At 55.0% G+C, this 56,315-nt stretch carries 59 protein-coding genes and 1 tRNA gene (2 of these 60 only partly in view); 18 read left to right on the forward strand and 42 right to left on the reverse strand.

Annotated elements, in window-relative coordinates; translation table 11 throughout:
* Positions 1-939, forward strand: partial view of a beta-ketoacyl-ACP synthase II gene (gene fabF, locus QWU00_RS00290; protein WP_035381843.1) — the 3' portion only. It extends 348 nt beyond the left edge of the window; only the last 939 of its 1,287 coding nucleotides appear in the window; its start codon lies beyond the left edge, outside the window; its stop codon occupies positions 937-939.
* 43 nt (positions 940-982) lie between these two features.
* A complete protein-coding gene (gene mltG, locus QWU00_RS00295) occupies positions 983-1,975 on the forward strand; it encodes an endolytic transglycosylase MltG (RefSeq protein WP_035381842.1) in 993 nt (330 codons plus the stop codon).
* A 297-nt stretch (positions 1,976-2,272) separates the two neighbouring features.
* Here the strand turns inward: mltG and QWU00_RS00300 are convergent, their stop codons facing one another.
* Positions 2,273-3,136 carry a lipid-binding SYLF domain-containing protein gene (locus QWU00_RS00300; protein WP_035381841.1) on the reverse strand — a complete coding sequence of 288 codons (864 nt, stop codon included), beginning with the start codon at positions 3,134-3,136 and terminating at the stop codon, positions 2,273-2,275.
* Positions 3,137-3,235: 99 nt separating this feature from the next.
* Positions 3,236-4,033 carry an inositol monophosphatase family protein gene (locus tag QWU00_RS00305; protein ID WP_035382034.1) on the reverse strand — a complete coding sequence of 266 codons (798 nt, stop codon included), beginning with the start codon at positions 4,031-4,033 and terminating at the stop codon, positions 3,236-3,238.
* Between the two features lie 142 nt (positions 4,034-4,175).
* On the opposite strand from QWU00_RS00305, the gene QWU00_RS00310 reads away from it, so the two are divergent.
* Positions 4,176-5,072 (forward strand): glucosamine inositolphosphorylceramide transferase family protein, encoded by an 897-nt coding sequence (locus QWU00_RS00310; protein WP_035381839.1) that lies wholly within the window; start codon positions 4,176-4,178, stop codon positions 5,070-5,072.
* Positions 5,073-5,138: 66 nt separating this feature from the next.
* Here the strand turns inward: QWU00_RS00310 and QWU00_RS00315 are convergent, their stop codons facing one another.
* The 12 genes from QWU00_RS00315 to QWU00_RS00370 all read right to left on the reverse strand — a co-directional run bounded on the left by QWU00_RS00315 (position 5,139) and on the right by QWU00_RS00370 (position 18,135).
* On the reverse strand, positions 5,139-6,050 hold the full coding sequence (locus tag QWU00_RS00315) for a lysophospholipid acyltransferase family protein (RefSeq protein WP_035381837.1): 912 nt from the start codon (positions 6,048-6,050) through the stop codon (positions 5,139-5,141).
* A complete protein-coding gene (gene lpxK / locus QWU00_RS00320) occupies positions 6,047-7,048 on the reverse strand; it encodes a tetraacyldisaccharide 4'-kinase (protein WP_035382032.1) in 1,002 nt (333 codons plus the stop codon). The genes QWU00_RS00315 and lpxK overlap by 4 nt, the downstream gene beginning before the upstream one ends.
* On the reverse strand, positions 7,048-9,069 hold the full coding sequence (locus QWU00_RS00325; protein WP_035381835.1) for a glycosyltransferase N-terminal domain-containing protein: 2,022 nt from the start codon (positions 9,067-9,069) through the stop codon (positions 7,048-7,050). The genes lpxK and QWU00_RS00325 overlap by 1 nt, the downstream gene beginning before the upstream one ends.
* An 18-nt stretch (positions 9,070-9,087) precedes the next feature.
* Positions 9,088-9,576 carry a DUF934 domain-containing protein gene (locus QWU00_RS00330; RefSeq protein ID WP_035381833.1) on the reverse strand — a complete coding sequence of 163 codons (489 nt, stop codon included), beginning with the start codon at positions 9,574-9,576 and terminating at the stop codon, positions 9,088-9,090.
* Positions 9,563-11,257: a nitrite/sulfite reductase gene (locus tag QWU00_RS00335; protein WP_035381832.1), complete on the reverse strand. Its 1,695-nt coding sequence runs from the start codon at positions 11,255-11,257 to the stop codon at positions 9,563-9,565. The genes QWU00_RS00330 and QWU00_RS00335 overlap by 14 nt, the downstream gene beginning before the upstream one ends.
* Positions 11,258-11,288: 31 nt before the next feature.
* Positions 11,289-11,633 (reverse strand): DUF2849 domain-containing protein, encoded by a 345-nt coding sequence (locus QWU00_RS00340; RefSeq protein WP_035381830.1) that lies wholly within the window; start codon positions 11,631-11,633, stop codon positions 11,289-11,291.
* 145 nt (positions 11,634-11,778) lie between these two features.
* Positions 11,779-12,846 carry a sulfate/molybdate ABC transporter ATP-binding protein gene (locus QWU00_RS00345; protein ID WP_035381829.1) on the reverse strand — a complete coding sequence of 356 codons (1,068 nt, stop codon included), beginning with the start codon at positions 12,844-12,846 and terminating at the stop codon, positions 11,779-11,781.
* On the reverse strand, positions 12,843-13,646 hold the full coding sequence (locus tag QWU00_RS00350; RefSeq protein WP_035381827.1) for a sulfate ABC transporter permease: 804 nt from the start codon (positions 13,644-13,646) through the stop codon (positions 12,843-12,845). The genes QWU00_RS00345 and QWU00_RS00350 overlap by 4 nt, the downstream gene beginning before the upstream one ends.
* Positions 13,643-14,494, reverse strand: a complete 852-nt coding sequence (cysT, locus tag QWU00_RS00355) for a sulfate ABC transporter permease subunit CysT (protein ID WP_035381825.1) — start codon at positions 14,492-14,494, stop codon at positions 13,643-13,645. Before cysT ends, QWU00_RS00350 begins: the two co-directional genes overlap by 4 nt.
* Before the next feature lie 189 nt (positions 14,495-14,683).
* On the reverse strand, positions 14,684-16,564 hold the full coding sequence (gene cysC / locus QWU00_RS00360) for an adenylyl-sulfate kinase (protein WP_035381823.1): 1,881 nt from the start codon (positions 16,562-16,564) through the stop codon (positions 14,684-14,686).
* Between the two features lie 26 nt (positions 16,565-16,590).
* Positions 16,591-17,385 (reverse strand): sulfate adenylyltransferase subunit CysD, encoded by a 795-nt coding sequence (gene cysD / locus QWU00_RS00365; protein WP_035381821.1) that lies wholly within the window; start codon positions 17,383-17,385, stop codon positions 16,591-16,593.
* A 63-nt stretch (positions 17,386-17,448) separates the two neighbouring features.
* Entirely contained in the window at positions 17,449-18,135 is a 687-nt protein-coding gene (locus QWU00_RS00370; RefSeq protein WP_035381819.1) for a phosphoadenylyl-sulfate reductase, read from the reverse strand.
* 244 nt (positions 18,136-18,379) lie between these two features.
* On the opposite strand from QWU00_RS00370, the gene QWU00_RS00375 reads away from it, so the two are divergent.
* The gene (locus QWU00_RS00375; RefSeq protein WP_156105426.1) at positions 18,380-18,520 is read left to right on the forward strand and encodes a hypothetical protein; all 141 of its coding nucleotides are present in this window, start codon (positions 18,380-18,382) and stop codon (positions 18,518-18,520) included.
* A gap of 167 nt (positions 18,521-18,687) precedes the next feature.
* Here QWU00_RS00375 and QWU00_RS00380 read toward each other — a convergent pair whose 3' ends face one another.
* Positions 18,688-18,972, reverse strand: a complete 285-nt coding sequence (locus QWU00_RS00380; RefSeq protein ID WP_081939119.1) for a putative hemolysin — start codon at positions 18,970-18,972, stop codon at positions 18,688-18,690.
* 512 nt (positions 18,973-19,484) lie between these two features.
* Between QWU00_RS00380 and bioB the strand changes: the two genes are divergently transcribed.
* The 4 genes from bioB to QWU00_RS00400 are packed head-to-tail and all read left to right on the forward strand — an operon-like array spanning position 19,485 to position 22,442.
* Positions 19,485-20,519 carry a biotin synthase BioB gene (gene bioB, locus QWU00_RS00385; RefSeq protein ID WP_035381818.1) on the forward strand — a complete coding sequence of 345 codons (1,035 nt, stop codon included), beginning with the start codon at positions 19,485-19,487 and terminating at the stop codon, positions 20,517-20,519.
* A 23-nt stretch (positions 20,520-20,542) separates the two neighbouring features.
* The gene (gene queE / locus QWU00_RS00390; protein ID WP_035381816.1) at positions 20,543-21,187 is read left to right on the forward strand and encodes a 7-carboxy-7-deazaguanine synthase; all 645 of its coding nucleotides are present in this window, start codon (positions 20,543-20,545) and stop codon (positions 21,185-21,187) included.
* A gap of 3 nt (positions 21,188-21,190) precedes the next feature.
* Positions 21,191-21,919, forward strand: coding sequence for a 7-cyano-7-deazaguanine synthase QueC (gene queC / locus QWU00_RS00395; RefSeq protein WP_035381814.1), 729 nt, complete (start codon positions 21,191-21,193; stop codon positions 21,917-21,919).
* Entirely contained in the window at positions 21,912-22,442 is a 531-nt protein-coding gene (locus tag QWU00_RS00400; RefSeq protein ID WP_035381812.1) for a 6-pyruvoyl trahydropterin synthase family protein, read from the forward strand. Before queC ends, QWU00_RS00400 begins: the two co-directional genes overlap by 8 nt.
* Before the next feature lie 212 nt (positions 22,443-22,654).
* Here QWU00_RS00400 and QWU00_RS00405 read toward each other — a convergent pair whose 3' ends face one another.
* Positions 22,655-24,154 carry a malate:quinone oxidoreductase gene (locus QWU00_RS00405; protein WP_262411414.1) on the reverse strand — a complete coding sequence of 500 codons (1,500 nt, stop codon included), beginning with the start codon at positions 24,152-24,154 and terminating at the stop codon, positions 22,655-22,657.
* A 260-nt stretch (positions 24,155-24,414) separates the two neighbouring features.
* Here QWU00_RS00405 and QWU00_RS00410 point away from each other — a divergent pair, with 260 nt between their 5' ends.
* Positions 24,415-24,846 (forward strand): OsmC family protein, encoded by a 432-nt coding sequence (locus QWU00_RS00410; protein ID WP_035381810.1) that lies wholly within the window; start codon positions 24,415-24,417, stop codon positions 24,844-24,846.
* Here QWU00_RS00410 and aroC read toward each other — a convergent pair whose 3' ends face one another.
* Together aroC and fabI are read right to left on the reverse strand one after the other, a co-directional pair.
* The gene (aroC, locus tag QWU00_RS00415; protein WP_035381808.1) at positions 24,847-25,917 is read right to left on the reverse strand and encodes a chorismate synthase; all 1,071 of its coding nucleotides are present in this window, start codon (positions 25,915-25,917) and stop codon (positions 24,847-24,849) included.
* Positions 25,918-25,925: 8 nt separating this feature from the next.
* Positions 25,926-26,765 (reverse strand): enoyl-ACP reductase FabI, encoded by an 840-nt coding sequence (fabI, locus tag QWU00_RS00420; protein WP_006557604.1) that lies wholly within the window; start codon positions 26,763-26,765, stop codon positions 25,926-25,928.
* 310 nt (positions 26,766-27,075) lie between these two features.
* Here fabI and pdxH point away from each other — a divergent pair, with 310 nt between their 5' ends.
* Both pdxH and QWU00_RS00430 read left to right on the forward strand, forming a co-directional pair.
* Positions 27,076-27,678, forward strand: coding sequence for a pyridoxamine 5'-phosphate oxidase (pdxH, locus tag QWU00_RS00425; RefSeq protein ID WP_081473518.1), 603 nt, complete (start codon positions 27,076-27,078; stop codon positions 27,676-27,678).
* A 47-nt stretch (positions 27,679-27,725) separates the two neighbouring features.
* The gene (locus tag QWU00_RS00430) at positions 27,726-28,604 is read left to right on the forward strand and encodes a universal stress protein (protein ID WP_006557606.1); all 879 of its coding nucleotides are present in this window, start codon (positions 27,726-27,728) and stop codon (positions 28,602-28,604) included.
* Between the two features lie 85 nt (positions 28,605-28,689).
* Here QWU00_RS00430 and QWU00_RS00435 read toward each other — a convergent pair whose 3' ends face one another.
* From QWU00_RS00435 to QWU00_RS00470, 8 genes are read right to left on the reverse strand one after another with little or no spacing between them, the layout of a single operon-like run.
* On the reverse strand, positions 28,690-29,520 hold the full coding sequence (locus QWU00_RS00435; RefSeq protein WP_035381806.1) for an MBL fold metallo-hydrolase: 831 nt from the start codon (positions 29,518-29,520) through the stop codon (positions 28,690-28,692).
* Positions 29,521-29,540: 20 nt separating this feature from the next.
* Positions 29,541-30,329: a TatD family hydrolase gene (locus tag QWU00_RS00440; RefSeq protein WP_035382030.1), complete on the reverse strand. Its 789-nt coding sequence runs from the start codon at positions 30,327-30,329 to the stop codon at positions 29,541-29,543.
* A gap of 8 nt (positions 30,330-30,337) precedes the next feature.
* The gene (gene metG / locus QWU00_RS00445) at positions 30,338-31,882 is read right to left on the reverse strand and encodes a methionine--tRNA ligase (protein WP_035381805.1); all 1,545 of its coding nucleotides are present in this window, start codon (positions 31,880-31,882) and stop codon (positions 30,338-30,340) included.
* Complete coding sequence (locus QWU00_RS00450; protein WP_035381803.1) at positions 31,879-32,826, reverse strand: DNA polymerase III subunit delta'; 948 nt, start codon at positions 32,824-32,826, stop codon at positions 31,879-31,881. Before QWU00_RS00450 ends, metG begins: the two co-directional genes overlap by 4 nt.
* Positions 32,827-32,835: 9 nt before the next feature.
* On the reverse strand, positions 32,836-33,468 hold the full coding sequence (gene tmk / locus QWU00_RS00455) for a dTMP kinase (protein WP_035381801.1): 633 nt from the start codon (positions 33,466-33,468) through the stop codon (positions 32,836-32,838).
* Between the two features lie 3 nt (positions 33,469-33,471).
* A complete protein-coding gene (locus QWU00_RS00460) occupies positions 33,472-34,692 on the reverse strand; it encodes a D-alanyl-D-alanine carboxypeptidase family protein (RefSeq protein WP_035381799.1) in 1,221 nt (406 codons plus the stop codon).
* An 8-nt stretch (positions 34,693-34,700) separates the two neighbouring features.
* A complete protein-coding gene (locus QWU00_RS00465) occupies positions 34,701-35,582 on the reverse strand; it encodes a septal ring lytic transglycosylase RlpA family protein (protein WP_035381797.1) in 882 nt (293 codons plus the stop codon).
* The gene (locus QWU00_RS00470; protein ID WP_035382028.1) at positions 35,579-36,592 is read right to left on the reverse strand and encodes a lytic murein transglycosylase; all 1,014 of its coding nucleotides are present in this window, start codon (positions 36,590-36,592) and stop codon (positions 35,579-35,581) included. Before QWU00_RS00470 ends, QWU00_RS00465 begins: the two co-directional genes overlap by 4 nt.
* A 177-nt stretch (positions 36,593-36,769) precedes the next feature.
* Here QWU00_RS00470 and QWU00_RS00475 point away from each other — a divergent pair, with 177 nt between their 5' ends.
* Both QWU00_RS00475 and QWU00_RS00480 read left to right on the forward strand, forming a co-directional pair.
* Positions 36,770-37,345: a DedA family protein gene (locus QWU00_RS00475; RefSeq protein WP_035381795.1), complete on the forward strand. Its 576-nt coding sequence runs from the start codon at positions 36,770-36,772 to the stop codon at positions 37,343-37,345.
* A complete protein-coding gene (locus QWU00_RS00480; RefSeq protein ID WP_035381794.1) occupies positions 37,342-38,439 on the forward strand; it encodes an ATP-grasp domain-containing protein in 1,098 nt (365 codons plus the stop codon). The genes QWU00_RS00475 and QWU00_RS00480 overlap by 4 nt, the downstream gene beginning before the upstream one ends.
* Before the next feature lie 120 nt (positions 38,440-38,559).
* Here the strand turns inward: QWU00_RS00480 and QWU00_RS00485 are convergent, their stop codons facing one another.
* On the reverse strand, positions 38,560-40,104 hold the full coding sequence (locus QWU00_RS00485) for an APC family permease (protein ID WP_035381793.1): 1,545 nt from the start codon (positions 40,102-40,104) through the stop codon (positions 38,560-38,562).
* 105 nt (positions 40,105-40,209) lie between these two features.
* Positions 40,210-41,058, reverse strand: a complete 849-nt coding sequence (locus tag QWU00_RS00490; RefSeq protein WP_035381791.1) for an undecaprenyl-diphosphate phosphatase — start codon at positions 41,056-41,058, stop codon at positions 40,210-40,212.
* Positions 41,059-41,174: 116 nt separating this feature from the next.
* On the opposite strand from QWU00_RS00490, the gene QWU00_RS00495 reads away from it, so the two are divergent.
* Positions 41,175-41,633 (forward strand): MlaD family protein, encoded by a 459-nt coding sequence (locus QWU00_RS00495; protein ID WP_035381789.1) that lies wholly within the window; start codon positions 41,175-41,177, stop codon positions 41,631-41,633.
* 109 nt (positions 41,634-41,742) lie between these two features.
* Positions 41,743-41,817: transfer RNA gene (locus QWU00_RS00500), tRNA-Met, on the forward strand.
* A gap of 229 nt (positions 41,818-42,046) precedes the next feature.
* Here QWU00_RS00500 and QWU00_RS00505 read toward each other — a convergent pair.
* The gene (locus QWU00_RS00505; protein ID WP_035381787.1) at positions 42,047-42,499 is read right to left on the reverse strand and encodes a DUF4167 domain-containing protein; all 453 of its coding nucleotides are present in this window, start codon (positions 42,497-42,499) and stop codon (positions 42,047-42,049) included.
* A gap of 252 nt (positions 42,500-42,751) precedes the next feature.
* Positions 42,752-43,639, reverse strand: coding sequence for a peptide chain release factor N(5)-glutamine methyltransferase (gene prmC / locus QWU00_RS00510; RefSeq protein ID WP_035381785.1), 888 nt, complete (start codon positions 43,637-43,639; stop codon positions 42,752-42,754).
* A gap of 120 nt (positions 43,640-43,759) precedes the next feature.
* Between prmC and QWU00_RS00515 the strand changes: the two genes are divergently transcribed.
* On the forward strand, positions 43,760-44,149 hold the full coding sequence (locus QWU00_RS00515) for a hypothetical protein (RefSeq protein ID WP_392388288.1): 390 nt from the start codon (positions 43,760-43,762) through the stop codon (positions 44,147-44,149).
* Between the two features lie 52 nt (positions 44,150-44,201).
* Here QWU00_RS00515 and prfA read toward each other — a convergent pair whose 3' ends face one another.
* From prfA to QWU00_RS00550, 7 genes are all read right to left on the reverse strand, one after another.
* Positions 44,202-45,260, reverse strand: a complete 1,059-nt coding sequence (gene prfA, locus QWU00_RS00520; RefSeq protein WP_035381782.1) for a peptide chain release factor 1 — start codon at positions 45,258-45,260, stop codon at positions 44,202-44,204.
* Positions 45,257-46,528 (reverse strand): histidine--tRNA ligase, encoded by a 1,272-nt coding sequence (gene hisS, locus QWU00_RS00525; RefSeq protein ID WP_035382027.1) that lies wholly within the window; start codon positions 46,526-46,528, stop codon positions 45,257-45,259. Before hisS ends, prfA begins: the two co-directional genes overlap by 4 nt.
* Before the next feature lie 128 nt (positions 46,529-46,656).
* Positions 46,657-47,817 (reverse strand): flavodoxin-dependent (E)-4-hydroxy-3-methylbut-2-enyl-diphosphate synthase, encoded by a 1,161-nt coding sequence (gene ispG, locus QWU00_RS00530; RefSeq protein WP_006557628.1) that lies wholly within the window; start codon positions 47,815-47,817, stop codon positions 46,657-46,659.
* A 131-nt stretch (positions 47,818-47,948) separates the two neighbouring features.
* Positions 47,949-49,331 carry a helix-turn-helix domain-containing protein gene (locus QWU00_RS00535; RefSeq protein ID WP_035382025.1) on the reverse strand — a complete coding sequence of 461 codons (1,383 nt, stop codon included), beginning with the start codon at positions 49,329-49,331 and terminating at the stop codon, positions 47,949-47,951.
* Positions 49,324-50,409, reverse strand: a complete 1,086-nt coding sequence (locus QWU00_RS00540; protein WP_052051516.1) for an NAD(P)H-dependent flavin oxidoreductase — start codon at positions 50,407-50,409, stop codon at positions 49,324-49,326. Before QWU00_RS00540 ends, QWU00_RS00535 begins: the two co-directional genes overlap by 8 nt.
* Positions 50,402-51,655: an aspartate kinase gene (locus QWU00_RS00545; protein WP_035381780.1), complete on the reverse strand. Its 1,254-nt coding sequence runs from the start codon at positions 51,653-51,655 to the stop codon at positions 50,402-50,404. Before QWU00_RS00545 ends, QWU00_RS00540 begins: the two co-directional genes overlap by 8 nt.
* Entirely contained in the window at positions 51,625-51,831 is a 207-nt protein-coding gene (locus tag QWU00_RS00550) for a hypothetical protein (protein ID WP_035381778.1), read from the reverse strand. Before QWU00_RS00550 ends, QWU00_RS00545 begins: the two co-directional genes overlap by 31 nt.
* Between QWU00_RS00550 and ubiG the strand changes: the two genes are divergently transcribed.
* Positions 51,830-52,570 carry a bifunctional 2-polyprenyl-6-hydroxyphenol methylase/3-demethylubiquinol 3-O-methyltransferase UbiG gene (gene ubiG / locus QWU00_RS00555; protein WP_035381777.1) on the forward strand — a complete coding sequence of 247 codons (741 nt, stop codon included), beginning with the start codon at positions 51,830-51,832 and terminating at the stop codon, positions 52,568-52,570. The genes QWU00_RS00550 and ubiG overlap by 2 nt on opposite strands.
* 11 nt (positions 52,571-52,581) lie before the next feature.
* Here the strand turns inward: ubiG and QWU00_RS00560 are convergent, their stop codons facing one another.
* The 5 genes from QWU00_RS00560 to QWU00_RS00580 form a co-directional block, all read right to left on the reverse strand.
* Positions 52,582-53,841 (reverse strand): lactonase family protein, encoded by a 1,260-nt coding sequence (locus QWU00_RS00560; RefSeq protein WP_006557635.1) that lies wholly within the window; start codon positions 53,839-53,841, stop codon positions 52,582-52,584.
* A gap of 30 nt (positions 53,842-53,871) precedes the next feature.
* A complete protein-coding gene (locus tag QWU00_RS00565; protein WP_035381775.1) occupies positions 53,872-54,363 on the reverse strand; it encodes a DUF2147 domain-containing protein in 492 nt (163 codons plus the stop codon).
* Positions 54,364-54,469: 106 nt separating this feature from the next.
* Positions 54,470-54,934 (reverse strand): DUF1178 family protein, encoded by a 465-nt coding sequence (locus tag QWU00_RS00570; protein ID WP_035381773.1) that lies wholly within the window; start codon positions 54,932-54,934, stop codon positions 54,470-54,472.
* Between the two features lie 39 nt (positions 54,935-54,973).
* Positions 54,974-55,234 carry a glutaredoxin 3 gene (grxC, locus tag QWU00_RS00575; RefSeq protein ID WP_035381771.1) on the reverse strand — a complete coding sequence of 87 codons (261 nt, stop codon included), beginning with the start codon at positions 55,232-55,234 and terminating at the stop codon, positions 54,974-54,976.
* An 87-nt stretch (positions 55,235-55,321) separates the two neighbouring features.
* Positions 55,322-56,137: a ComF family protein gene (locus tag QWU00_RS00580; RefSeq protein WP_231551858.1), complete on the reverse strand. Its 816-nt coding sequence runs from the start codon at positions 56,135-56,137 to the stop codon at positions 55,322-55,324.
* 47 nt (positions 56,138-56,184) lie between these two features.
* On the opposite strand from QWU00_RS00580, the gene QWU00_RS00585 reads away from it, so the two are divergent.
* A protein-coding gene (locus tag QWU00_RS00585) for a methyltransferase domain-containing protein (protein ID WP_035381769.1) crosses the window boundary here: on the forward strand, positions 56,185-56,315 show its start. Its footprint extends 751 nt past the window's final position; the window shows 131 of its 882 coding nt (coding positions 1-131); its start codon is at positions 56,185-56,187; its stop codon lies beyond the right edge, outside the window.

A 56,315-nucleotide genomic window follows, 5' to 3' on the forward strand; every position in this document is an offset into this window, starting at 1 on the left:
ACCGGCGTCATGATCGGATCGGGAATCGGTGGTCTTCAGACCATTTATGATGCCTCGATCACGGTGCATGAAGGCCGCGCCAAACGCCTTTCACCCTTCTTTATCCCGTCTGCCCTGATCAATCTGGTATCTGGGCATGTGTCCATCAAATACGGATTTCAGGGGCCCAACCACTCTGTGGTGACAGCCTGTGCAACCGGTGTGCATGCCATTGGGGATGCAGCCCGTATCATCATGTTTGGCGATGCCGATGTGATGGTTGCAGGGGGAGCGGAAGCAACTGTCTGCCCACTTGGCATTGCTGGTTTCTGTTCAGCCAGAGCCCTCTCTACCGGCTTTAATGAAACACCGGGCAAAGCCTCCCGCCCTTGGGACAAAGACCGTGATGGCTTTGTTATGGGGGAAGGGGCTGGTGTTGTGGTGCTTGAGGAATACGAGCACGCAAAAGCCCGTGGTGCCAAGATTTATGCCGAAATTGTCGGTTATGGCATGTCTGGAGATGCGTATCACATTACCGCTCCGGCTGAAGGCCATTACGGAGCCTACCGCGCGATGCGTTCTGCACTGAAAAGTGCTGGCGTTACCCCTGCGGATATTGGCTATGTAAATGCCCATGGTACGTCCACAATGGCGGATGACCTTGAACTGGAAGCCGTTGAACGCCTGTTCGGCGATGATGCGCGCAAACTGGCCATGTCTTCCACCAAATCCGCCACAGGGCATCTGCTCGGTGCGGCAGGCGCTGTGGAAGCCATGTTCTGTATGCTTGCGATCCGGGATAATGTGGTTCCTCCTACATTGAACCTAGATAACCCGTCCCGCGAAAGTGTGATTGATCGCGTGGCGCATACAGCGCAGCAACGTCCGGTTAATATCGCTCTTTCAAACAGCTTTGGCTTTGGCGGTACTAACGCCAGTCTGGTTGTACGCGGCGTCTGAGTTCGCTCTATTATTTCTTCGCAAGAAGGAATAATAAGACGCCATGCGTAAACTTTTCTTTCTCCTGTTTCTTTTGCTTCTTGTTGGAGTAGGAGGAACAGGCATGAAAGCGTGGCAGGATTACCACGGGTCTGGCCAGCTTGCTCACGATACCGATGTGGTTGTCCCACACGGCGACTATCAGAGCACCATTCATACTCTTCAGCATGCAGGCGTCCTTAAACAGGGATGGTGGACAGAACGCGTGGCCCGAAGCGCGATCTTTCTCACCAGACACGAGGGGCAACTCCATGCTGCCGAGCTGCACTTCCCTGCGTTTACATCAATGAAGCAGGCACTCTGGATTTTACGTCATAGCAAGCCCGTTCTGCATAAACTGACCATCCCAGAAGGCTTGACTGCCCTTCAAATTCAAACGCTGGTTCAAGCAGCTCCTTTTCTGATCGGAGAAGCACCTCTGCCGCAGGAAGGGAGTGTCCTGCCAGAAACGTACAGTTATCTTCGCAACAGTTCCCGTAGCGCAATTATAGACCGTGCGCGCGTTGCCATGACATCTGTTGTTTCAAAACTATGGACTGATCGGCAGAAGATTGGAGAGATTACAACCCAGCAGGCTTTTATCACGCTGGCATCTCTTGTCGAGAAAGAAACAGCGATCCCGTCTGAGCGCCCGTTGGTTGCAAGAGTCTTTATCAATCGCCTTGAAAACGGCATGAAATTACAAACAGATCCTACTGTGATTTATGCCCTTACCAATGGCAATCCGCCATTGGGACGGCCTCTGACCCACACGGATCTGCAAACGCCCAGCCCCTATAATACGTATACCATTATGGGCCTTCCGCCGGGCCCCATCTGTTCCCCCGGACTTTCATCCTTGCAGGCCGTTGCTCATCCAGCCACAGGCGACATGCTCTATTTCGTCGCGAATGGGGTAGGGGGGCATAATTTTGCGACAACCCTTGCCGAACATAATAAGAACGTATCCCTCTTTCGGCAGAAAAAAGAACAGTCAAATGCAGGGGTTCAACCTTAAAAGAGGGTTGGCCGCCTCTTAAAGAAATGGCTGACTGCTTTCGACGACGAAACGCGCAAGAAAATCCTCATGCAAACAGTCGCGAAAAAAGGGAATAAAGCATCCTAAGATGCCAAACAAACCAAGCTAAAATGAATGCAAAGGGGAAAGGAAGCCTTTGTATTCAAAGAAAAAAGGGCTGCTAGGCTCGGATTAAATGAGCTGTTTTTATATTTACTCAACTTGAAAAATACGAAGAAACGAAACCTGTGCCGTTCCGTTTCTTCCAACCATCCCGTTACAAGCCCATCAGGCTTCTCATTTTCCCGCCTTAAGTGGAGCAAGCGATTCATGCTGCACGGAGGCTGCACCTGAAGTCGCACCGCCCTGGTAGTTGGGCACCGTATCAACCTCATTTGTAGGTTGAAAAGCGGAAGTAGCTTGCGTTGTTTTGCCATTGGAGGAGGTCAGCGTGGCAGAAGACAACTTGCCATACCGGGTCAAAACACTGCGGAGTGGGTCTGCGCCAGAATTATTGACGCGCATGGAAACCACAATATCCTCCGGCCCGACACTTTGACCGTAATATTTACGGTTGGCATCACTATTGACCGTCAATTTAGTGCCTCCCAGTGCTGCCCCAGCAAACAACCCCTGTGATTTCTGCGCCACCAGAATGTCGGTGTTCCTGGCTCCAGCATTTCCACGCTCCACGTTACTGCTCAGAGTTGCGAACGAAACACCCGCATTCGCACCAAACTGAAACTGACTATCCAGCAGAGCCTGCAACCCACGATCCGTCATAACAAAGAACATGGCCTGAGAATTCTGCACCCCTAACTGAAGCCCGAAAGAGGCGGTGCTAAGCGTATAAAACGCAGGGTCAGACCATGAGCCACGCGCATCCCTTGCCAAAAGAAGGCAGCCTCCTCCGGCACCACCAAAGGCTATGGACATCCGGAAAATGGACGGACACACCATAACCGCACGCGCTTTAGCCAAATTGACCGCTACGGCGCTTTGGCCTGTAGCACCCACAAAAATATCCTGAACTGTGAGAGCAGCCTTATCCACCAATGTCTGAACTGTTTCAGCTGCGCGAGCCTGGACTGGCACACTGGTAAGAGCAATCATGCCCCCCAGAGCCAGAGAGAAAGACGTAAAACGATAAACGGACTGCATACGGGTGGTCTCCATTATGGGCCGCAACCATGGGTCATAACAAAAGCAGGATTTTATGGCGGCAGAATGGCCTGAAAAATGAACGTTCTCTCTGGGCTTTCACTCAAGTGGGATAGATACTGCTTTTGAAAGAACGTCTGCAATATGAGGATTGGCGGCAAGAATGGTTGCTGGCCCCGTCAAACCTCCATCCCGCAGGAAGGGAGAAACATAGGCTCCTGCCTCCGCCAGCAAGGGGAGGGCAGCAGCCACATCCCACAGGTTGATGACAATTTCGATATAGCCATCCAGCCGCCCGCAGGCCACATCCGCCAAGGCCAGCGCGCCTGAACCACCCGAGCGGGGCATTGCGCCCAGATCCATAATGGCGTCAATCTTTTCCATGAAAACGGGTTTAGGAACACGGTTACTCCAGCCCATTTCAATCATGGCACTTGCGGGGTCAGCAACCGGAGAGGCCTGTATCCGTTTGCCGTTCAGAAAAGCGCCGTGGCCGCGCAGAGCCGTATAGACTTCTCCCAACGCGGGCGCTTCAATAACCCCTGCCACAGGTTCATCGCCGTCCAGAAGCCCCAAAGACACACACCACCGGCTTCTGCCCCGTGCATAATTAGAGGTTCCATCAATCGGGTCTACCACCCAACGCAACTGGCCTGCGCGCGCTACACCGCCTTCTTCTCCCTGAAAACCATCATCCGGAAAAAGTGCCTTCATACGTTCGGCAATAAATGTTTCTACTGCGCCGTCTGTCTCTGTCAGCCAATCCTGGGCGGCTTTCTGCTTTCCGGCCGGGCCACCCGGTGGCGGACGCATGGACATGGCAAGGCAAGCCGCATCATGCACCACAGCCCTTGCAGCTTCCAGACGACAGGCAATAGCCGGATCGGGTGAGGACATAGAACACAACTCCCAAAAAGCAGACATATGGGCTGCACCATAACGTCAAGTCTCTTGCGAAGCGACATCTGTGCGTACAAAAGCAGGATCGCTCTACAAACAAGCCCTTAACTTACGGCGAGGAGGCTGGATTTTGCCCTTTATGAGAACAGACCAGTGGCAGACAGGCATTATCCGCGCCCCCATGGCGACCATTCTTAGGGCGGAAACGCTTGAAGGGTTTACTCCTCAGTGGATTGGAAACGATCACGGCATGCGTTTTCTGGCGGACCCATTTGGCGTCTGGCACGAACACAATCTATACATTTTTGCTGAAGCTTACGATTACCGGACAAAATGCGGCAAAATCGATATGCTTCAATATGACTCCTCTCTTCAGTTTGTACGGCGTGCCCGCGTGCTGTCGGAACCGTGGCATCTTTCCTATCCCGTCGTCTTCCATCATGAAGGGTCATTCTGGATGCTACCGGAAGCGCATCGGTCCGGCCACCTGACCCTCTATCGCGCCTCCACTTTCCCTGACGTATGGGAAAAAAATAATCAGTTCACGTTTCCTGTCGCAGCCATTGATGCATCGCCCATATTCTTTAAAGGGCTTTGGTGGATGTTCTTCAGCCCTCCGGGAACGGGGCGTGAAAAAAAATCCATGCTGTGCGCAGCTTTTGCAGACCGCCTAACCGGCCCATGGCACTTGCACCCGGCCAACCCTATCCGTGAAAATCTGTCCAGCGGCCGCCCTGGAGGAACGCCCATCGTGGACGGCAACGACCTCATTCTTCCGACCCAGGATTGTACACAAACCTATGGGGGGGGCATCTCTCTTGTTCGTCTTTCAGGCTTAAGCCCCACACATTGTACAACGTCGGTCATTCACACGCTTGCGGCCCCCAAGGCCTTTCAGCCTTGGACGGACGGCCTGCATACACTTTCGGCTGCTGGAAACGTCACGCTGATTGATGCAAAACGCATCAGTCATTCACCGGCCCGTCATGCTTATGATGTGAAACGGTGGCTCCAGAAAACGTTCGTGCCGAGATAAGCCACGAAAATCCGCCCGGCGATCAGACGCATTACGTGCATAAAACACGCCCACAAAGCAGCATGTTTAGAGATAGAGAGCTTTAGGCCAACGCCTGTGGAGCCAGAGCCAGCTTTCCGGCTTGCGTCTGATCCAGCTTTCCAGCCGATCATTCACCATTTGAACAAGAGCTTCCAAATCCTGCTGCTTGTCCCCCGTGTCAGGCAATGTCATAGGCGGTTCCACAATAATTCGGAGACGCGCTGGCCCCAGCCGTTCCACGTAACCTGGGATCACTGCACACCGATACCGCAGCGCCATAGCCGCCAACGCGGGGGCGGTCATGGCGGGCTGGCCAAAAAAACGCGCCTCAACGCCATCATTCATTTTCTGGTCAACCAACATACCCAGACGGCCACCTTTGGCGACATACATCAAAGCCTCCCGCGCACCCCGCGCACCTTTGGCGAAAAGAGGCATGGGGGTAGGGGCCATAGCCGTATCACGCAGGCGGCGTATCATGCTGTCAATCAAGGGATTACCTGCGGCCCTATAAAAAGAGGCAAACGGGGTACCATGCCGCGCCACGCCCGGCGGCAACATTTCCCAATTTCCGATATGCCCTGAAACAAACAGAACAGAACCGCCCTTGCGTGCCTGCTCGTGTAGATAGTCCGCCCCCTGAACCTCATACCCCGGTCCATAAGATGTGTTTTCCTGCAAACGAGAAAGGTGAGGAAGTTCCCCCACGGTACGCCCCAAATTCTCCCATACACCACGGACAATCCGCTTGCGTTGAGAACGGTTCAATTCCGGCATGGCAAGCTGTAGATTGCGATCTGCAACTTTGGAAACAGGAAGAAGCGGGCCGATAAAGCGGCTTACACGTCCAGCAAAGTTGGACGCTTTGACGGGGCCCATTTTCAGAAACGCCGCCAGCAAACCGTGCGCAAATGCCGCTTCAATGCGCATGAGCGCAGTTATCTCCCCCTTGCTCATCTCAGTGTTCCGCAAGGAAGGAGTCGATCGAGAAGACTTTCTGGTGCCGTCTCATCCGCCCATGTCAATCCAACCCCCACAGTCTGGACATGTGGGCGGAAAGAAGAAGGAAGACGTACAAAATCCTTGGGGGTTGTGACCAATTGCGCACCGTCTTGTTTGGCAAGCGTTAGAAGACGCTCAATATCCTGCGCCTTATAGAAATAATGATCAGGAAAAGCGATGACCCGCCTCATAAACACACCAGCCTCCTTCAACCCCTCAAAAAATTTGGAGGGGCGCCCCAAGCCCGCAAAAGCAAGGCATGGCTTTTCCTTGAGGGCAGCAATACCGGCCAAATCTGGCTGGAGAAAAGCGTGGAGAACAGTACAGCCCGCAGGAAGGATTGGGGCATACTTGGCCAGAAAGCCCGTTTTGTCGGGGCCAATCAGCAGAACGGCTGAGGCGCGGCCCAATGCGTCCTGAGTTCGTTCGCGGAGCGGACCTGCCGGAAGCACACGTCCATTGCCCACTCCGACAACACCATCAACACTCAGCAGAGAGATGTCTTTGTGCAACCCGGGGTTTTGAAACCCGTCATCCATGAGTAAACACTGCGCTCCGGCACTGATTGCCGCGCGGGCTGAGGCAACACGATCACCCCCGATCCACGTTGGACATCGGGCTGCAAGAAGCAATGCTTCATCTCCCACATCGCGAGCTGTGTGAACGGCTGGCTCTACTCGTGTTGTTGCCTTAATCTTCCCCCCATATCCCCGAATCAACACATGCACGCTGATCTGCCGGTTCTGCAATCTCTGCGCCATATCCAGCACCACTGTCGTCTTGCCTGTGCCGCCCGTTGTCATATTCCCACAGCACAAAACCGGGATAGGAGCTTTCCAACCGGGCTGTTTCTGCCGAATCTCTGCATAAGCAGAAACCACTCCTGCTAGAGGGGAGAGGAGGAGAGGTAACCATTTTGCATCAGGGTCCTGCCAGAAGCGCGGCGGATGAATCATGATTTCAGCAGATCCAGAACACGAGTAGTCAAACGGTCAATCAGATCTCCATTCACAGCAGAGACCCGCTCCTGGCTTAATGTCGCTTTGCGCGCGCGCAGTTCCGGGTCGCTAACCATTTGTCGTACCCATGCGGCAAAATCAGTCGCCGTCTCCACTACTGTCACGCTTTCTCCAAGACTACGAAATGCCTCTATAAAATTATGAACCAACGGCCCTGTAGCCAGCGCGCAGTCCAGACGTGCTGGCTCAAGCGGATTATGCCCACCACCGCCTTTTACGTCAGGCAAGCTATTGCCAATAAAAACCATGGGTGCGAGACGATAAAAAAGCCCCAACTCCCCCAATGTATCGCACACCCAAACTGAATCCGTCTTTTCCGGTAATTGGCCCAAAGAACGACGAGGCGCACCAGAAAACAGGGAACTGACGATCGCGCCCCGTTCGGGGTGCCTCGGCACGACAAGCGTCAGAAGATCAGGAACGTCATTCCGTAACTGTTCCAGAGCTTTACGGATGTCCTCCTCTTCCCCTTCATGGGTGGAAGCCGCCAAAAACAAAGGGCGCTTCCCGATATATGTCTGAAGTTTTTGCAATGCGTCTTCCTGCACAGGAAGAGCGTGCGCCACCGTTTTCAGGTCCCCACAAGCGAGCAGATTACGGGCCCCCAGCGCCTCGAAATGGCGGGCATCCTCCGACGAACGCGGCGCAATCCACGCAAAACGATCCAACATACGGCGAGCAATACGCGGTGCGTTACACCATTTTTTGAAAGATACGGGTGACATCCGGCCATTGACCAAGGCAACGGGAAGATTACGCTCGTGACACAACCCGATCAGATTGGGCCACAACTCGCTTTCCGTGAAAATGGCAGCCTGTGGCCGCCAGTGACTTAAAAAGCGTTTCCCCCAACGCGGTACATCCAGAGGAACAAACTGATGAACAATCCGGGCTTCCTGTACTGTTCTCTGGGCGACCATACGGGCGGCAGTAACTGTACCCGTTGTCATCAATGCCGTCACTCGTGCATTCTGCCGGAGACAATTTTCAACGAGTGGCAGAATAGAAACAACTTCTCCCACACTCGCCGCGTGAAACCAGATCACTGCACCTAAGGGACGAGGCTGAGAAGCAAACCCCATTTTTTCCCGTACGCGAGAAGCTATCTCCTTGCCGCGTGTCTGCCGCCATCTCAAGAAAAACGGTAATGCAGGAGCGGCAACAGTTGCCGCCGTAGCCCACAGACGCGATGGCATGAGATCAAGAGGTTGAGGGCGAAATTCTTCCGTAGGTAAATCTGCTATCCTAGCCTTACTGGGCATGGCTGCTTCGGCTTGTCCCATCGCATCCGTAATGGCGGCTGATAACAACTGGCCAGCCTCCGCAGCGCTTCGTCCATCCGCATGCAGATGAAAAAGCGGAGCGCCACACACAAAACGACCTTTCCCAAATGGCACGGGAACAATCATTCTATCCCAAGATTTTAAACGAAAGCCGGAGCACGTTGCCCCTACAGGCACGATAGGCATTTTTACCATGGCAGCAAGGGCTGCGGCTCCTTGTTGCGCCTGCCGTCGTGGCCCGCGCGGACCATCAGGCGTAATGGCGACAATACCCCCATGCCGCAATCTTGCCCGCATACGCCGTATGGCTGCGGCACCGCCCTTATTCTTGCCTCGCGTATCCGAAGAGCCCGCAATGGACCAGATGCGCCATGGTGCCACAATATCGGCAATCAACCGACCATCCCGATTACGGCTTATCAGCACATGTAACCGTAATGTCGGGTTTTGAGGCTCTGCCCACCACCATAATGCAGGCGTCAAGGGCAGTGCTTCATGCCAGAACGCCACAATGGCCGTATGCCCATCCTGCGCTGTCAGCAGTTTACGGGCTGCGGGATCCACGGTGAACGTCCAGCGCATGGTACGCAGGGTCAGCCCCAGATAGCCTCTGACAGAGGAAATCAGAACCTTGCGCAAAAGAGAACCGGAGGAAAGACGAAACGGCCTCACGCCAACCGGCCTCCGGCGCTAAAGCAGCTTTCTCCTGAAAGCAAATCCTTCTGGCTGTTCGTTCAGCACAGAAGGTTGATACGCCACACTAAAAGTCTCATGCGCTTTTTGCCAGACAGCAGCATCCACGCCTTCCGGCACAACCACGCTATTGACCCCACAACGCAGCAGAAATTCATACTGATCGGGCAGAATATGCCCACCTGCACGAAGTTCCCCTTCAAAGTGCAGATGCTCACGCAAAGCTCTTGCCTGCGTGAAAGGCCGGCCATCCCGAAAAATGGGGAAAGTAACCTGTATGCTGCTCAGACGGGGCAGGACGCTGCGCAGTTCTTCCACCGAATCTCCGGCATTCAACACGACACCAAGACGGCCATCGTTGTTGCGACCCAACCCTTCAGACAACCGGGCCAGCGGCACCAGCACATCACCTGAAGGCAGAGCCTCGCCTTCAATGGCAACCTGCCAGTTATCTTCTTTAATCTGGCCGTTCTCAAGCAGGGGCATACGCGGCGTCCTTGAATGGTGCTGTGCCTAAACGGCGGCACGTGTCGATAAACTGCTCACCCGCCGTCCTTCTCGCAAGATACGTATCAATAATCCGGGCGATTGCATCAACTGTTTCATCTTCGGACATTGCTGCCCCGATAATCTGACCGATGGATACCGTATCCTGATCCGCAGCACCACCCAGAGTGATCTGAAACGCTTCCTCTCCTCGTTTATCTACCCCGAGAATACCGATATGCCCTGCGTGATGATGCCCGCAGGCATTGATGCAGCCAGAAATATTCAACCGCAGAGGACCAATTTCCCGCTGCAATTCAGGGCTTGCAAAACGCTCACTCAACTTCTGCGCAATGGGAATGGACCGGGCGTTGGCCAGCGCACAGTAATCCAACCCAGGGCAGGCAACGATGTCAGAAATAAACCCGACATTGGCGGTGCCCAACCCATTCTGATCAAGCGTCTGCCACAAGGCATAGAGCTTGTCCTGCCTGACATGCCCCAAAACAACGTTCTGCAAATGCGTGATGCGCAATTCACCAAAACTGAGTTGATCGGCCAGATCCGCCAGAAGATTCATCTGCGCGGATGTGACATCCCCAGGTATTCCTCCCGCTGGCTTGCAGGAAATTGTTACCGAGACATAGCCCGGCTGCTTGTGAGCATGTGTATTGGTACGCACCCAGAAATCAAACGCCCGATCAGCCTTGCGCTGCTGAATCAGTTTTTCTGCGGCTTGACCCGCGGGATCAAAATCAGGAACTCCAAAACGCGCCTGAATAGCGGCTACAATCTTTTCATCCAGCTTGTAACGTGCCCGGTCCATCGCCACAAATTCGGCATTCACACGGTTGCGGAATTCCTGCACGCCCAAGGCCTGAACCAGAATTTTGATCCGTGCCTTATAGATATTATCCCGGCGGCCAAATTCATTATAAACCCGCAGAATAGCTTCCAGATAAGCGATCAGGTCTTCTTCTGGCAGATCATCACGTAATTTTACGCCAACGATAGGCGTGCGACCTAGTCCGCCACCGACATACACTTCGAATACTGCTCGGCCATTTTCATCCTTACGGGCCATCAGCCCGATATCATGAAAGCGCGCCGCTACACGATCCTGTGGGCTACCGGAAATCGCGATTTTGAATTTACGCGGCAGAAATGTGAATTCCGGATGCAACGTGGACCACTGCCGCAAAATTTCCGCATGGATACGAGGGTCAAGCACCTCATCCGCCGCGGCACCAGCAAACTGGTCGGCGGTCACGTTCCGGATACAGTTGCCACTTGTCTGAAGGGCATGCATATCCGCATCTGCCAGAAGCGCAAGAATATCGGGCGTGTCTTCCAGCTTGATCCAGTTGAACTGAATATTCTGCCGCGTGGTGAAATGCCCGTAATCACGGTCATACCGCTGAGCAATCTGCGCAAGAGTGCGCATCTGTCCGGAATTAAGCACGCCATACGGAATAGCCACACGCAGCATATAAGCGTGCAACTGAAGATACAGGCCGTTCATGAGGCGGAGCGGCTTGAATTCTTCCTCTGTCAACGCACCGGAAATGCGCCGTTCCACCTGATCCCGAAACTGAGCCACACGCTGTTTGAGAAACGTGCGGTCAACCTCATCGTAAGCATAATGCCCAACAGGCAGGGAAGAATGAGGGGCGTGAGACATGATAAAAAGAGACCTTGGTTAACGTCGCGAATCAGGCGGGAGAAACGGCAGGTCGTTCCTGCCATTCGGGCGTAAAGTCTGGATGCACGCTAGGTCCACCAGCCCGGATACACTCACGGCTGGTCACAGGCACCGGACCAGTGGGGGACAGGGAGACCTGCACGCCATAAACGCCAACCAGTTCATTATCCTGTGCACTCGCCGTCTGCTTCTTGAGAGCATCCTCGATTTCCACATTCGAATAGACGTGGGCGTTCCGTATATGAGGCGACCACTGACCATCCGCTGCCAGCCAGACAATACGCCCATCCAGCAAACGATTGGCGGTAATCACGCTGGAACCTTCTGCATCCCGGCGGTTATTTCTGCGGTCCATAAAAGGCCCCTTTCTGGAACGACCCAAGAGGATAAATTTTACACAGAGCAACTGAGTTTATCAAGATAACACGCTTGAAAACGATGGTTATTGCGTAGCACCGTCACCTGCATGTCCTTACCGGATAATCCCCATATCCTTGAGACTAAACATATCGCTTTCCATTCCTGAACAGACGGGATCTGCTGATATCTAGAACGCCATCTCCGCGTGGAAACGCATTTTCTTCAGCATAATCAGGGATATGCACGGCAATGGTCCGATCCTTCAAACGCGCCAGATAATGCCTATAGCCATTCCGTACACCTTGAGAAGAGATGGGGATGACCTGACCCTGCGCAAGATCTGGAGATGCAACTGCAATTTCAAACGGGCGGATCATGGCATCAGCCGGGCCGGATGAAATCTCACCCGTCACGGCAAAAGGCAAAACACCCTCTTCATCCGGAGTAAACCAACCCTCCTGCACCACGCCCCGAAATATGGCTGCTTCCCCCAGAAACTCCATTACAAAAGCCGTAGCAGGCTCGCGATCCAACACTTCAGGCGTTGCGTCCTGCACGATGGAGCCCTGTTGCATCACCACAATACGGTCAGCAACCTCCAGAGCTTCTTCCTGATCATGCGTCACAAGAATAGTGGTTAATCCCAACCGATCATGCAGGGACCGCAGCCAGGAACGAATAGCCCGCCTTACAATAGGATCAAGCGCACCAAAAGGTTCGTCCAGCAGCAGTACGCCGGGGCCTGTCGCCAAAGCACGGGCAAGGGCAACACGCTGCCGCTGTCCGCCAGAAAGCCGGGCAGGGTAAGCCTTGCCCATATCAGGCAACTGCATCAACGCCAGCAGTTCCTGAACCCGTGCGGCGATATCATTTTTTGAAGGACGTATCGCCCGAGGCTGAACGTCCAACCCAAAACTGATGTTACGGGCAACAGTCATATGCGGGAAGAGCGCGTAGTTTTGAAAGACAAACCCGATCTTGCGGGCTCTGTCCTGCATATTCTCAACTTTCTGGCCATCCAGAAGCAAAGCGCCGCTCTCGCAGGTATCAAGGCCCGCAATGGCCCGTAACAAGGTAGTCTTGCCCGCACCTGATGGTCCCACCAATGCCACGAATGAGCCGGTTGGCACGTCCAAAGAGACATCATTCAGGAGGCGCTTCCGTGTGCCCGGGGCATTCCGCACCAGATTCTGGATTACAACGCTCATGCCTGTTTCTCCCGCCAACGGGTGATCCATTCGGGCACGGAACGCAGCAGAACCGCGCTCATAGCCATGACCGCCAAGAGCGTTGCCATGGTGAAAGCCGCAACAGTCTGGTACCCATTATAAAGACTTTCAATGTGCAAAGGCATGGTTTCGGTCAGCCCCGGAATATGCCCGGAAACCACAGAAACAGCGCCAAACTCCCCCATGGCACGCGCGGTTGTCAGCAAAACACCTGAAAACAGAGCCACTCGCGCGCCAGGTAATGTGACACGCCACAGAATTTGCCAGAACCCTGCACCTGCAAGCATTGCGGCCTCTTCCGCATCACGTCCCTGCTGCTCCATCAGCGGCACCAGAGTGCGCACCACATACGGCAGCGTTACAAACAACGTAGCCAGCATGATGCCAGGCACAGCAAACGCAACATGAATCCCTGCCTGCTCCAGAGCCTGCCCCCACCAGCCTTGAGCCCCGAACAGTAACAACCAGACCAAACCGGACACGACGGGTGAAATGCTGAGAGGAAGTTCTACTAACACAAGTAATACTGAACGCCCTGGAAAACGGTATTTCGTCAACAACCACGCCGCCAGAACCCCAAACAGCGTATTGAGAGCAACAGACACGACACTCACTTCTAGCGTCAGCCAGATCGCCGCAATGCCATCCGGATCTTTCAGCGTTTCGAGGGCAGGGCCAATCCCGTTTTTCAGGGCCTCGGTCACCACCACAGCAGGCGGCATGAGCAAAACAATGGCGATAACAGCCCACGAGACTACCCAGAGCAGGTAGGTTTTCATGCGGCATCTCCCCACGCCGAGAACTTCCGCCGCACCAGACCGACAAGAGCAAGAGCGGCCAGAGATGTCAGCAACAATACAAGGGCAATGGCAGTTGCGCCGGGATAGTCAAACTCCTGCAACCTTACCACTACCAGCAGGGGGGCTATTTCACTGCGAAAGGGCTGGTTTCCTGCAATAAAAATAACAGAACCGTATTCTCCCACTCCACGCGCAAACGCCAACCCAAACCCTGTAATCAAGGCGGGGACCAATGGTGCCAGCACCACCCTGACAACAACCTGCCAAGGTCTCGCACCCAACAGCACGGCGGCTTCTTCAAGATCACGAGGAAGGTTTTTCAGCACGGGCTCCACTGTACGGACGACAAAAGGAAGCCCAACAAACATGAGAGCCAGAACTATACCGGGGCGACTATACGCCACCACGATGCCCAACTTGGCCAAGGGAGCCCCCAACCAGCCTTGAGGCCCGTAAAGCGTAGCCAATGTTATGCCAGATACAGCGGTAGGGAGCGCTAAAGGCAGATCGATCAATGCATCCGCAAATCTGCGGCCCGGCAGCTCTCCTCGCACCAACGCCCAAGCCAGAATCAGCCCCAGCGGAATATTGAAGAGCGCCGCCATAGCTGCACAGGAAAAACTGGTCCAGAGAGCGGCAAACATGCGCGTATCATGCAGCGCGCCGACCACCGCCCCCATGCCATCCTGCCACGGCCTTATGGCAAGCGCACATAACGGCAGGATAATAAAAAAGCCGGTCCACACAAGCGTTGCCGCAAGTGACAGCCGGTAGCCGGGCAGAGCAGACTTACCGCCTCGCAGGAAGGTTAAAAACGTCTGCTTCATCACAGCATAGACATTTCAAGAAAGAGACTTTTGGTGATGCCAGCACCCTCACAATACCGCACATGACCTGCGCCAGACGGTAACGGCATGTGAGGCCAAACATCAGCCATGTCACTTTCCTCACTGCACGCCAAACCCGGTTTCTTAACAAATCAGAAACCGGGCCTTAAACGAACACTCTCTTACAAATCAGGAACGAACCCGCGTCACGCTAGATAATGTCGTGGCGTCTTTCACAAACGCAGCAAGCGTTTTGACAACACTTTCAGCTGTGCCCGATGACGTTTTCAGGTGAAGAGCAGGGGATTGAGGCGCTTCATACGGCGCATCAATCCCGGTGAACCCAGTGATCTTTCCAGACCGTGCGGCTGCATACAGCCCTTTGGGGTCCCGCTGTTCACAGGTGATCAGATCCGCATCCACAAAAATTTCCGCGAATCCGTCCCCAATAACCTGGCGCGCCAGAGCACGGTCAGACTGCAACGGAGAAATCAGGGCAACCAGCACAATCTCGCCAGCATCCCGCAGAATACGAGCCACTTCTGCCGCACGCCTTACATTTTCTGTCCGATCCGCTTCAGAGAAGCCAAGATCCTTGCACAAGCCTGAACGTAAAGTATCGCCGTCCAGCACAGTTACATCCAGGCCGGAAGCAAACAATGCAGCTTCTGCGCCACGAGCGAGAGTACTTTTTCCTGCACCAGAGAGCCCAGTCAGCCAGAACACGCCCCCACGATGCCCCTTGGCGCGCTCCCGATCCTGAAGGGTAACGGTGCTGGCGCTGGGGTGAATCACTTTTTCACCGGCAGCAATGGTTGCTGCCTCAATAAGTGGAGCACCACCAACAATACGCTGCTGACGGTCCACCAGCACGCCACGACCGTCCGCCGTCCCGGGCACAAACGGGTCAAACTGCACATTTTCTGCGGCCGAAAGAGTGATTTCAGCAAAACCTTCAGCGGGCACTTCTTCACCAGGCTGTTCGGTCAGGTCTTCCAGATTCAGGACAGAATCAATGGAGGTGACCGTTACTGCATGTTCTGCCGTAGCCAGACGGAGCTTGAAGCTTTCCCCAACCCGCAAGGGTTCCTGACGCAGCCAGAACAGACGTGTGCGAATACGGGAAGCCTCAACAGGAGGGGCTTCCGGCAAATGGAGAAGGTCTCCACGGTCAGGAATAACATCTGGCTCAAGTGTAACTGCAATAGATTGCCCGGCCACAGCAGAAACCTGTGGAGCCGTGTGCCAGCTTTCAATGGAGGCGATGCGAGCAGGGGTTTTCTGTGTGCCGATAATAACCGTGTCACCAACGCGGACACGCCCACGTTCGATACGCCCGGCCACGTACCGCTTATCATTAAAGCGGTAAACATCCTGCACAGGCAGGCGCAGAGGCAGGTTGGCGCGTGAAGCAGGTGAGGGCACCTGCGCCAGAGCTTCCGTCAGCGTCGGGCCTTTATACCACGGCATACGGTCGGAACGGGCGGCAATATTGTCTCCGTCACGGGCAGATGCCGGCACGAAGAGGGCTGCTTCAAGGTCGAGCTTGCCGAGAAGTTTAGAGACAGACTGTTCAACCGCTTCAATCTTCTTCTGGTCAAAATCAAGCAGATCCACCTTGTTCAGCAGCACGATGACATGCCGGATTCCAATAAGATGCAGCAACATGGCGTGGCGACGGGTTTGCTCACGCGCACCTTCAGCAGCATCGACCACCAGCACGGCAGCTTCAGCGTCCGCAGCGCCTGTAATCATATTGCGCAGAAACTGGCGATGTCCCGGCGCATCCACAATCACAAATTCCCGTCCGCCGAGCAGGAAAGGAATACGCGTGGAATCAACAGTTACACCCTGATCACGCTCAATCTGCAGAGAGTCGAGCAGGAAGCTCCACTCGATCTTCAGACCGCGCTTTTTGGATGACTCAATAATCTGGGCAACCTTACCTTCCTGAAGATTGTCCGTATCGTGAAGCAACCGCCCAATAAGGGTGGACTTTCCGTGGTCAACATGCCCCACAATAACGATAGGCGTTGCGGCGTCCTGAGACGAAATAAGACTTTGGCTCATGATGAAATTCCAGTCCGCACTAAAGATCAGAGATAACCGGCAACACGCAGCCGTTCAAACGCATCTTCGGACTCATGGTCCATGGCGCGGCCTGCGCGCTCAGATGTGCGGGTGGTTTCAAGCTCGGCAATCACTTCTGCAACCGTCGCCGCGTTACTCTCTACTGGGTTGGTGATGTCCTGATCACCCAGAGAACGATAACGCTTGCCGTCCTTGGCAAAATACAGGTCAACCAGCGGAATGCCTTCACGCTCAATATAACGCCAGATATCGATCTCACGCCATGAAAGCAGCGGATGCACACGGATATGCATCCCTTCTTCATGCGGTGTCGCATACTGGTCCCAGAACTCAGGAGGCTGGTTCCGGATATCCCATTTGTGGCTGGCACCACGTGGGCTGAACACACGTTCTTTGGCGCGCGTACCCTGTTCATCACGCCGAATACCAGCAATAACACCCTGCAGCTGATGCTTTTCAATCATGGCGGCAAGTCCAGCCGTTTTACGAGCGGCGGAACGCGCAGCAGGCGGAAGTGAAGGGTCCATTTCCTCTACGGGTGGGCATGTTCCAAGCAGCAGCTCCAGATCCCACTTCTTGGCGTATTCATCACGGAACGCATACATTTCCGGAAACTTTTTGCCCGTATCCACATGCATAACCGGAAACGGCACACGGCCAAGAAAGGCTTTTTTGGCAAGCCAGACCATAACATTGGAATCCTTGCCCAGCGACCACAACATGGCCAGAGGGCGAAGCTTGCGATAGGCTTCCCGAAGAATAAAGACGCTTTGCGCCTCAAGCTGATCAAGATGGTCCATGTTACGATCAAAACCCGTTTCTAGAAAAATAGATGTGAACCCGTAGAGGCCAGAAAATATCCATCACACAGCCGTATGGATACCACACTCTGTTTTGGAATGACCTGCCCAACGCCCGGCACGGGCATCTTCACCATCACCAACAGGGTGGGTACAGGGCCCACAACCAATGGAAAGATACCCTTCAGCCACCAGAGGATGTGGGGGCAGGCCTCGCCGCGCCATTTCCTCGGTAATGTCTTTGCCTGTCCATGCTGCCAGTGGATTGAGCCGAACCTGACCATCAGCTTTTTCTTCCACCACCGGGAGTGCCGCCCGGGTTGCTGCCTGACCACGCTTGCGGCCCGTCACCAAAACTGCAAAGGGCAGGGAGGCCGCATCAAGCGGCTCAACCTTACGCAATTGGCAGCACGCATCAGGATCAAACGCCCACAACTCTCCTGTAGGATCGCGTTCTTTGAGAGCCGCAGGCGAAGGCTTTACATCCTGCACATTAGTGAGCCCCAGGAAACGGGCCAGTTCTGCCCGATACGCCAATGTTTCTGGAAAATGTTTACCTGTTTCTAGAAACAACACCGGCATATCCGGAGCGGCTTCCGCCACAAACGCCAAAAGCAAGGCAGACTCAGCCCCAAAGGAAGAGAGAACCGCAATTCTATCTTTCAGAAGCAGAGACGCTAACCGCAAAAGTTTTACAGGATCATCTTCTTCTGCACGCAGAGCGGAGAGAACCTGTGGTTCAACAGACATAAAAGCACTTTCCAGAAAAAGCCAATGATTGCCGTGTTTGGCCTCAATTACACACGAAAACAGGCATCTTCAAGGACAATTCACCCCACTGGAACGCGAAATTTGCATTCAAGCTATTCACAACCCTCAAGGCATCTTTCGTCAAGCGCCATGAACCACGCTGAATTTCCGTGATACATACCGCATCCTTGGGATGTATCCCCCAATCACAACCAGCAATAATTTTGCGGCCTTGAGGCGGCTTATGTCCAGTTCTGACATCCCACTACACAACCCGTTCAGTCTGGCGTTGATGGAAGAGACATGGACAGCGCGCCAGACGGTTTCAAGCCACAAGAAGGATGTTAAGCTTACAGAAGGAAGAAACCTGCGCCACATCATTTAGTTGGCATAATATATCTTATGCGATTTTTATGCCGCCGCTATTATGGGCTTGGAACTGCAATATCGGATTGCTCAGGATGATTTCGACCGCACACTTTCTCTCACCATGTCAGTGTGCGGTCACCTCTGCTTTTCTAACGCGACAATCTGAAAAAATCTGACCCCGAGTTACTGTGCTGGTGGTTTAGGATTGTCACGACGGAACAAAGCCCACTCCTCCATTACTGTTCCGTCCGGCAGATGGCAAAAGTTCACTTGCCCTTTCTTGTCGTCATGCTGGGCAGTCAGAGTGCCGCCTTTCTTGGTACAATAGAGTGTTGCCGGGTTCGGCATCCGCAATGGACGCACCCGTTGCGTGGAGCGGTCCTCGTGATGTGTCTGACAACCAGCCAGAGCGCCCAGCGTGCATGCCATCAGAGTTACCCGAGCGGCGTGTTGAAAAATCTGCTTCATGACCTAATTATCCTGTCTAATTCTTGCAGAATGGCTCGGCCAAAAGCAGGTTTCTTCCCCCCGCTCCTATTCCGACCTGTATGGCTTGTTGTAGGCATAAGTTTCGGAAATTGTCATGCCTGTTCTCAACGCCATGCATAGACACCCTCCTTCACAACCCACACAGCAAAAACCTGAATGCAGCGGGAGAAATATTTGTGTGGGAACAAACCAAAGCGTTAGACTAAGTTCCCCCCAATAATCGGCTAAAACACCAATTAGATGTGCTCATTAGCGCTATATCTAAGCACCTGAAACGGGAACTTGGAGCCCCAACCATCAGCACAGAGACAGAGATAAAAACCTATCTTAAATCTGGCGCAAAAAATCCTCAGCTTACCGTGACTGATTTTTAGAGGCGCCGCCGCGCTCAACGGAAATACCTTTTACAGCCCTCATCTGCCGTGCTGGCATTCATGCTGCAAAGCAGATATGCTACGATCTCCAAATCATAAAAAAATCTGGTTTCTCACATGCCTGATGGTTCTTCCCCTGTTTCCCGTCCCTCCTCCGCCACGGCTGCGCCTGACGCAACCGGCGTTGATATCCGTCATGACTGGACGGTAGCTGACATTCAGGCCCTGCTAGATCTCCCTTTTCCGGAACTGATGTTTCGTGCTCAGACTATTCACCGCGCTTTTTTTGACCCAACCGATATCCAGATCTCTACTCTGCTTTCCATTAAAACAGGCGGTTGCCCTGAAGATTGCGCTTATTGTCCCCAAAGCGCCCGGCATGAAAAAAGTGTAAAAGCGGACCGTCTGATGGCCGTGGAAAATGTGCTGGTAGAAGCCCGCAAGGCACGGGATGCCGGAGCCAGCCGCTTTTGTATGGGGGCGGCCTGGCGTTCACCCAAGGAGCATGATCTGGAAACCGTGTGCGCCATGGTGGAAGGTGTAAAAGAACTTGGGTTGGAAACGTGCGTGACACTAGGCATGCTGGATTCTGGACAAGCCGGAAAACTCAAGGATGCCGGCCTCGATTACTATAACCATAACCTTGATACCTCACCGGAATTCTACGGGGAAATTATCAGCACCCGCACTTACCAAGACCGGCTGGACACGCTTTCTCATGTGCGGGACGCTGGCATCAATGTCTGTTGTGGCGGCATTGTTGGCATGGGTGAAAACGAAACAGACCGTGCTGGCCTGATTGCAGCCCTCGCTACTCTCCCCACGCACCCTGAAAGCGTACCCATCAATTTGCTGGTACGCGTAAAAGGTACACCCCTAGGGGAAGCTGAAGAAATTGATCCGCTGGATTTTGTGCGGATGATTGCTGCTGCGCGTATTAGCATGCCAAAAAGCAGGGTGCGCCTTGCCGCAGGTCGTGAAAATATGAGCGATGAAACCCAGACGTTGTGCTTTCTGGCCGGGGCGAATTCCATTTTTTATGGAGAACGCCTGCTGACCACTCCTAACCCCCAGGCGCAGCGTGACCGTCTTCTGCTTGATCGTCTGGGTATGCACACTACGGGTATTGGTCTGGACTCTGCTCAGGCCTGAGCAGAATCTGAAACCGGAAAATAATGACGTATTCTGTAAAGGAAATGTTCCTCACCCTGCAGGGTGAAGGAGGACAGGCTGGTCGCGCCGCCGTATTTTGTCGTTTTACTGGCTGCAATTTATGGACCGGACGAGAAGAAGACCGCTCCAAAGCAATATGCCAATTCTGTGACACAGACTTTATTGGCACAGATGGCGAAGGTGGCGGAAAGTTCGAGCATGCAGATGCATTAGCGGATGCCATTTCAAGCCTGTGGCCTGATAAGCCTGCCTCCGCTGCCATACCTGGGCTTGTTGTCTTTACAGGAGGAGAGCCCCTCCTCCAGCTTGATTCTGCTTTGATTAATGCCATGCATCAGCGAGGCTTTAACATTGCAGTCGAAAGCAACGGCACTGTGAAGGCGCCGGCAGGGATCGACTGGCTGTGCATCAGTCCGAAAGCTGGAGCCCTGCTTGAACAGAAGCGAGGAACAGAACTCAAGCTTGTTTTCCCGCAACCGGGCCTTGATCCAGCCCTGTTGGAAAGCCTTGATTTCAAATATTTCTGGCTACAACCCATGGACGGCCCTGACCAAAACGCCAATATACAGGCTGCCATCCGCTATTGTATGGCTCACCCCAAATGGGGCCTTTCTCTCCAGACACACAAATTGACCGGTATTCCCTGATCCATGCCCTTCCCTGCCAACGCTCAAAAAGAATCAGCACTCGTTCTGTTTTCTGGAGGACAGGATTCCGCCACCTGCCTGGCGTGGGCGCTCGCCCACTTTGGTCGCGTGGAAACCATGGGGTTCGATTATGGTCAGCGCCACGCGGTGGAACTGGACTGTCGGGAAGCCCTGCGTGAAGGAATGCGCCATCAAAACCCTCTCTGGGCGGAACGGCTGGGCATGGACCATACATTAGCTCTCGGTGCTCTTGGCGATATCTCGGAAACAGCCCTCACACGGGATGCTGAAATTGCCATGGCGGAAGGCGGCCTTCCCAACACGTTTGTGCCGGGGCGGAACATCATCTTTCTCACCTTTGCTGCTGCCCTCGCGGCGCGGCGCGGCATAAGGCATATTGTTACCGGTGTTTGTGAAACCGATTATTCCGGTTATCCAGACTGCCGTGATGACACCATAAAAGCCGTTCAGGTGGCCCTCAATCTGGGCATGGACGCGCGCTATGTGTTGCACACCCCACTGATGTGGATCAATAAAGCCGAAACATGGAATCTGGCAGAAGAACTGGGCGGCCATGATCTGGTGACACTGATCAACCGTGAAAGCCATACCTGTTATCTGGGTGAACGGACTGCTCTGCATTCATGGGGCCACGGTTGCGGAAAATGCCCCGCCTGCGAACTACGCCGGACAGGATGGGAAGAATATGAAGCGGAGAAGGCTCATGCCTGATCTGGTTTTTACCCGCCGCTTTTCCATGGGCCATCGGCTTATTCATGGTGCCAGCGAGTCCTGCGCCCTCCCCCACGGCCATAATGAATTTGTCACTGTAAAATTGTCTCCCACCCAGCAGGTCCGGCTGGATGGTAAAGGCAATATGCCCGTTTCATTCCAAAAAGCCAAAAGCACCTGGCACCGTTTTGTGGACGAAAAGCTGGATCATGCCCTGCAACTGGCGGAAGATGATCCTCTTCTGGCTTGGTTTCAGACCCATGAACCGGAACGCGCACGCCGGATTGTCGTCACCCCCGGCGACCCCACCACGGAACTGATGGTTTGCCTCATGATGGCAAAGATCTCGGCCTTCCTGCGTGCGGAGGGAGATATGCTGCGTTGCACCGAGCTTTCCTTGCAGGAAACCCCGACCAACACGGTTACCTTTAGCGGCAACCCGGATGAGCTCATTCCCACTGGGCGGCCTGTGGCTGAGTGTTGGTGGCACCGAGCTGATATGAGTATTTCGGACGTGTCCTGAAAGATGACTTCAATACTCTGCCATTGGTATCATTTGTACTGCGTGCTGACCGTGCCAGCGGAAAAACAGCGAAAATCACCAGCGCATGCACAAGCGTGAGCATGGTATTCAGCACCATGCTCCCATAGACTTCACGCTCAAGCTTTTCCCATTCCCCTAAACGCCAAAAATTGTCTGGGCCCCAAAAAGCAACCCAGACAATTTTGGCTTTTCTATTCCTTCAGTTTCAGAACGTCCGTCGTTTTGTCACGCAGTTGCGTGCAAAGTGCGGGATTATCGGCCAGTGTCTGCCCGAAAGAAGGAATGATCTCTTTGAGCTTGGAATCCCACTCAGGAAGCTTCTCTGCGAAACATTTTTTCAGCACCGTCAACATGATTGGGGCAGCAGTGGAGGCTCCGGGAGATGCCCCCAGCAATGCAGCCACAGAACCATCCTGACTGGCGATGACTTCTGTACCAAACTGAAGCACGCCGCCTTTCTTGGCATCTTTCTTGATGATCTGCACACGCTGGCCTGCCGTCACCAATTCCCAGTCTTCCGAGCGAGCCTCCGGCACAAACTCCCGCAAGGCGCTTATCCGCTCGCTGTTTGACTGCAAAACTTGTTGGATCAGATATTTGGTCAGCGGCCAATTGTCCTTTGCCACCGCCAGTATGGCACCAATATTGTTGGATTTTATGGATTTGGGAAGGTCAAGCAGAGAGCCGTTTTTCAAAAAACGGGTAGAGAACCCTGCATACGGCCCGAACAAAAGCGCCCGCTGACCATTAATCATCCGGGTATCCAGATGCGGGACAGACATGGGAGGAGCCCCCACGGAGGCCTTGCCGTAAACCTTTGCATGATGCTGGGCGATGATATCCGGGTTCTTACAGCGCAGGAACTGGCCGCTGACCGGGAAACCACCCACGCCACGGGATTCAGGAATACCCGTTTTCTGGAGTAGAGGGAGCGCCCCACCACCACCCCCGATAAACACAAATTTTGCACTGACCGTACGCTGAGTATTCAGGCGTAAATCCTGCACCTGAACATGCCAGCGTCCATCATTCCCACGCTTGATATCCTGCACTTCATGTCTGGTATGCAACGTACAGGCCGGGGTGCTGGAGAGATACCCAAACAGCAGCCGTGTCAAAGCCCCAAAATTCACATCCGTGCCGTTCAGGCTCCGGGTTACTGCCATTTTCTGGCCAGCAGGGCGATTTTTCATGGTCAATGGCATCCATTGTGCCATCTGCACAGGGTCTTCCGAATATTCCATGCCTGCAAACAGGGGATGAGCGCTCAGAGCTTCATACCGCTTCTTCAGAAAGCTGACATTCGCATCGCCCCATACAAAGCTCATATGCGGCACAGGCGTAATGAAATCATGTGGGGTAGCAATAATCCCCTGCTCTACCAGATACGCCCAGAACTGACGGGAAATCTGAAAGGATTCGTTAACGGCAACAGCCTTGCTGATATCCACGCTGCCGTCAGCCTGCTGCGGGGTGTAATTGAGTTCGCACAACGCGGAATGGCCGGTGCCCGCATTGTTCCAGGCATCCGAGCTTTCTTCCGCCACGTTATCCAGGCGTTCAAAAATACTAATGCTCCAGTCTGGCTGAAGCTGTCTAAGAAAAGCCCCGAGCGTGGCGCTCATTACGCCTCCACCAATCAGGACGACATCAACGGAAGAAGAGGTATCGGTCGTGGTGGAACTCATCATGGTCTCCGAATTGGTCAGCCCTGTCCTGTTTTGTCCGCACAAAAAGAACAGTGCCGGAAAGCATTTCCGAATGCAGCGCTTCCTGCCATGACGCAAGAGCAGAGGCAGACGGAGCCGCACCTATGGGAGAGTCATATGCCACACCTTCGCTGCAAACATCTTCTCATCTCTGCGAGAGCGGAGCAGCATTGCACTGAACCCCCGCGTATTGCGCACGTTCACACCGCGACCCGTCAACGCGTATTGCAAAGGAAGATGATATGGCGATCAAGAAATTCGGCACTGCCCATTGGGAAGGTCCCATCAAGGAAGGCAAAGGCACAGTTTCTACAGAAAGTCAGGCTTTGAACCAGCAGCCTTATGGCTTTAATACACGCTTTGAAGGCAAACCCGGCACCAATCCGGAAGAATTACTGGGCGCGGCCCACGCTGCCTGCTTCTCCATGGCGCTTTCCCTTATTCTGGGTGACGCGGGGCTTACGGCAAAATCCATCGACACAAAGGCCGAGGTCAGCCTGAACAAAGCGGCTGACGGTTTTGAAATTGACGCCGTTGCCCTGACACTCAAGGCTGACGTTCCCGGCGCGTCCAAGGAACAGTTTGAAGAACTGGCTAACAAAGCCAAGACAGGCTGCCCTGTCTCCAAACTGTTCAAGGCAACAATTACGCTGGATGCGACACTGATCGCCTGATCAGCCGATCTGGCCTCGGTGCCGCAAAAGATGGTCTGCCAACACGCAGGCCATCATCGCTTCTCCCACCGGCACAGCACGAATACCCACACAGGGATCATGCCGCCCTTTGGTGATGACGGCTTTTTCCTGTCCATCACGCGTGATGGAAGGAACAGGGGTCAGCATGGAACTGGTGGGCTTGACTGCAAACCGCGCCACTATCGGCTGCCCACTGGAAATGCCCCCCAGAATGCCGCCTGCATGATTAGCCCCAAACGCCACTTTTCCATTTTCCATGAAAAGCGGATCAGCATTTTCCACACCAGTCAGGGCAGCGGCGGCAAAGCCGTCACCAATTTCCACTCCCTTAACAGCGTTAATGCTCATCAGTGCCGCAGCAAGGTCTGAATCCAGTTTCCCGTAAACAGGAGCTCCCAGACCTGCTGGCACGTTTTCAGCGACGACTTCAATCACCGCCCCAATGGAAAGCCCGGCTTTACGGATACCGGAAAGATATTCTTCCCATTCCGGAACAACCGCAGCATCGGGGCAGAAAAAGGGGTTACGCTCCACTTCCTCCCAGTCCCACCGGCTCCGGTCAATTTTGTGCGGGCCAAGTTGAACCAGCGCGCCGCGCACACGAATATCATCCCCCAAAAGACGCCGGGCGATTGCTCCGGCCGCCACACGGCAGGCAGTTTCACGCGCGGAGGACCGTCCCCCTCCGCGATAGTCGCGAATACCGTATTTCAGATCATAGGTCAGATCTGCATGACCGGGGCGGTAGGTCTGGGCGATATCACCATAATCCCGTGACCGCTGGTCCGTATTTTCAATCAGCAGGGAAATAGGTGTACCTGTGGTCTGCCCTTCAAACACGCCAGACAGAATACGCACCGCATCCGGCTCACGCCGCTGGGTGGTAAAGGCAGATTGCCCAGGCCGCCGACGGTCCAGAAAAGGCTGGATATCAGCTTCTGTCAGCGCCAGACGCGGCGGGCAGCCATCCACGACACAGCCAATGGCCGGTCCATGGCTTTCCCCCCATGTGGTAACACGAAACATCTGGCCAAAGGTGTTGTAGGACACGGTTTTACTTAGTCCCCAGCGACGGAAATGTCAGGTGCGGTCGGATTTTTCATGCCCACCATGTGGTAGCCGCTATCCACATGATGAACTTCACCCGTCACGCCGGAAGAAAGGTCTGAAAGCATGTAGAGCCCGGCTCCCCCCACTTCTTCAAGAGCCACATTGCGTTCCAGCGGCGCGTTGTACTGGTTCCATTTGAGGATATAACGGAAATCACCAATGCCACTGGCGGCAAGGGTCTTGATCGGGCCAGCAGAAATGGCGTTTACCCGGATGGCATCCTTACCCAGATCAGCCGCCATATAACGCACGGAGGCCTCAAGAGCCGCCTTTGCAACACCCATCACGTTGTAATGCGGCATCACACGTTCGGCCCCCAGATAGCTCAGGGTAAGCAGAGAGCCGCCATTTTTCATCAGACGCGCTGCACGCTGTGCAACGGCGGTGAAGGAATAGCAGGAGATATCCAGCGCCGTCAGAAACGCATCCCGTGGGGTGTCCACATACCGGCCTCGTAGATATTTTTTATCTGCCCAGCCAATGGCGTGCACCACAAAATCCAGCTCACCCCATTCCTGTTCAAGCTTAGTGAACACGGCATCAATAGCTGCATCATCAGTCACATCGCATGGCAGCACCAGGGATGCACCAATGCTTTCGGCCAGAGGTGTCACGCGCTTGCCCAGAGCTTCACCCTGATAGGTAAAGGCCATTTCCCCGCCCTGAGCCGCCACTGCGCTGGCAATTCCCCATGCGATGGAACGATCATTGGCCACCCCCATGACCAACCCTTTTTTACCCTGCATCAGCGTACCCTTTGCGGGCAATGTGGTGTCATGAGACGACATGCTGCAAACCTCGACCTATCTGTTTACGAATGTGCAAGAACTTTAAGTCGGGTGGTCGCATACCCGCACGGACTAAACAAGACCTTGCGTTCGTCCTTTGGCTTAAAACCTGCCCGTCTGCCACATACCTGCTGATTACACCGGGAAAATGAAAACTGTTAGGCACTCTACTCAACCGCATTTCCCTGGTTTCTCAAGAAAAGCAGACCACTGGCAGTAATCGCCTCTCCTCACCCTCCCCCATTAGCAGTATGAAAACAGAGACGGGCTCGCACCCTTTGACCATCCGATGCGAGACAAAGAGGACAGCATGACTGAACAGACACTTATTGATCTGAACGCAGACCCATTTGAGCTCTTTTCCGCATGGATGAAAGAAGCCGAAAAAACCGAGCCCTCTGACCCCAACGCCATGGTGCTGGCCACCAGCACACCCGATGGCCATCCCTCCGCACGTATCGTTCTCCTGAAGGGCATGGATCGGCGTGGTTTTGTTTTTTACACCAACCAGCACAGCCGCAAGGGCGAAGAACTGGCAGCAGACCCTAATGTTGCCTTGCTGTTCCATTGGAAGAGTCTGCGGCGACAGATCCGGATTGAAGGAACGGTCACACCGGTAACACCCGAGGAAGCCGATGCTTATTTTGCGAGTCGGAGCAGGATATCACGGCTGGGGGCCATTGCCTCTGACCAGTCCCGCCCCTTGGCTGACCGTTCCATTTTTGAAGCACGCCTGAAAGCGGCTGAAGAACAGTATGGAGAGGGTGATATTCCGCGTCCGGCCAACTGGTCCGGGTACCGAGTGGCTCCTGCTGCGTTTGAGTTTTGGCAAGAGCGCCCTTACCGGCTGCATGATCGGGCCAGATGGACACCCGATGGAAATGAATGGAATGTAACCCGGCTGTATCCTTAACAGCCGTTTTATGACAGCGTTGAATGAGAGATGGGGACATAAAAAGAATGAAAGACGTTAGAAAAATACTGCTTCCCTTGCCCAGCATCTCAAATGGTGAAGCGGCGCTGATACGCGGTTATAATTTTGCCCGCCGGTTTGGGGCGCACCTTGCCGTGCTGCATGTCCGTCCAGACGGACGAGACATTGCGCCTATGGCAGGCGAAGGACTTTCAGGCGCCATGGTGGAAGACCTGATGCGCTCCGCAGAGCATGAAAGCGCTCGCCACGCGCACGAAGTGCACCAGCTTTTTGAGCAGTTTGCCGCCACCCATCCGGATATTCAGGTTGTGCCCCCACGCTCTCCTTTCCCATGGGATGAGCCAAGCATGAGCTTCAATATTCTCTCCGGCGCGGAAAGCGAGATCGTGCCTGCCCACGCACGGCTTTCTGACTTTACGCTGGTCCCTCACCCGGATTCAGGAGAAGAAGTTTCTTCCTCCGAAACCCTGCATGCCGTCCTGTTTGACAGCGGGCGCCCCGTTGTCATCGCGCCGCGCACTCCGCCGCAGGGCCTTATCAAACGGGTCTGTATCGGCTGGAATGGCACTGCGGAATCCTCCTCGGCACTGCGCGGAGCGTTGGCCTGGGCACTGACGGCGGACGCTGTACGTGTGCTGCATTGTGAGGATTATCAGCGCCGCGGTCCCAAAGCGCGGGATGTGCTGGATTACCTGTCTTTCCATGGCATCAAGGCAGATGCGGTTGCCTTCAACCCGGTAGATCGGGATGTTGGCAAAGGGCTTCTGGCCGCCTGTAAGGATTTCGATGCGGACATGCTGGCCATGGGCGCGTATTCCCATTCCCGCCTGCGCCAGCTTATTCTGGGCGGCGTAACCCGTCATGTTCTGGAACATGCGGACCTCACCGTTCTGATGAGCCGCTAACCCGGCAAGCATAATACTGTGTCTCGTTCCCTCCCTTTTACGGGATGGACGAGAGGCAGAAAAAAGAGAGAAAAGCGGCCATAGTTCAGGAGCAGGAAACAGACGCTCGCACTGAAATGGGCGCAGGCTCATCCACGCTCAGGGTCATACCATCCCATGCTGGCTCCATGGTGTCTGGCAGATTATTTTTCATCCAACGCCAGTCCATATCCGTTCCCATATGGGTCAGAATGGTTCGCCGCGGTTGAAGGATATTCTGCCATTCCACAACCCGTTCCAGCCATGCGTGAGCGCTGTGGGGTTTTTGCTGGAAGCAATCGACAATCCACGTCTCAACCCCGGCCAAGGCAGCCAGGGATTCCGGACCTAGCTCAACCACATCCGTGCTGTAGGCAAAATTTCCACACCGCAATCCGCTGGAATGGATACGGCCATGAACCTGCTGAAATACGGTAAAAGGATAGCCTGCCATTTCAAACTGTCCCTGCTCTGGCACAGGACAGGCCTCAACAACCGCCCGAAAAAATTCAGGTGATGTCCATGGTTTGAAGACGTAATCAAACCGCGTCTGAATTTCATCAAGAACCGAAGCCGCGCCATAAGCCTTGATTGGCTGCCGGATAATACGATTGATCCCACGGACTTCGTCCAACCCCGCGATATGGTCTGCGTGAGCGTGGGTATAAAAAATGGAACGAAAAGCCTTGATGCCGTTTGTCAGAAGCTGAGCCCGGATATCTGGGCTGGTGTCCACCAGTATATTTTCGCCGTTTCCCATCTCCAGTAAAATAGAGGCACGGGAGCGACGGTTTTTCGGCTCTGCTGGGTCACAGCGCCCCCAGATGCCGTGCCCATCTTCTCCTCCCAGCATCGGCACACCAGCCGAGCCGCCACACCCCAGAATGGTGACCTTCATTTCTCCCGGCCTCTCCCCACTCATGCCGCCTTACGGAACAGCCGATAAAAATTTTCAGTGGTCATGCGCGTGAAGTCGGCCATCTCCTGACCCCGAACCTCTGCAATACAGGCTGCGGTATAGGCCACATACGCGGGCTCATTCCTTTTACCCCGCCGCGGCACAGGAGCCAGATAAGGAGAATCTGTTTCCACCAGAATCCTGTCAGCCGGCAGGGTACGGGCTACCTCACGGAACTCACCGCATTTCGGAAACGTCGAAATACCGGAGAAACTGACATACCCTCCCAGATCGACAACACACTGGGCCAGTGCGGCGCTGGAAGCAAAACAATGCAGCAGAATAGGGAATGCCCCAACCTCTGTTTCTTCCCGGAGGATCTGCGCAATATCCTCATCCGCCTGTCGCGCGTGGATGATGATCGGCACGTTCAACTCGCGGGCCGCCCCGATATGCTGCCGAAAGCTCTCCTGCTGAAGGGGGCGCACGCTTTCTTCCCCATGGAAATAATCCAGACCACTCTCGCCGATCCCAATTACTTCCGGGGCATCTGCACATGCCGCAATCGCCTGCACGGAGGGCACGGGCTCTTCCTCAACATGGTCTGGATGCGTGCCCACACTGCACCACACGCGCACGTCAGGCGTGCTGAACTGTGTCAGTGCTTTTTGCTGGTCAGCACGTGCCAGACGCGTACCGATGGTGACCATGCCACTCACGTTTGCTTCCTTGGCTGCTGCCAGAAGCACGGGAATTTCTTCCGCCGTGAAGTGATCCAGATGGCAATGAGAATCGATCAGTCCTGCCATGATAGAACTCATGAAGGCTCTGCCGTGGGTTCTACATAACGCGGGAAGAGACCCTGTGGCGCTGGCAGCTTGCGCCCAGCCGGAAGCAGGATTTCCAGTGAAGCGAATGTCCGCTCACCATCTTCAACCCCAAGCTGGGTCAACATGCGATCCATGCTCTGCGGCATGAACGGCTGAAGCACTGTAGCAATACCGCGCAATGCATCCAGCAGAACCCGCAGAACGTCTTTCATCCTTTCGACATCGGTCTTACGCAGCGCCCACGGAGCCTGATGATCAATGTAGGCATTGCCTGCCCGGATTACTTTCCAGACGTCTTCTAGCGCATCCGTCAATGCACAGCGTTCCAGTTGGGCGGCCATCAACTCCGGCAGAACACTCACCTGCCCCAAGAGATGGGTATCAGCTTCCGTCAGCGCCCGACGCTCTGGAATGATACCATCGCAGTTTCGGGCAACCAGAGAGAGTGTGCGCTGGCAGAGATTGCCAAGATCGTTCGCAAGTTCCACGTTGTTGCGCGTAATCAGGGACTTGCGGGAAAGATCACTGTCCCCGCCAAACGGCACTTCCCTCAGCAGAAAGAACCTGACGGCATCCACACCAAATTCTTTTGCCAGATCACGCGGGTCGACCACATTGCCCAGAGATTTGCTCATCTTCTGGCCTTCAATGGTCCACCAGCCATTCGCAAAAATCTTCTTTGGCACCTCAATACCGGCAGCCATCAGGAAGGCTGGCCAGTAAATGGCATGGAAACGGGCAATATCCTTGCCCACCAGATGCAGATTGGCAGGCCAGAACGCAGCACGGGGCGCGTCAGGATTAGGGTAGTCCAGCGCACTCAGGTAATTGGCCAGAGCATCAAACCAGACATACATCACATGGGCTTCATCCCCCGGCACGGGAATGCCCCATTTAAAGCTGGTGCGGCTGATGGAAAGATCGCGCAGCCCCTGCTTCACGAAGCTGACAATCTCGCGCTTGGTGCTGTTGGGGCCTAGAAAGTCAGGATGACTTTCATACAGTTCCAGCAATTTGTCCTGAAATGCTGACAGCTTGAAAAAATAGGAGGGCTCCTTCACCCAATCGACAGGTGCACCGGTAGGAGCAACTTTCTTGCCCTCCGGCCCGTCAATCAGTTCATCTTCACCGTAGAAACACTCATCCCGAAGAGCGTACCATCCCTCATACGCCCCCAGATAGATGGCACCACTTTCCGCCACTTTCTGCCAAAGAGCCTGCGCACCGGTAATATGACGCGGTTCCGTTGTGCGAATGAAGTCATCATAGGAGATGGCCATGGCATCCGCCATGTTCCGGAAATCCGCAGAAACACGGTCCACAAAAACTTTGGGGTCAATACCTGCTGCCTGTGCAGCCTGTTCCACCTTCTGGCCGTGCTCGTCCGTTCCGGTCAGAAAAAAGACCTCGTCCCCCGCCAGCCGGTGAAAACGCGCCATGACGTCCGCCGCAACGGAGGTATAGGCGTGCCCGATGTGGGGAGCGCCATTCACGTAATAGATTGGGGTCGTGACATAAAAACGGCCGGTCATGCTTTACTCGCAATGGTCATGGCTTGGAGAAGAGATTCCTGTTTATCCAGATTGAAGCGTTCCGTCTCGCCCTGAAGACGCATAATGGCCTCCCAAGCCTGAGCAAGAGCATTGGACTGATTAAGCCCATGCCGTGCGGACTGACGCGCCCTATTCTGAAGAAAATCAGATAACAGACTGAAAAATAAATTAAAACCGTCGTCTTTGCGCAAAACAGCTTCCGCAATCTGATAGGATCGGCTGACAGAAACACCCGCCACAGCTTCCTGCGCCAGATCAGCCATCTTACCGCCTTGATCCGCCAGAAGGGCAAGCGCTCTTCCGGGTGCTCCCTGCGCGCTTTCAAGCATACGGGTCATGTCAGCCGGAGAAACATCCGGCACCTGCCGAACAATCACACTTTGCAGGCTATGCGTATCAAGGGGAGCCAGATCAAGCTTACGGCACCGGCTGCGAATGGTGGGTAACAACCGGCCCGGAGCAGAACTGGTCAATAAAAGCACAGCCTGCGGAGGCGGTTCCTCCAAAATCTTCAAAAGGGCATTGGCGGCACTTCTGTTGAGCCACTCCGCACCATCCACAATCACAACGCGCCAACCTCCCTCTGCCGCTGTGCGGCGCAGGAACGCGTTAATAGGCCGGACCTCATCCGCAACAATTTCACCACGAAACCGCTGCCGTTTCTCATCAAAACTTCGGCTAACGACCAGAAGATCCGCATGTGTTGCTGCGGAGATGCGCCGCCCTGCCGGACTATCCGCATCTTCTCCGCCCAATATAAGGCGCGCCACGCGAAATGCGAACGTCGCTTTGCCTATGCCCGGTGGCCCGGTAATAAGCCACGCATGAGGCATTCGTCCGGAAGCAAGAGCCGTGCGAAAGGCCTGCAAAGCGGCCTCATGCCCTTGCAGAGACAGCGATGCAAGGCGCGGGTCCTCCTGCATGATAGTCCTTTACTGAAGACGTGCGCGAATATCTTTGACAATCATGGCATTGACCGCCTCTGGTGAGAGGCCATCCGTGCTGATACGGCGGACACGGCCAGTATCCTGCCGGGCGATCTCCTGAAAACCGGCCAGAACCCGGGCGTGAAACCCTTCATCTGACAGTTCATAACGATCAACCGGAGCCCCCCGCGCTGCCAGCCGTAGCCGAGCGACATCCCGCGGAGCTTCCAGCAGAAACGTCATATCCGGATCACGCCCCAACTGCTCCTGCAGACGAGAAATCAGACGCAAGACATCCGGGTTTCCCTCTGCGCGGCCATAACCCTGATAAGCCAGCGTGGAATCTGTAAAACGATCACACACCACCACTTTCCCGGCTTCCAGCGCAGGCGTGATCACCTGATCAACATGATCATATCGTGCCGCAAAATGCGTTAGAATCTCCGCCCGGAGAGAGAGCGGATGTTTACCAAACAGAAGAACCTGCCGTAATTCTTCGGCTCCCGGAGAACCACCAGGTTCCCGCGTGGTCACAACATCCACACCAGCGGAGAGAAGTGCTGCCTGCAGCAGTTTAAGCTGCGTGGACTTCCCTACGCCTTCTCCACCCTCCAGCGTAATAAACAGACCTTTACTCATGTCTTAAAGATGCAGTCTGCGGGCCGCACGCCCCAGAACACCCAGCGCAGGCACATCCTGCCCGACCACAACGGGTACAAGCGCCTGTCGACCACCCGGCAACAATACCGTCAGTTGTCCAGCAGGCTGCCCCTGCTTGAGGGGAGCTGCCAACGGTCCCTGATAATCCAGAGACACATGCGTTGAGTTGCGCCAGCCATGGGGTAACAGCATGGTGAAGTCCTGCGCCACAACCAAGGGGACTGTCTGAACCTGCCCCATCCATACGGGAGCCTGTTCTACCACATCCCCTTTGCTGAGAATTTTTGCGGATTCAAAGTTGGCGAACGCCCACCCCATCAACCGCTCGCTCTCACGGGCACGAACATTGGACGTTGGCATGCCATTCAGAGCCAGAATGACGCGGCGCCCTTCCCGCTCAGACGATGCACATAGACCAAAACCACCTGCATCCGTGTGGCCAGTCTTCAGGCCATCCGCCAGTCCCTTGACCACCAGAGCATTCCGGTTTTCCTGCCGGATCTTGTTGAAGAAAAACTCTTTTTCCGAGAAATAATGATAATATTCTGGAAAATCATGGATGAGGCGCAAGGCAAGATACGCAACATCGCGTGCGGACATATAGTGGCCATCAGCAGGCCAGCCCGTTGCGTTCAAGAAATGTGAGTTAGTGAGCCCCAACTTCCCTGCCATCTCATTCATCAGGGCGACGAATTGCTCTTCTGACCCAGAGATACCTTCAGCCAACACCACGCAGGCATCATTACCAGACTGGATCACCATACCCTGGATAAGATCTTCAACAGAAACGCTCTGCCCCAATGGCACGAACATCCGTGATCCCTGCATGCGCCACGCTTTTTCGCTCACAGGCAGGGTCTGGTCCAGCTTCAGGCGGCCAGATTTCAGCATGGTGAAGGTAACGTACGCCGTCATCATCTTGGTGAGAGATGAAGGCGGCATCCGTTCATCCGCTGCCTTTTCAAGCAACGTTGCGCCGCTGTTATAATCCAGAATGCAGGCCCAGCGCGCTACGGTATCCACCGGCCCTACGGGCGTAATGGCGGGCGTTTCCGGTACGGGAGCAGGCTGCGTGGCCGCTGCTGCGGCAGGTGCATGCACATGGGCCGCGCCACCCCTTACCTTACGGGCAAACGCATTGAATGAATAACCAGTGGAGGCAAGGGCCGCACCCCCTGCGAGAAGAAACCGGCGAGTATGCACGTTCTTTCCTATTCGACGACAATATGAGATCCGGTTAAACCATCAGCAAGGGCATGCCTCAGGGCCACATCCGCCTCGCTTATAGTCGCAAACGGTCCGTGACGGACAGCCCACATTTTTCCCTGCTGGGTAAATGAAGGGACAACAGACGCTCCCTGACGGGCCGCCTCTCGGGCGGCAGCGTAACGGGATGTAAAATCGGCCGTCTCGACCCAGAACTGACCAGCAACAGGCATCCCCTGCCGCCATGTGGCTGGGAGATCAGACAGAACGATGGGACCACCTGCCACTGTAGCTTCCTGCGGCGCAGACTGCTGAACAGCCGGAACGGCGCGCCCGACTCTGGCCCCTGCCTTCGCTTCTTTCAACTGGGTCTGGGTTACCGTTTCCAGTGGAGCCGCATTGATCTGCAACATGGGGCCACCGGGCAGGATTTCAGCAAGATGACGGCTGGCTGCTTCATCTTCCACAATTCTTACACGCGCTGGCGCAGTTCCCATTCCCAGCAGATCCGCTGCCTTACGTGACAAGCCAAGCAGGCGACCAATTTCCTTCGGGCCCCGATCATTCAGCCGGACCGTTACTTCCCGCCCATTATCGAGGTTCATCACCGTAACCACCGCAGGTAACTGCAAGGTGGGATGGCTTCCTGTCATGGTCGCGTCATCACGCACTTCACCATCCGTAGTCAGTGCTGATGCAGTCCTTTCCTGTTTCTGACGAACAGCCAATCCTGTCGCCTGATAAGAAAAATCCTCTCTGGGATAGAACCAGGCATTTTCCACCTGCCAGCCCGACCCCACCACATAATGTACGGAAGGCTGAACCTTGGGCACCGGCCTGGAACAGGCCACAACCCCTACACAGCACAGCAGAACGGCTTTTTTCACACTATGGCACTACCTAGAAGACCGACTCCCAGAGCATAGAAGTCTGACGGATTGTACCGGCGGATCACGTTGAAATTGTGGTAAACCATATAGGCTTCCCCACCCGCACCATCCGGGCGGATAACCGCCCCTTCCAGACCCGGCCGAGAAAAGCCTCCGCCTAACAGAGGCCTTACGCCCAAGCCCGCCCAGTAGGAAACGGGATGCACGGCAGCACGACCAATCTGAGACTGCTCCAGCGTATCAGGCACCTGCACCTGTTCGCCCCATGGCTCTCCTGCCTGCCAATGACATTTGGCAAGATAGTTTGCGATAGAGGCAAAAACGTCTGCTTCATTATTCCAGATATCGCGCCGCCCCCCTGCCGGGAAACTGGCTGCGTAGCGTTCATAAGCGCTGGGCATGAACTGTGGTTGTCCCATGGCACCCGCATAGCTTCCCAACATGCCGGAGGGCGTGATGTCACCGTTGTTCAGAATGTGAAGTGCCTTGAAGAGTTCGGCACGGAAAAAGCTGGATCGTCTGCCATCAAAAGCCAGAGTCGCAAGGGAATCGACCACATGGTAGGTTCCCATTCTGGTGCCGTAAGCAGATTCCAACCCCCAGATTCCCGCAATGGCACCGCGGTCCACGCCATAGGCCTGACTGATCTGGTTAAGCAGGGCCGTGCGTTGGGCAACAGCATTTTGACCATCTGAAATTTTCTTGTCCGTGATCACCCGGTCTTTATACTGAGCCCACGTAAGGGTGAATTCCGGCTGATGCCGGTCAGCTTTCAAAACCTTGGCATTTGGTTGCGTTGTCAAAGCCAGGGCTTCATCCAGCATTGAAGCGGAAAGCCCTTGCTGGATAGCTTCCCGTCGAACACCTGCCAGAAAGGCAGCATAGCTCCCCGTTGCAGCCGGGCTGCTCGCCTTTTTGACATGCTTTGCCGAAGCAGCGCTGCGGGCGAATGCAGGTACAAGCAGCGAGGACATAGTCCCACAAACGAGGGTTCTTCTTCTCAGCATCATTCACCAGTCACGCTATGATCTATCGTTAACTGGAGCGGATATAAGCGTATTTATCCGCCTGCGCGCCATCTCTTTTTTCTGGCAGCCATATGGCTTTTCCCTTCTGCCAGCCTTGCCCTCCTGCCCTTAGCCTGTCACAGCAGGGATCACCCTTACATGGAATATTTTGACTGAATGCCAGACTCTCTGGAGCATTTTCTCGCAGCAACCACTGCCTATCCGGCGGTACAGGTGCTTATTGTCATCCTGGCCACCTTCATTCTGGAGGACGCGGCAACAGTACTCACCGCCATTCAGGTTAAACTGCATGCGCTCGGGCCGTTTGAAGCACTGATCGCACTTTATGTTGGCATTGTGCTGGGTGATGTCGGGCTTTACGGAATGGGGTATCTGGCCGCCCGCTGGGCTCCTGCCCGCCGCTGGGTCAACACTCCCGAGCGCGATATGCAGCGCCAATGGCTGACAGAAAAACTGTTTAAGGTGGTTTTCATCAGCCGCTTTATTCCAGGCACCCGTCTGCCGCTTTATACAGCCTGCGGGTTCTTCAACGCTGGATTGCGCACCTTCACATTGGCTACACTCGCCGCCACGTTAATCTGGACATCTGCGCTATTTGCGCTATCGCTCCGCATTGGTGGCTTTCTTCTGGCTCACCTTGGGGCTTGGCGCTGGGCTGGCATTCTCGGCTTTGTGCTGGTTATCATTATTATGGGTCGCATTGCCGCCCGCATGCAGAAACAGGGAAAATGACCAAGCTGCCCTCTTCAGTCCGAGATTATTCTGCTGTGCCATCTGAAAATGGCTCTCCACTTTCCAGTTTTGAATTCTGGCCGGGCTGGATTTTTTATACGCCCATCGTGATCTACTGGATCCTGCTGGGGCTCCGTTACCGGGACTTCAGCACACCAACCGCAGCGAACCCCCGTATTGAAACGGGCGGTCTGTGCGGAGAAAGCAAAAGCGGCATCCTGGATATGGCTGGAACCACAGCCTCCCGCTGGATTGCCCCTTACACAACCCTGTTCACAAGCACTGACGATACACGCCGCGCGGAAGAAGCGATGGCGCATAAAGGCCTCAGCCTACCCGTCGTGGTAAAGCCGGATATTGGCTGCAATGGTACGGGCGTAAAGCTGGCCCGCACGTCAGCCGAACTGGATGCTGCCTTGGCCGCATTCCCGCGAGGGATAAAACTGGTCATTCAGCGTCTTATTCCCTATCGGCATGAAGCAGGCCTGTTCTATATCCGCCATCCTGACAGCCCGCATGGCACACTCTCCTCCCTGACTTACAAGGATATTCCAGCGCTATCAGGCAACGGACGAGATACGGTTCTGGAACTCCTGAAGCAGGATCCACGCACACGCCTCCTGCTTCATATCTACACCCCGCGCCTGCAAAATCGTCTGCATGAGGTTCTGCCTGAAGGGGAAACCATCGATCTCGTCTTTACGGGCAACCATTGTAAAGGTGCCATTTTCCGCAACGGCGCAGCAGATATCACACCGGCCCTTACGGCAAGGCTGGACGAAATCATGCAGGATATCCCTGATTTCCACTTTGGCCGTGTGGATGTGAAATTCGACAGTGTTGACGCTCTGCGTGCTGGCGAAAAATTCGAGATTATTGAAATCAACGGTGTAGGTTCTGAGGCCACCCATATCTGGGACTCCCGCACCAGCCTGCGTGAAGCCTATGCTGCCCAGTTTCATCATTACGGAGAAACATTCCGTATAGGTGCCAAAAAGAAAAAAGCTGGCTGGAAATCCAGCGGCCTCTGGCATGGCGTGCGTCTGTGGCGCAGGCAAAAGCGGCTGCTGGCATCCTATCCCATGAATGATTGAGAAGGCCGACTTATCCCAATCAAGGATATGATAAAAACGTTCACACAGGATCACTGATACGCGATCCCTCCGCCGCGCCCGCTCATAACTTGTATGGGCCGCGCGCCGGCACCCTCCCTTTTAGGGTGCTGGTTCGGTAAGGGCCGCATCCTTGCCTAGTCGAGAATGGCTCCGGCCGTAAAAGCGGTAGCTTGCCCAACCACACAGAATATAAGCAGCCAGCAAAACAGCCGGTACAGGATCTCCTGAAAACACGGCCATAATGATATCTATAAACAGGGGCGCTGCCATAATCAGGCAGAACACAATACCCAACAAGGGCACATAGCCAAGCCAGATCCCTTTTATTCTAAAACCGCCACCGGGCACGCTGAAAGAGCGCGGAAAATCCGGCGCAGTGTTGCGTATCCAGATAACGGTAAAGCACACAATGCCGAATGCCGTAGCCGTGCCAAGACTGACAAGATCGCCAATAATATCGATCGGTAATGTCGCCGTGGCCACAGCCACCAAAAGACCAAGCACGATGGTGCCGATCCAGGGTGTTTTATAACGTGAATGCAATGTGCTGAAGACAGGCATCAGCAGGCCATCTTCCGCCATAGCAAAAAAGATACGGCTTTGGGCATAAAGTAGCCCGAACAGAACCGAGCACAGGCCGACCACGGCCCCTATTTTCACAAATACGGCCAGCCATGGCTGATGCATGGCATTCACCGCTATTGCCAATGGATCAGCCACATCCAGCGTCTTCCATGGCACCACCCCAATCAGGACGGCCGCCACAACAATATAAACCGCCGTGCAGATCAACAGGGACAGGATAATCCCTACCGGGATATCCCTACGCGGATTACGGGCCTCCGATGAGGCTGTAGAAACAGCTTCAAAGCCAACATACGCAAAGAAAATAATGGAAGCCGCCCGAAAAATTCCCGGCAACCCGTAGCGGAAGCCCCCCTCATGCGGCGGGATAAAGGGCGTCCAGTAAGAGGGATGGATCTGCCATACGCCAAGCCCCACAAAAACGGCCAGAACGCCCACTTTCAGGAAAACAATGGCCGTGTTGATCCGCAGAGATTCCTTTACCCCCAGAATCAGCAAGCCTGTCACAACCAGAATGGAGGCAGCGCCAACCGCATCCAGTCGGCCTGCCACGGAAACATGACGTTGTGTTCCATCCAGCGCGACCTGCATGGTTGTGGTGTTTAACGCCGAGGGAACATGAATCCCGAAATCCTGTAGGAAACTTACCGCGTAGCCGGAAAATCCGGCAGCCACGCCCGCGCAGGAAATGCCGTATTCAAGCAGAAGCAACCATCCCACACCCCATGCCCACGCTTCCCCCATGGAAACATAGGCATAAGTGTAGGCAGAACCAGAAACCGGCATAGCTGAGGCCAGTTCGCCATATGCCAGCGCCGTAAACAGGCACGCCAATCCGGCGACAACAAAAGAAAGAAGAATAGAGGGGCCAGCGTAATTGGCAGCGGCGGTGCCGGTCATGACATAAATGCCAGCACCGATAGTAGAGCCCACCCCCAACATGGTGAGTTGAAGAGGCCCCAAGGTGCGGGTTAACCGCTGAGCGCCATTTTCCTGCTCGATTCTCTCAAGTGATTTACGGCGAGACCGCCCCGTATCCGGGCAGGATGAAAACCCCATGAGAGCCTGTATAACCTCCACCACGCACCGGCACACTTCATTACGAAGCCGGCTCTAATACATCAATAGAAGGCGGCGTGCCTCCTCGGCAAGCCACTCTTTGTTTCAGGCACTGAAATGGAAAATCAGCGTCGCAATAAGTCCTGCTCCCATGCAGTAATAAGCAAAGGGAGAGAGCGCCCATCTATCATGGTCACGGAAATAACGCATCAGGAAAGCCGTGCTGGCCAAAGCAGTTACTCCGGAAATCACGGCAGCTATCAGTGCTACGTGCATCTGCCCAGGCTCCAGAACCATATGCCGCATTTTAAAGGCTTCTCGCGCCGTAGCCGCAATAATCACGGGCTCAGCCATCAGAAAAGAAAAGCGAGCCGCCGTGTCATGCCGCAAACCCCGGATCAAACCGCCACAAATGGTCGCGCCAGACCGGGAAAAACCCGGCAAAAAGGCTATGCACTGAAACACACCTATCACCAGAGCATCACGCATGGTCATGTCCGCTACAGTGCGCACACCGTATCGACCACCCAAGCCCCGCAGCTTTTCTGCTAAAAGCAACATAACGCCATTCAGAAACAGAAAAATGGCGGCTGAAGGAGCAGAGCCGAATAAACTCCGCAGCAAATGCTCGAACAATCCACCGATGATAACCGCAGGGATAGTCGCCACAACCAGCAGGAAGAGGATATGCATGCTCTCCATCTGGATCCTGCTTCCCAGCAGACCTGCGGACCCTTTGAACAAAGCGGACCAGTCTTTCCAGAAAAAAATCAGCAACGCCACAGACGTGCCGAGATGCAGCATCACCAGAAAAGGTAAAAATGCTTCGTCATGCAGATTGTAAGACCAGTGCAGGAGCGCGGGCAAAATGACCGCATGCCCCAGACTGCTGACCGGAAAAAGTTCCGTCGCCCCTTGCAGGACGGCTATGATAATAGCCTGAATGAAAGACATTGATACACAACCCAGTTCTGGCCACACAAGCTTGTCCTTGCACCAAGTCCCCGCCTGCTGCAAGCATTCATAACCAATGGGCTCTGGCCTTGCCTCATGATGGAGAAAACAGATCAATGATTGGGAGAGGCCGTACCGGCGCCACATTTTTCAGCAGCGCCGTTCTGGCTGGCACGCTGGCGTTTGCTCTGTATGCTCGTGCCACCCAGACCGCTCCCGGACAGGAGCGGTATGACCTCTCAGCCCGCTTTGTGTCCGCCAATGGCCTTGCACGCGGCGCGGACGTAGCGTTGGCGGGAGTACCCGTTGGCCGGGTTTCCTCCGTTACACTCGACCCTACCTCCCAAATGGCCATTGTGAAATTCAGGATGAACACCGAACTCAAGATCCCTGACGACAGCACGCTGACAATTGGCAGCAGCACGCTTTCTTCCGATAATGCCCTGATCATTGAGCCAGGCCATTCCCGCGCCATGGCAGCCCCGGGCACGGTACTGACCCACACGCTTGAGCCGTCCAGCCTTGAGCAGCAGGTGAGCAACTACATTTTTGGCGGAGGCAATCTGGATCAATGAAGGCCGTTGCCTGCGCGCACATTGGCGGCTGAGATTTTTTGTAACAAAAACAGCAAGAACGCCTTGACGACCCCACCCCACCAAGGGTAGATCACCTCCACCGAACGATGGCGGCGTAGCTCAGCGGTAGAGCAGGGGAATCATAATCCCTTGGTCGGCGGTTCAAATCCGTCCGCCGCTACCATCTTTCCTTGAAAATCAAGACTTTAGAAATCAGTAGTTTTTCTATTTCTTGATGTTCGGGTTTCTTCCCATAAAAATTGCAGTCATCTGAATTTATGGTGACACTTATTCTGCCACTGATAAGCAAAATTCTTTTTGCCTGATGCTATCCACACAAAAAAAGCATCGCATAGCGTGTCCTTCAGAGAAGGCACAACGCCATACAACGCTCACTCTAAAAAACCGTCAGATCAGCCTTCAGATAATTCGGGCTGAGGCTGAATGTCAGGCTGAGGTTCTTCCCCCCGCACCGGAGCATCGCCTTCTTCTCCACGAGAAACATCCCCACCATCTTCGGAACCGCTTGAGGTATTACGCTGGCGAGACGCCTGACGCTCTGCTCGCTCCTGCTGGCTCTGCTGGGCAGCCTGAGCCATGGCGTTCATAATGCGGAAATAATGTTCGGCGTGCTGAAAATACGCTTCAGCCGCAACACGATCGCCCGCACCTGTCGCATCCCGACCATGCTGAAGATATTTTTCAAAAAGCTGCTGTGCCGTCCCACGTACACGAACATCAGGGCCATGACTATCGAACACGTGGTTCCGGTTCATCGGAATCTGACCATTCAGATGCCGGGAAGAACCACCACTCCCGCTACCACTAGAGCGATGATTTCTGGTTCGCATCCGTTTTACATTCATGAGCTATCGCAGCACTTTCACGTTCATGGCATTCTGCATGAAGAAACAGTCGAACTTTTCAAGACGTGCTTCCTGACTGAAGGCCGAATTGTGTGTCGGAACGGGCTTCTTTTCAGCAGAGGAAAACCATTGCTGAGATAAAGGCCCTCATTGCTTTATTCATATGGCGGAAAAAATAAATGATAACCGCCACATTCGCTGAATAAGCAGTTATGATCTTAGCAATCCACCAAGCTAAAGCCAACCTATTTTTTATGTGATTGCATCAGTCCTGACCCGCAAAACTGCGGCCCTTGGCACCCCACCCAGATCCGGCCTGATTTCAACAATCTCCAGCCCATGTTCCTCAGCAACATGCTGTAGATCCCGCGACTGATGAATCCCGATCTCGAAAATGGCTACCCCTTGTGGGGAGAGGAGATAAGGTAGCCGCCCACAAAGGAAACGATACGCCTCCATACCATCTTCCCCTCCATCCAACGCGGTGAGCGGTTCATGCAGTCGGACTTCGGGCATCAGCTCAGCAAGATCAGATGTTGGAATGTAGGGCGGATTGCTCAGCAGCACATCAAAACGCTGGCCTTTCAGTGCATCATCCCATCTGCCTGCCAGAAAAAAGGCGCGCTGTGCCATCCCGCATCGCTTGGCGTTGTGCGCAGCCAGAATCGCGGCGTCGGGGTTGATATCCACGCCAATGCCCCACGCCTTCTGATATTCCGCCAAAGCCGCAAGTAAAAGGCAACCTGTTCCCGTTCCCATATCCAGCACAGACAAGGCTGCCTGCACGTCAGGACAGTAATCAAGAAGACAGGCGAGAACGGTCTCACTATCGCCGCGCGGGATCAAAGTGGCCCGAGAAACAGCAAGATCAAGCGTCCAGAATCCCTTGCTGCCGGTTATGAAGGCCATAGGCTCATGCGCTGCCCGGCGGGTCAGATAGGAGAGAAATGGTTCCTCCTGCACTTCATCACGAGGCGATATCCCTAGCATCTGTTCCGCGCTTTTGCCCAAGGCATACGCCAGAAGCAACCGCGCCTCCCGCCGAGGATTTTCAATGGCAGACGCTGCCAGCACCTGCGCACCATGAGCAAGCAACTGACCCAGCGGCTGGCTGGCTGCATGTTTTTCTGCTCTACTCATAAGGAACCCTTTATCAGAGCGGTACTGTTTGAAATGACATTTTCATCCTGCACCGAACGCGTCCTGCGGGTGCTCTTACCCTTCTGCGCTGCCATTGTCTCCCTTACGGTCGGAGCATCAATGGCACACGCAGGCGATTTTACGGTGACTGACGAGAAAGCGGATGCAGAAATCTCCGAGATTTCCCGTCTTTATCTTGATGGAAAGCTGGCTGCCATTTTCAAACTGGATGACAAAAATCGCGGGAAGACCGTGCGCATCCCGACCCCGATTGGCCGGATTGACCACACGTATACCCTCTGCGGCGAAATCACCATTCGCACACCAGAAGGACGGGTAGAAACGCACGAAGTCAGCAATGATGGCACGCTTCACAATCCGGATGGCCATCACCTTTATGCGCTGGGCTCCAACAACTTTACCGAATTCTTCCTGATGGACCCCGATGATGACTCCATTGCGGAGCATCACCCTACCCATTCCAATGTCTGCTCCATGCCGGTCAGTTAGCCCCTCGGGCCAACATCTCGGCAGAACTTGGAACACTCGGCCAAGGCCGACCTCAGAACCCTTCCGCGGCCAGAAGTTCGGCCTGTTCTTCCTGTGTCAGGGCATCCACAAAATCATCAATTTCGCCGAGAATGATGCGATCAATCTTGTAGAGCGTCAGATTAACCCGATGGTCTGTCACGCGGCCCTGCGGAAAATTATACGTCCGGATACGCTCTGAACGGTCGCCCGTCCCCACCTGAGATTTCCGGTTCGCTGCGCGGGATGCGTGGGCTTCCGCCCGTTCCCGCTCATACAGTCGCGCCCGCAAAATCTTCATGGCTTTTGCGCGGTTCTTATGCTGGCTTTTTTCTTCCTGCATGGCCACCACTATGCCGGTAGGCAAATGGGTAATGCGCACAGCACTTTCAGTTTTGTTCACATGCTGGCCACCAGCGCCAGACGCCCGATAGACGTCAATCCGCAAATCACCTTCATCAACCGTAACATCAACCTCTTCTGCCTCAGGCAGCACCGCCACGGTTACGGTGGAGGTATGAATCCGGCCCTGACTTTCCGTTGCAGGCACACGCTGCACACGATGAACACCAGATTCATATTTCAATCGTGCGAAAACGCCCTTCCCGCTGATTTCCGCAATCCCTTCGCGCAGACCACCAAGCTCGCTCTCATCATAATCCATGATGGAAAAACGCCAGCCTCGCAGGTCCGCATATCGACGGTACAGATCAAACAGTTCTGCCGCAAAAAGAGCAGCTTCATCTCCGCCGGCGGCAGGCCGCACTTCCAGGATGGCACTTCTCTCGTCAGCAGCATCTCGCGGAAGCATGGCCAGACGCACATCCTGCCGTAGTTGCGGCAATGTTTCCTGAAGTTCGGCCAGTTCCAGCTCGGCCAGTTCTTTCATTTCCGGGTCTGCCAGCAACGCTTCCGCCTGCTGGGCAGCCTGCTCAGCCGAGCGTAGCGCGGTGATGCGCGCTACCAGTGGCTCAATTTCTCCATATTCACGGGATGCCTGCGTGAAAGCCTCACCGCTTATGCCACTGGCCAACTGGGCTTCCAGTTCAAGCGCCCGGCTGACAATTCTGTCCAGCCGTTCATCCAAAGTCATTGCGCCGTTGACCCACCCACACCTGCAAACACCGCTTTTGCATTAGACAGAAGCCTCTCACGAGAGACCTCTTCCTCCTGCCCGGTTTCCATGGCCTTGACCCGGAAGGCCCCTTTGGCCAGTTCATCCTCACCCAGAAAAATCACGTGGCTGGCATTCTGTTTGCCTGCCCGCTCCATCCGCTTGCGCAAGGAGCCACGATACCCGATTTCCACCCGCACTCCCTGCCGACGCAGCCCCTGCAAGATCTGGAAAAGTGCTTTTTCATCGGGTGAACCAACCGGCACGATTACAACCGAGCGCGGCGCAGCCGGAGACGCATCCAGCAACATGGAAAGGCGCTCCACACCAGCAGCCCAACCAATGGAAGGCACTTCCGGCCCACCCATCTGCTGAACCAGGCCGTCATAACGGCCGCCTGCCATAACCGTGCCCTGAGAGCCCAGCTTGCTGGTCACAAATTCGAAGGTGGTGTGATTATAATAATCCAGCCCACGCACAATGCTTGTGTTGACCTTGTACTCAATTCCGAAGCCATCAAGCGTGCGGCGCAGATCATCCCAGAATGTGCGGGCTTCCGGCGTCAGAAACTCTTCCATCATGGGGGCATCTGCCACCAGAGACCGATCACCCGCGTCCTTGCTGTCCAGAATCCGCAGCGGATTTTTCTCCAGCCTGATGCGGCTTTCTTCTGAAAGGCGATCCTTATAGCCGGAGAAATAAGACACCAGCGCAGCACGCCACGCATCCCGGCTGGCCGTATCGCCCAGCGTATTCAGCTCCAAGGTCACGTGTTCCGCCACACCCAGCGCCATAAGCACCTGATGCCCCAACGCTATTGCCTCAGCATCAGCAAGAGGTTCCGCCGCACCCATCAGTTCTGCACCAATCTGATGGAACTGACGATAACGCCCTTTCTGTGGCCGCTCATGCCGGAACATGGGACCTGCATAGAAAACCTTCTGCGGCAGGGATTGCGTAAGCCCATTTGTCACCAAAGCGCGGCAGATGGCAGCCGTGCCCTCCGGGCGCAGGGTCAGGCTTTCGCCATCACGGTCACTGAAAGAATACATCTCCTTGGAGACAACATCTGACGTATCGCCCAGCGAGCGGGAAAATACTTTCGTGTCCTCGAAAATCGGGGTGGACCATTCATCAAACCCGTATAGCCCCGCAATATGGCGCGCTGTTGAGACAACATGCGTGTAACGCCGCTGCTCCTCGCCAATAAGGTCGTGCGTTCCTCTTACGGGTTGAATGGTGCTCACAGATCTTTTCCCGATCACAGCGCCCGCCACCGGCTATTACGCAGCGGGCTGTCTCTTCAAATTTTACGATAAAAAACCAAGGCGCATGGTCTGACTGCCCGGAAACAGACCATGCTGGGCCTCAGCTTTTATTTAGCGGAAGACATTTCCGGCAGTTCTTCCGTCTTGCCTTCAGCCTTTTCCTTGGCTTCTTCGGCCTGAATGGCTGCCACACGGGCTTCCACCAGCTCCACCACATGCTCAATCATGTCGCCAGCCGGAATAGTATGGTCCTGCTTGCCAGCAGAATAAACCATATGACGGCCTGAACCACCGCCCGTTACACCCAGATCCGTCATCAGGGCTTCACCCGGTCCGTTCACGACGCACCCGATAATGGAAAGCGTCAGCGGAGTTTTGATATGGGCCAGACGGTCTTCGAGCGTCTGAACCGTTTCCACCACATTGAATCCCTGACGGGCACAGGACGGGCAGGAAATAATCTTTACGCCACGGTGACGCAGGCCAAGGGATTTAAGAATATCCCACCCGACCAACACTTCTTCTTCCGGCGCGGCAGAGAGCGAAACGCGCATGGTATCACCCACACCGGCCCACAGCAGATTGCCCAGACCAATGGAAGATTTGACAGTGCCGGCACGTTTGCTGCCAGCTTCCGTGATACCGATATGCAGCGGGTAGTCACATGCATCAGCCAGCTGCTGGTAGGCAGCCACCGCCATGAAGACATCAGATGCCTTCACGCTAATCTTGAATTCACGGAAATCATGATCTTCCAGAATCTTGGCATGTTCCAGAGCGCTTTCTACCAGTGCTTCCGGGTTAGGCTCGCCGTATTTTTCCAGCAGATGCTTTTCCAGAGACCCGGCATTCACACCGATACGGATGGAACAACCGTAATCCTTGGCGGCATTGACAACTTCTTTCACACGCTCGGCGTTGCCAATATTACCGGGGTTGATACGCAGGCAGGCCGCGCCAGCCTTGGCGGCTTCAATAGCGCGCTTGTAGTGAAAGTGAATGTCCGCCACGATGGGCACGTTCACTTCCCGCACAATTTCTTCAAGCGCCTTGGTGCTTTCTTCGTCCGGGCAGGACACGCGGACAATATCCACACCAGCCAGTTCTGCACGGCGGATCTGTTCGATCGTGGCCTGTGCATCACTGGTCAGGGTGTTGGTCATGGTCTGGACAGAAATCGGCGCATCCCCACCGACGGCTACCTTGCCGACATGGATCTTCCGTGATTTCCGACGCTCGATATACTGGTAAGGCCGGTAGCCACTCATCTTACATCCTTTTGTCGAGACGACAGTTGATCAGGCAAACCGTGTTGTGGTGCACGATCACCCATTACGTTTGATGCCTTCCTGCCAAAATCAATGCGCGTTGGCTACATGAAAGCGCGTAAAAGAGGCATTCAATGTCCGCCCAATCCCTGTAACTGACGGGCATTCAGGTCATCCGCGCTGGTTTCAGGAGGGGGGCTGCTCTTACGCCGCGGCATGGAACGCACTGGCATGGCTGGCGCATTCTCCTGCACGACACCGTCCTGATCCGGCTGGGCGGATGAAGAAGCGGCCTTTCCGCCTGCCGGCAATGTGGAGGATGGCACATCTTCCGACTGCGAGCCATTATTCTGTTGTTGCGGCTTTGAAGAACTCTGCGGTGAAGCAAGCCCGACAGCAGGAAGCGACGGAGCGGCTGGTACGGATGATGATGCCGAGGGGGATGTAACCACACCCGATACAGGCACCCCCGCAAGGCTCCCGTCCCGCACAGCGTCAACCGTCAAGGGCAGCTTCCGCCGCACCGCGCCATTACGACCAAGATGAGGCGTTGTCACACTTCCGGCAGCAACCATAACGCCGCCAGCATTACCAACTGTCAGACTATAGGGGCCGTTTTCTGGTGGTACATCCCACTGGTCACCTGGCTGCATGATGTGGTCATACACCACTTTTCCGGCACCATCCTTTACCTGCACCCAACTCGCGGCATCCGCCTTCAAGACAAGTTGGTTTGCATCTGCTCCAGTAGACTCGCTCCCTTCGGCACTGTCCGAAGACGGTGCCGGTGTATTCGCCGCAGGAGAAGAAACACCTTCCGTCCCGCCAGCCAAACCGGAAGCCTGTTCTGTTGCTCCCTGCGCTGACGAGGCCAACGGATCATTTGAAGCTATGGCAGGAACTGAATGCTCTGCGCCCCCTAAAGGCGCGCCCGATGCCGGGGCTGGCGCAGGCTGCGGTGGAGGAGAAGCACCCGGATCAGGCAAGATGGACGCCACCTGCGGGGAAGGAGCATTGGCCGTTTTCTCGCCCGGAATAATCTCTGCCACGGGCGGCACATGTTCAGGCACCGGCGGAGCATGACCTACGAATTGGTACCAGCCCACATAGGCCCCTACCAGCACCAGCAACCCGAGAGAAACTGTAACCCCCGGCGGAATCCGCCGATCAGGCGGTGGTGCCGGAAAAGTCAGTTCGGGTTTGCGGTTTCGAACCTTCCCTTCCCGCTTGTAGCGCTGCACCACATCTTCAGCATCAAACCCCAAGGCTTGCGCGTACGTGCGCAAGAAGCCCAAGGCGTAGGCCTCTGCCGGAAAAACCCCGGCACGCCCACTTTCCAGAGCCTCCAGATAAGCTTCCCGAATACGCAACCAGTCGGCTATCTGCGGTAATGTCCAGCCAAGCTGCTCCCGCCGCATACGCAACGCGCTTCCCACACCAACACTCGCCACATCTGGCAGGACGGGGGAAGCGGCAGGTTTTTCCTGCTCGGGAACAGAACGGGTATCAGCCATCAGCATCCATACGTCGCTGCTGGCGCACCAGTGCCAGCACAGCTTGATCAACAAGGTCCGCAATAATGTCAGCCACAGGCTGAACGGCCTTCACCATTCCGACAGACTGCCCGGCCATGACAGATCCGTTTTCAACATCTCCCTCTATTACAGCCCGACGCAGGGCGCCAGCCCAGAAATGTTCGATCTCAAGCTGGGCTTCCTCACGCGAGATTGCACCACTCTGAAAGCGACTGATCACATCCGCCTGATGCGCCACGAAACGGCTGCTTCCTTCATTGGCCAGCCCCCGCACCGGAATAACGGGAAAACGTTCGTCAAGCTGAACGGAGGTTATGGCATCCCGCGCATTAGCCCGCACAAACGCTTTTTTGAACTTTTCATGGGCAATACTTTCCGCCGCAGCGGCAAAACGGGTGCCTAACTGGCCGCCGGAAGCCCCCAGTTCCAGATAGGAAACCAGCGCGTCCCCGCGCCCCAGGCCGCCAGCCACAAATACCGGCACCTGGTCAATGTGGGGCAGAATTTCCTGCGCGAGCACCGTCAGAGAAACGGGGCCGACATGACCGCCAGCTTCCGCCCCTTCAATCACCAGCGCATCCACACCCATTTTGATCAGCCGTTTGGCCAGCACCAGAGCAGGCGCAAAGGCCACCACCTTAGCACCGCCATCCTTGGCGGCCTTGATGGCCGCCCCCGGTGGAATGCCGCCAGCCAGCACAATATGGCCAACGCCTGCCTGCAAACACACATCCACCAACTCGGAAAGCTGGGGGTGCATGGTGATCAGGTTCACGCCGAATGGTTTGTCCGTCAGCGCACGGGTAGCCGCTATTTCTTCGGCCAGACGGTCCGGTTCCATGGCGCCACAGGCAATCACCCCAAAGCCACCAGCGTTGGAAATGGCGGAAACCAGATGACGTTCACTAACCCAGGACATCGCCCCGCCAAGAATGGCATACTGGGTCCCCAGAAAATCTGCACCACGCTGGCATAGGTGCTGAAGGCGCTTCCGCGCCCGTTCTTTCTCGGACTCGGTCGGCAATGCCGTCAGATCGCGCTCTATCACGTCAGACATTGTCCAGCCCATATGCCGTATGCAGGGCACGCACTGCCAGTTCTGCATATTCCGCAGCCACCAGAACGGAGACCTTGATCTCACTGGTGGAAATCACCTGAATGTTGATCGAACGCTCGGACAGGGTACGGAACATGGTGCTGGCCACCCCTGCGTGCGAGCGCATGCCTGTGCCCACCACGCTGATTTTCACAACATCGTCGTCTGTCGCCAGTTCTTCGTACTGAACCGCATCCCGCACAGATTCCAGCGTACTGATGGCGCGCGGTAGATCAGTCTTGCTGGTTGTGAAGGTCATGTTTGTTGTACCGTCAGCGCCGGTGCTCTGCACAATCATGTCCACATTGACGTTGGCTTCACTCAACGGGCCGAAAATTGCAGCGGCAATCCCCGGACGATCAGGAATCCGCCTTACAGACAGCTTGGCCTCATCACGGGAATACGCGATGCCAGTCACCAGTTTCTTTTCCACTATTTCGTCCTCATCCACCACCAGGGAGCCGGGAAGCTTACCTTCAACCAAGGCTGGCCCATCTACAAAGCTTGAAAGAACCTGCACACGCACGCCTTGCCGCATGGCCAGACCAACGCTCCGTGTCTGAAGAACCTTCGCACCGACGGATGCCAGTTCGAGCATTTCCTCATAGGTGATTTTTTCGAGCTTGCGTGCTTTTGACACAATGCGCGGATCTGTCGTGTAGATCCCGTCCACATCGGTATAGATATCACACCTGTCTGCCTTGATGGCTGCGGCCAGCGCAACGGCCGAGGTATCAGACCCCCCACGGCCCAGCGTGGTCACACGCCCGTCCGGCCCCACGCCCTGAAAGCCAGCCACCACAGGCACAACACCTTCCGCCATGCATCCCAGCAGATGGGCGCCGTCAATTGTGTCCAGGCTGGCCTTGCCATGTGCCGAATCGGTCCGGATGGGAACCTGCCACCCGGCCCAGGAACGTGCGGGCACACCAAGTTTCTGCAGGGCAATGGCCAGAAGGCCACTGGTCACCTGCTCACCGGTCGCCACAATGGAATCATATTCCCGCGCGTCATGCAGGTCAGAAAGCGCATCGCAATAACCGACCAGCTTGTTGGTTTCCCCCGCCATGGCGGAGACAACAACCAGCACATCACAACCAGCGTCTTTCTGTTTCTTGACACGCTCGGCCACGGCCTTAATGCGCTCAATATCCCCCACGGACGTTCCGCCAAACTTCATGACGATCCGAGGCACGGAACCGGGCATAATTTTTTCTCCACCAGACAGGCCGTAAACAGACCGTTCTTTTCACCTTCCACGCGCACTGCTGGCATGAAAGACACAAAAGGACGGTTGCGAAGCTTCACAAGGCGCGTCACATACCCTTCCCGGCCCCCTCTCGTCCAGCGGGGGAGATCAGCAGGAAAGGAATTTTGTTCCATGCATCCCTCCAGCCGCGACGCTGCATCCTCCGTTTCCCCCGAAGAAATTGCCCGCTTTGGCGCTCTGGCGGATAAATGGTGGGACCCCTCCGGCCCCATGCGGCCCCTGCATGCCATGAATGAACTGCGCATAAGCTGGGCCTGCCGCCACTTCCCCCTGCGTGGGCGCGCCAGCCGCCGCGTACGCGTGCTTGATATCGGCTGCGGCGCGGGTTTGGCCAGTGAGGCACTGGCAAGGGCGGGCCATGATGTTCTGGGCCTTGACGCCTCTCCCAACGGCATTGCCGCTGCACGGACGCATCTTGAAAATCACCCGCTTCCCGATGGCTCCGGCCCGCTGACTTATCGTGTTGGCAGCGCAGAGGAACTGGTGGCGGAAAACGCCAGATTTGATGCCGTAGTCGCCTTAGAAATTATAGAGCATGTGACTGATCCTAAAAGATTTATGCACATGCTGGCTGATCTGGCGGAACCGGGTGGCATTGTGATTGTATCCACCATGAACCGCACCCTGAAATCTCTGGCCATTGGCAAAATTGGGGCGGAATATCTGCTCCGCCTCCTGCCGGTTGGTACGCATGAATGGCGGAAATTTATTACCCCTGCCGAACTGGGCCGATATGGCCGCTCAGCAGGTCTGAGCATCCAGGCTATTGCAGGCATGGTGCCCAGCCTGACCGGCTGGAAGGAAAGCCGCAACCTTGATGTAAATTACATTGCGGCTTTCAGAAAAAGCTGATTCCGGCGCGCTCAGGAAGCCGGAACACGCAGGAATTCAAAACACGTGGGGCTGCCAATTGGCGTAAAGTCCCATGTGAAACTGATCTTTCCCGTCGTTTTATCAACCCGGAAGGATGTGATGGAATCACTCCTCTGGTTTGCAACGTACAAATAGCTGCCTGACGGATCAAACATGAGAGACCGCCCATAATCCGCATGGGTCCAGATCTCATCCACCAATGTCAGGCCTCCATCCTTGGCAACCTGAAACACAGCCAGCGAATCCCCCAGCCTGTTGGACACGTAGAGAAAATGTTCATCAGGAGAGAGCAGAATGCCTGCGGCCAACGTGCTGCCACGGAAATGCGCTGTCACGCTACTGACAGTCTGCTGCGGCGCTATCTTGCCTGTCTGCGGGTCAAAATCCGCTACCACAACCTTGGAGTCCTGCTCACATAGCAGATAGAGCTTGTGTCCATCCGACCCAAACTCAAAATGTCTGGGTGCCGAACCCGGCGTCATGGTTGTAAAGGGCACAGCGGCAGGAGTGAGCTTGCCGGTATCCAGATTGATGGTCCACACGTAAACACGGTCCAGCCCGGCATCCATCACCAGAACGTATTTGCCTGTGGGGTCAGCCTTCACCATGTGGGGATGGGCTGATGAATGATCGCTGATGGCAAAATTGCCCGGCGGGTTATCCGCCGCCCGATCTGGCATGCGGGGCCCAGTGTTGTGCAGCAGTTCGGTCATACGACCCAGAGAGCCATCGGCCAGAACATGCAGAACCCCGACCGTTCCCCCGGTATAATTAGCGACCATGACATACCTGCCAGAGGGATGGACGCTCAGATGCGCCGGGTCCGCGCCGCCGGAGGCAACAGTATTCAACTTTGTCAGGGCACCTGTTGCATGATCAATTGAGAACGCCGTTACAGAGCCACTATGCGCCGTATCAAAATCATTGATCTCACTGACGGCATACAGAAACCGTTTATCCGGTGAGAGCGCAATATAGGACGGACTGGCAATGTCCGTAAATGTCATCAGGTTTGTCAGAACGCCCGTCTTCGGATCCATTTCAAAGACGGTAATCCCTTCCCCATTTCCTCCCGGCGGCCCGTGTTGGGTATATCCCCCCACATAACAATATGTGCGCTCCCGTGATTCCGGATCAGCCGGATCTGGAGCCTTGGCCGTATCGTCCTGAGCGTAGGCCGGAAGCGCTACCGTCACGGCTCCGGCCATGCCAGCAAGCCCGAACAGACGACGGGAAAGAGAATGAGTCATAAACAAGAGCCTTGTTGTTCTTTTCAATTTTTAATGCGGCATTTTACACACCGGGCCGATGGTTCCCTGATAACGGGTCCATGTCTGGGTTTCGCCAAAAAGCGGCAACCCGATATATCCCCGCAGTTTTAGAACATCTTTTCTGGGAGACCATATCTGCGCCTGATAAACGCTTCCGGTGTCAGGGTCTAGAATCTTGCCGTTCCAACGCCCGCCTTCATCAGAAGATGCCCGGAAATCGGTAAGCATCAGAAGATTGCACTCCGAATTCCCCTTTTTGTCACGCGGAACATCCGTGCCCTCATATTGCAGCCCAACAAGGTGACCACATACCGTATCCCCGCACGTTCCTATCTTGAACACGCCATCATGGCCCTGGCTAAGCCAATACCCCTCAAATGGGTTAGCTGGAGAGCTTTCCGCTTTGGCGGCGTCTGGCGCGATCAGGAACGCACACATCAGAACTGGGTAAAGGAATGCTGCAAGCCATCTGTTCTTTCTGCTCACCTTGTCCCTCTCCATATTCCTGCAACCAACCTGTCTGGCTGCGTCTTTGCCTTGGCACCTTAAGATTCAACAATCAGGTAGGCAGGTGTAGTCACCCCGCCGTTTTAGCACTTTTCAACAGTCAGCTATCTGTGCGCCGAACCCACGGAATAGCCACAACATCTACGCCTTCTTCACGCAGCATTTCATGGTCACGTTCCGTCGCGTTTCCATAAATGCCCCGTTCAGCGGCCTCACCGTGGTGAATCCTTACAGCTTCTTCCGCAAAGCGGTCACCCATGTTCTCGCAGTTCTGCTCTACCGCCTGCCGTATTTTCTGAAAGGCGACCAGAACCTTATCGGGCATTCCTCCGCCTGCAGGGCCCTGCACCGCAGGCTCAGATACAGGCTTCTCTGGCTTATCGGAACGCCTGTTCAGCCCACCTTTAACTATAGCTGGCGCCATCAAGGCCTGCTGAACATCTGATGTTCCGCATTCAGGGCAGCTTAAAAAGCCTTCCTTCTGCAAGTGTGCAAAGGTCGCGCTATCGCGGTACCAGCCCTCAAACGCATGGCTGTTGACGCACTGCAAGCGGTAACAGATCATTGTCCTTCTCTTTCAGGCGCCAGCAAAACCTCCTTGCTTTCAGGCAAGTCCGAGTGCGGCATCCAGTTTTCCCTGCCGTTCCAGCGCCATCAGGTCATCACATCCACCCAGCGCTTTCTCTCCTACAAACACCTGAGGCACCGTGGTGCTGCCGCCTGAGCGGTCATAAGCCTGCTGGCGTTCCGGCGTTCCGCGCGGAGCATTGATTTCCTGAAACGCAACATTCTTGCTGCGCAGCAACTGCACAGCCCTTACGCAATAAGGACATCCGGGCTGGGTATAAATTTCAATGGCTGGCATAGGGGTGTCCCACTCTATTTTGTGTTTCATTCATTAAAGACGCTTTTGCGCCATGTGATGCCCGCCATATACGGCACCACACCTGTTTCATGTCGTTTCCAATATCGGAAAGTCCAGATCAATCTCTTTTTGCGATGGCACTTCAGCCGCCACCAGTACCGAGACCGAACGGGCACCTGCCTGCAGCAAGGCGTTGGTACAGGCCGTTGCCGTTGCGCCAGATGTCAGCACATCATCCACCAACACAACCTCCTTACCTGAAATCAGTTCCGCATACGGTGCCCTGACCACAATAGCGCGTGCCATTTCCTCCTGCCGTTCCCGGCGGGAAAAACCCGCAAGACGTGAGGTGGCGCGTGTACGGGCCAAACCATCTGGCCGACAGGGGACACCGGCAAGCCTCGCCACTTCCCATGCCAGAAGAGCAGCCTGATTATAACGCCGCTTCAAAAGACGCATCCTGTGAACAGGCACAGGCACCACAAGGCAATCTGGCGTAAAAAGAGCCTGCCCTGCCTGCCACATCCGTTTCCCCAGAAAACGAGCATTTTCCTGCCTATCCGCATATTTCAACTGTAAAATCAGATCTCTGGCACCCTTGTCATACAAAAAGGCTGCACGTGCATGATCCCACACCGGAGGGTGGCGCTCACATTTGGCGCACCATCTTTCTGCATTCAAATACGCTTCTGATGCCTGAGGTGCGCCGCATTTGACGCAGAAAGGCTGCGTAATCGGTGTGAGACGCCCAAAACAGACAGAACAGACGCCGCCCGACACGTCTGTTTCCACGCCACATAACTGGCAGGATGGCGGAAAGAGCATATCAAGTGTTCCATGGCCCAGCCAATGCGCCGCCATCCTGAACATCAGCCGCGTTCTTCCGCCTCCCTCAGATGTCATGCGTCCCCTCTTGGCAAACGCCAAAGACTAGCGCAGACCATAAAGCCATGGAGGCTCCTATCATTTTTGACCGCCCAGCCGTGCGTCTGCACAAGACACGTGCTGCACGTTTACAACAGGCCGTCACACCCATTCTCACCGCTGCTGCGGATATTCTGCTGGAACGTCTGGATGATGT

The sequence above is a fragment of the Acetobacter tropicalis genome (assembly GCF_030644465.1).
Classification (GTDB): domain Bacteria; phylum Pseudomonadota; class Alphaproteobacteria; order Acetobacterales; family Acetobacteraceae; genus Acetobacter; species Acetobacter tropicalis.

Bases quoted from the DNA above. Each gene is read 5' to 3' on its own strand.
- QWU00_RS00380 (WP_081939119.1), bottom strand. From the start codon at position 18,972: ATGAAGCAGATTTTTCAACACGCCGCTCGGGTAACTCTGATGGCATGC.
- QWU00_RS00435 (WP_035381806.1), bottom strand. From the start codon at position 29,520: ATGAAGGTCACCATTCTGGGGTGTGGCGGCTCGGCTGGTGTGCCGATG.
- QWU00_RS00335 (WP_035381832.1), bottom strand. From the start codon at position 11,257: ATGTCTCACGCCCCTCATTCTTCCCTGCCTGTTGGGCATTATGCTTAC.
- QWU00_RS00405 (WP_262411414.1), bottom strand. From the start codon at position 24,154: ATGATGAGTTCCACCACGACCGATACCTCTTCTTCCGTTGATGTCGTC.
- QWU00_RS00560 (WP_006557635.1), bottom strand. From the start codon at position 53,841: ATGACTCATTCTCTTTCCCGTCGTCTGTTCGGGCTTGCTGGCATGGCC.
- QWU00_RS00430 (WP_006557606.1), top strand. From the start codon at position 27,726: ATGAAAGACGTTAGAAAAATACTGCTTCCCTTGCCCAGCATCTCAAAT.
- QWU00_RS00545 (WP_035381780.1), bottom strand. From the start codon at position 51,655: ATGCCCGGTTCCGTGCCTCGGATCGTCATGAAGTTTGGCGGAACGTCC.
- QWU00_RS00305 (WP_035382034.1), bottom strand. From the start codon at position 4,033: ATGTCCTCACCCGATCCGGCTATTGCCTGTCGTCTGGAAGCTGCAAGG.
- bioB (WP_035381818.1), top strand. From the start codon at position 19,485: ATGCCTGATGGTTCTTCCCCTGTTTCCCGTCCCTCCTCCGCCACGGCT.
- metG (WP_035381805.1), bottom strand. From the start codon at position 31,882: ATGACCGGCCGTTTTTATGTCACGACCCCAATCTATTACGTGAATGGC.
- QWU00_RS00485 (WP_035381793.1), bottom strand. From the start codon at position 40,104: ATGGGGTTTTCATCCTGCCCGGATACGGGGCGGTCTCGCCGTAAATCA.
- QWU00_RS00480 (WP_035381794.1), top strand. From the start codon at position 37,342: ATGACCAAGCTGCCCTCTTCAGTCCGAGATTATTCTGCTGTGCCATCT.
- QWU00_RS00550 (WP_035381778.1), bottom strand. From the start codon at position 51,831: ATGGAACAAAATTCCTTTCCTGCTGATCTCCCCCGCTGGACGAGAGGG.
- cysD (WP_035381821.1), bottom strand. From the start codon at position 17,385: ATGGACCATCTTGATCAGCTTGAGGCGCAAAGCGTCTTTATTCTTCGG.
- prmC (WP_035381785.1), bottom strand. From the start codon at position 43,639: ATGAGTAGAGCAGAAAAACATGCAGCCAGCCAGCCGCTGGGTCAGTTG.
- QWU00_RS00490 (WP_035381791.1), bottom strand. From the start codon at position 41,058: ATGTCTTTCATTCAGGCTATTATCATAGCCGTCCTGCAAGGGGCGACG.
- tmk (WP_035381801.1), bottom strand. From the start codon at position 33,468: ATGAGTAAAGGTCTGTTTATTACGCTGGAGGGTGGAGAAGGCGTAGGG.
- queE (WP_035381816.1), top strand. From the start codon at position 20,543: ATGACGTATTCTGTAAAGGAAATGTTCCTCACCCTGCAGGGTGAAGGA.
- QWU00_RS00535 (WP_035382025.1), bottom strand. From the start codon at position 49,331: ATGGCTGATACCCGTTCTGTTCCCGAGCAGGAAAAACCTGCCGCTTCC.
- QWU00_RS00345 (WP_035381829.1), bottom strand. From the start codon at position 12,846: ATGAGCGTTGTAATCCAGAATCTGGTGCGGAATGCCCCGGGCACACGG.
- cysT (WP_035381825.1), bottom strand. From the start codon at position 14,494: ATGAAGCAGACGTTTTTAACCTTCCTGCGAGGCGGTAAGTCTGCTCTG.
- QWU00_RS00300 (WP_035381841.1), bottom strand. From the start codon at position 3,136: ATGCAGTCCGTTTATCGTTTTACGTCTTTCTCTCTGGCTCTGGGGGGC.
- cysC (WP_035381823.1), bottom strand. From the start codon at position 16,564: ATGAGCCAAAGTCTTATTTCGTCTCAGGACGCCGCAACGCCTATCGTT.
- QWU00_RS00505 (WP_035381787.1), bottom strand. From the start codon at position 42,499: ATGAATGTAAAACGGATGCGAACCAGAAATCATCGCTCTAGTGGTAGC.
- QWU00_RS00515 (WP_392388288.1), top strand. From the start codon at position 43,760: ATGGCACACGCAGGCGATTTTACGGTGACTGACGAGAAAGCGGATGCA.
- QWU00_RS00570 (WP_035381773.1), bottom strand. From the start codon at position 54,934: ATGATCTGTTACCGCTTGCAGTGCGTCAACAGCCATGCGTTTGAGGGC.
- ubiG (WP_035381777.1), top strand. From the start codon at position 51,830: ATGCATCCCTCCAGCCGCGACGCTGCATCCTCCGTTTCCCCCGAAGAA.
- queC (WP_035381814.1), top strand. From the start codon at position 21,191: ATGCCCTTCCCTGCCAACGCTCAAAAAGAATCAGCACTCGTTCTGTTT.
- QWU00_RS00315 (WP_035381837.1), bottom strand. From the start codon at position 6,050: ATGAGCAAGGGGGAGATAACTGCGCTCATGCGCATTGAAGCGGCATTT.
- QWU00_RS00470 (WP_035382028.1), bottom strand. From the start codon at position 36,592: ATGCTGAGAAGAAGAACCCTCGTTTGTGGGACTATGTCCTCGCTGCTT.
- fabI (WP_006557604.1), bottom strand. From the start codon at position 26,765: ATGTCGTCTCATGACACCACATTGCCCGCAAAGGGTACGCTGATGCAG.
- QWU00_RS00310 (WP_035381839.1), top strand. From the start codon at position 4,176: ATGAGAACAGACCAGTGGCAGACAGGCATTATCCGCGCCCCCATGGCG.
- QWU00_RS00440 (WP_035382030.1), bottom strand. From the start codon at position 30,329: ATGGCAGGACTGATCGATTCTCATTGCCATCTGGATCACTTCACGGCG.
- prfA (WP_035381782.1), bottom strand. From the start codon at position 45,260: ATGACTTTGGATGAACGGCTGGACAGAATTGTCAGCCGGGCGCTTGAA.
- QWU00_RS00450 (WP_035381803.1), bottom strand. From the start codon at position 32,826: ATGCAGGAGGACCCGCGCCTTGCATCGCTGTCTCTGCAAGGGCATGAG.
- ispG (WP_006557628.1), bottom strand. From the start codon at position 47,817: ATGAGTGGCTACCGGCCTTACCAGTATATCGAGCGTCGGAAATCACGG.
- QWU00_RS00330 (WP_035381833.1), bottom strand. From the start codon at position 9,576: ATGCCCCTGCTTGAGAACGGCCAGATTAAAGAAGATAACTGGCAGGTT.
- QWU00_RS00400 (WP_035381812.1), top strand. From the start codon at position 21,912: ATGCCTGATCTGGTTTTTACCCGCCGCTTTTCCATGGGCCATCGGCTT.
- grxC (WP_035381771.1), bottom strand. From the start codon at position 55,234: ATGCCAGCCATTGAAATTTATACCCAGCCCGGATGTCCTTATTGCGTA.
- QWU00_RS00375 (WP_156105426.1), top strand. From the start codon at position 18,380: ATGTCCAGTTCTGACATCCCACTACACAACCCGTTCAGTCTGGCGTTG.
- QWU00_RS00540 (WP_052051516.1), bottom strand. From the start codon at position 50,409: ATGTCTGACGTGATAGAGCGCGATCTGACGGCATTGCCGACCGAGTCC.
- QWU00_RS00580 (WP_231551858.1), bottom strand. From the start codon at position 56,137: ATGACATCTGAGGGAGGCGGAAGAACGCGGCTGATGTTCAGGATGGCG.
- QWU00_RS00340 (WP_035381830.1), bottom strand. From the start codon at position 11,633: ATGGACCGCAGAAATAACCGCCGGGATGCAGAAGGTTCCAGCGTGATT.
- QWU00_RS00495 (WP_035381789.1), top strand. From the start codon at position 41,175: ATGATTGGGAGAGGCCGTACCGGCGCCACATTTTTCAGCAGCGCCGTT.
- mltG (WP_035381842.1), top strand. From the start codon at position 983: ATGCGTAAACTTTTCTTTCTCCTGTTTCTTTTGCTTCTTGTTGGAGTA.
- QWU00_RS00565 (WP_035381775.1), bottom strand. From the start codon at position 54,363: ATGGAGAGGGACAAGGTGAGCAGAAAGAACAGATGGCTTGCAGCATTC.
- pdxH (WP_081473518.1), top strand. From the start codon at position 27,076: ATGACTGAACAGACACTTATTGATCTGAACGCAGACCCATTTGAGCTC.
- QWU00_RS00350 (WP_035381827.1), bottom strand. From the start codon at position 13,646: ATGAAAACCTACCTGCTCTGGGTAGTCTCGTGGGCTGTTATCGCCATT.
- QWU00_RS00410 (WP_035381810.1), top strand. From the start codon at position 24,415: ATGGCGATCAAGAAATTCGGCACTGCCCATTGGGAAGGTCCCATCAAG.
- QWU00_RS00475 (WP_035381795.1), top strand. From the start codon at position 36,770: ATGCCAGACTCTCTGGAGCATTTTCTCGCAGCAACCACTGCCTATCCG.
- QWU00_RS00370 (WP_035381819.1), bottom strand. From the start codon at position 18,135: ATGTCTGTTGAACCACAGGTTCTCTCCGCTCTGCGTGCAGAAGAAGAT.